Here is a 56,232-nt window from a genome sequence, read left to right on the forward strand (position 1 = left end):
CTGTTGATGCAGGCTATGAAGGTTCTAAGGTCTTTGGCGCACAAGCTAATAGTATTGTAGTCGGCGCCGGCTGGAAATTCTAAGGTTATTTATATGAATAAATTAATGATGATATTGGTTGCGTTTTCTGCCGTTTCTTTGATGCCTGGTTGTCTATCAGAAGAACAACGCTTAGCAAAGTGCGAAGCGAAGGGAATTAGCCGTGATGTTTGTTATCACGAAGAAAAAGAATATTGGAATAATTACAGTGCTAATATGAGTCGACTGCAGGCCGCTAATACACAAGCGGATGCTTTCAAAGAGGCTATGAGTGATCACAAGAAACATAAGCATCATGATGACGATTAATATTTAAGAACACGCATATACGGTTTTAAGTAATTATGTTCTTGATATTTTAATCATCTATTAACTATTCAAATGGTTATGCTCAGGCATCACTCTCAAAAGCGTATTAACCTTCTGTATATAGTGATGAAATAATGCAGCGCCAGTATGGGCTGCAATCAGAAAGTAACAGCTATTGGCGAGTTGACTCCCCCCAAGGCCAGAGGTATTTATGATAACAGTGGCCTTACTTTGGTTTGAGAAAAACGCTTCACCTGCTGTATGCAATCATTCTTTTGATGACAGTTTGTACGGAAATACATGCAGAGCGTTGGCTGCGATGGGGTAAACTCCCAAGCCTTCTGTTCTGGCTTTGATTTCCTCGAAAGAGAGTGAAGGGGAAGGTTCTCGTCCGCCCCACAGATTAATGCCCTCAGGAACATCGTCCCGACTGTACTCCTCGGCGATCTCGATAGTTCCGCCACTATTCAATTCGATCACGACGCTTTTCCCGTCAACAGGAATGAGGTTCCCGTCATTGTCAGTGATAAAGATTTTCATTTTCTTACCTCTTATTAGCACATGTATATGATAACAAAATTGGAAAGAGGGATGTCATTATTGTTATGATCTTTTCAATGTTGATTTTATATAAAAATCAATTTGTTATGTTGTAATCTTGAAAATGTGACTGGGCGCATGGCGACTTTTGTTTCTGTCTACCATGCTCTGAAGAGATAAATTAGAACACGTCAATGCTCATCGCAACGACCGATCGGTTTTCGCTACAGGACATGAGAATGCGCAAAGCACTTTTACCGGTAACCGCAGCGGTGTGTCTTTTTTTGATCGGTGTTTTTATTCTTAATATGCAGCTTTGGCATTCCTCTTCGACAGAAACCCTTGAGGGAGCCAGATATGCCGCGAAAAATATGGATAACATACTTGATGAAGCTTTCCAGGCAACTAGAACCGCTAAGAACATCGCTGAAAAAAAATGCGATCTGGAGGGTCAATACCAACTCGGAACCGAAGCGGCTCTTCGGCCTCATTTGCGAACGCTGATCATTATCCGGCAGGGGAAGGTTTGGTGTACGTCTTTACCGGGGAATAGGATTTTACTTAAGCAAATTCCTGTGATTGCTGATACAAAATTGCTGCTTACTTCCGCAAGAAACACGGAAAATGAGATCCCCGTTCTGCTGTATCAAACTCATTTTCAAACCCACCGCATTATTGTCACCATCAGCGGGGTGCATATCCGTGGAGCATTGAATGTTCCGTTAAAGGGAGTGACATATTCACTACTCGTAGGCGACGAAGTACTTGGTTTATTGGGCGATGTGAATACCGTTACAGCAAGCGCACGTGAGTCTGGTCAGGTCAATTCCGTAAAGTATCCGTTCAGTATTATTTATAATAAACCGCCACTGTTTAGTGCAAAAAGGCTGGTTACACAAGGTTCAGGGATTCTGGTTTTTATCCTGTTAATGTCCTTCGCAGCCGCTTATGCCATTGATAAGTATCTGAACAAGAGCGATACCCCTGAAGAAACGTTGCGCAGGGCGATAGTAAAAGGAGAGATCGTGCCTTTTTATCAACCTATCGTAAATGGTCGCGAGGGGACGTTACGCGGTGTTGAAGTACTGGCCCGATGGAAACATCCTAAAGCCGGATATATCTCTCCTGCTTCCTTCATTCCCGTCGCCGAAAAATCAGGCCTGATAGTACCACTGACTCAAAGTCTGATGCGGCAGGTTGCGGCAAATATGAACGCCATTGCCAGCAAACTGCCATCCGGCTTCCATGTCGGCATTAACTTCAGCGCATCTCATATCACATCCCCTACATTCGTGCAGGAGTGCCTGCATTACAGAGATAGTTTTAACCGCGATGACCTCAATCTGGTAATCGAAGTTACTGAGCGCGAGCCGTTAGATGTGGATGAAGATCTTGTGCAGAGGCTCAATATCCTGCATGAGAATGGCTTTGTTATTGCGTTGGATGATTTTGGTACGGGCTATTCTGGGCTTTCTTATTTGCATGACCTGCACATTGATTACATTAAAATCGATCAGAGCTTTGTGGGAAGGGTAAATGAGCTTCCCGATTCAACCCGAATTTTGGATTGTGTTCTCGATCTGGCGCGCAAGCTGTCTTTAAGCATCGTTGCTGAAGGGGTTGAAACGAAGGCTCAGCTCGATTATCTCAACAAAAACAACATTGTTTTCCTGCAAGGGTACTATTTCTATAAACCAGTGACCTTCACTGATTTCGTCATGATTCTGCTGTCAAAGCCTAAAGTGAAGGTTTTTATCGAATAAATACAGGATAACCTTATTGAAGGACAGAGAGCATGAAATCTGGTTCGGTAGTAAAAATCCGACGCTTATCTTTATCGTGAGATAAATCTCAGATTCTGTTATTTAAAGCCTATACCCTTATCAATGTAATGGTTATTCGTGTTTTCATATACAGCAACTGGATAATGGTATGGCAGATATAACATTCGCGATGGAGCGTGATTCAAGTCACAGAGCGGCCAAAAAAAAGTTGGATGTGCGAAACAAAACAAAGTACACAAACCGCAACCAGCTTGCGATTGCCGCAGTCCTGTTTTTAGGCGGTATCGTTGGGGTTATTGTTTTGGCATTGTATCTAATGGTGCAGGAAGGGGTGTTTCTGTATTAATTATTTAAATATTCTTATATGTTAAAATAAGTTGCTGATTATATCTTGTGTCTTCTCTCAATAATATTCTGCTGGTCAGGGTATTAGTGTGCCCCGACCAGCAGGGCCTTATACAATTAGAACTGATAGTTTAAAGATACCCAGTAGTTACGGCCCGGGTTTACGTATCCGGTAGTGGACTGTGCAGTCTGATAATAATCACCTGCGTAGGTGCTATTACGGCCCACCTGGTACAATTTGACCTCACTAAAGTCTTTATCCAGCACGTTATTAACCGCCGTATTAAGCGTCAGATCTTTGGTCAGCTTATAAGACATCCCCATGTCGACAACGGTCCAGGCTTTTAAATCAGCGCCTTTATCGTCATAGACGGCCTTTTGTACCGCGCTGAGGTTGTCGTAATTTTGGGTAAAGCGAGGGGCTTTGCCGCGATAACGTGCGCTTAACCAGGCGTTCATATCTTCCGTTGCCTGCCAGTTTAGACGGGCGTTAGCCATATGTTTTGGCGTGTAACTTAATGGCGCGCCTTTATTTTCACCATCTTTTTGCTTGCTCTGAGTGTAGGTGTAGTTGAGAGATAAGGTCAGCACATCCGACCATAGAGGGAAGGTGCTGGCAAATTCAACGCCATCGGTCCTTGCCTTGCCGCTGTTGGTATAGCTGTTGGTATTATCATCGATAGAATATGAGACAATTTTATTTTTGTATTCGGTATAGAAGCCGGTAATGTTGGCGTTAAGCCCAGCGTCGTTCTCGTAATAGAGCCCGGTTTCGTAGCTGATACTTTCCTCAGGTTTGAGGTCCGGGTTACCGACCGTATTCACCGTTCCCTGCGCGGTTACACCGCTGATCCCGTTATGCAACTGGCTCAGTGATGGTGCTTTATAACCTGTCGTCACGCCGCCTTTGAGCGTCCAGGCGTCGGAAACGTCCCAGACCATATAGGCTCGTGGGCTGAGATGACCGCCAAAGACATCGTTATGCTCATAGCGTGTTCCTGCGGTTAAGGCCAGCGAGTCGAGAATATGCCATTCATCTTCCGCATAAGCTGCCCACGTTTTTTGATGGAACGTCTCGCCGGTATTTGCCAGCACCACACCATCTTTCATCCTTGCATCCCAGTATTCTCCGCCAAGGGTTAAGAGGTGTGAATCACCTAATGGCGTCAGCAGCACTGAGTCAAGAATAACGTTAGTGTTCTTCAGTTCACGTGCGTCACCGGCCCGACCTGCGTTCTCTGGCGTGAGTGCGGAAGATACCAATTGCCGGCCTTTGTTCTCGGTTTCATTCCAGCCAAGGGAGGATTTCCAGGTGCCGAACGTTAAGGCTGTATCGTGACCGAGGGTCACTTTGTTACGCTCATAGCGTAGCGTTTTATCATACCCCCCTGTCAGGTTGCCCAACTGCCCGTCATCGTTGTCATAGCGCTGTCTGGCGGAATCGAGATCTAACCACAGCGTATTGTTCTCATTGGTTTTCCAGTCGAAGCGCGTACCGATATTGTAGTTTTCCGACTCGGTAGGATAAGGTACGCGGGTGGAGGAGGTATCGCTGAGGGAGGTGACGCTGGAACCCTGACGCTGGGTTGTACTTCCCCGAACCTGCATATCCAGTACGCCCGCGATTAATGGGCCACTTGACCAGAAGTTGGCAACGGTGCTGTTACCCCATTTATTACTCTCTTGCAGGTTAACGCCGGTATTGATGGAAGTGCTCCATTTATCTGTGCTTTTTTTGGTGATGATATTCACCACGCCACCGATTGCGTCGGACCCATAAAGCGTCGACATCGGGCCGCGGATCACCTCAATATGATCGATTGCCGCCAGCGGGGGCATAAAGCTGGTATTCATGGCAGAGAAGCCGTTTGGCGTTACGTCGCTGCTGCCGTTTTGACGAATACCGTCAATCAGGATCAAGGTATAGCTGGCGGGCATGCCGCGGATACTAACCTCAAGACCACCGGTTTTACCGGTGCTGCTTTCAACATCTACCCCTTCAACAGAACGCAGGGCTTCACCTAAGTCATTATATTTATTGGTTTGTAACTCTTGCTGTGAAATAACAGAGACGCTGGCGGCGGCATTGGTGATTTTCTTTTCATAACCGGAAGCGGTTACCACCATGACATCTTCAGCAAACACCAGGGGGCTGGAAAATCCAAAACAGGACAGAACGACAGAGGCAACAGGTTTTAAACGCATAGTCAAACTTCCTTTGTTAAAAATTCAAAGGCAGTAAGATAATTGATGGAAATGATAATACAAATAATTATCATTACAAATTTACATAACTTGTCACTTCTGGTGTTTTTCTTGAATAAATATACATAAATTGTCATGAATTTTAGATAAGGAATTAGCAGGGAGGACCAATAGTCCGCATGGGTAATTATTAGATCGGGATTAATATTCCATTGAATAAATGGCGAGGGATTAACCTATTTTCTGAGATTCATATCGTACTCATAACGGAGTATCAGAAAAAAGTATGATAATTTTATAAAATCGTCATACTTTTCTGCGCCGCATCATTTTTTTCATCATTTCTGTCCGCCATAATCCCTTCCCCAGGAGACTGCTTAACGACGGTAAATCGTTATGCAGCATAAAAATAACGTAAATCTGGATAACATAATGATCAAAGGCAAGCTGGCACTGCTTACGTGCGCATTGACTCTCGCATTAACCTCACCACTTCTTGCCGCGCAAAATGCGAGCGAAGGGCAGACGTTAAAACTGGCAATTGGACCAGAACCAACGGAAGGGTTTGACCCGATGTTGGGCTGGAGTCATGGCAGCTATTTGCTTTTGCATGCACCATTATTAAAACAAAATGCAGATATGAGCTGGGGAAACCTGCTGACGGAAAAAGTAGAGACCAGCGCAGACGGCAAAACCTGGACGTTGACGTTAAAACCCGACCTCAAATTCTCTGATGGCTCCCCGCTAACCGCTGAAGATGTGGTGTTCACCTATAACAAAGCAGCAAAAAGCGGCGGCAAAATCGACATGGGAAACTTCACCCATGCCAGCCTGAAAGATAACCGCACGGTAGAAATTACGCTGAATAGCCCACAGAGCACCTTTGTGAATGTGCTGGGGTCTTTGGGTATTGTTCCGGCGAAACGGTATGACGAAAAAACATTTGCCAAAAATCCGATTGGCGCGGGTCCTTATCGGCTGGTTAGTTTTCAGCCGGGACAGCAGTTGATCGTGGAGGCTAACCCCTGGTATGCCGGTAAGAAAAATGATTTCAGTAAGCTGGTGTTTGTCTTCCTTGATGAAGATAACGCTTATGCCGCAGCGCGCAGTGGCCAATTGGGACTCGTACGTATCGCGCCGTCGATGGCGGTCGCTCCTCAGCAGAAAAACTTGAAACTTTGGGTACGCGATAGCGTGGAAAACCGGGGCATTGTGTTCCCGATGGTTCCTGCAGGTAAAAAAGACGCCAATGGCTATCCGATTGGGAACGATATCACTGCCGATGTTGCCATCAGGCGCGCCATCAACTATGCAATCGACCGTAAGCAGCTTGCCGATCAGGTCATGGAAGGTCATGCGATTCCTGCGTATAGCGCAGTACAGGGGCTGCCATGGCAGGGGCAATCCGTTGTGTTCAAAGATGGTGACAGCGAAAAAGCACGCACGATTCTGGACGAAGCTGGCTGGAAGGTGGGTAAAGATGGCGTACGAGTGAAAGACGGCAAAGAGGCTCGACTGACTTTATGGTACGCCAGCGGTGACAGTACGCGCCGGGATTTAGCCGAAGCTGTCCGCGCAATGCTGGAGCCAGTAGGGATTCAGATCTCGCTACAATCCGGAAGCTGGGAAACTGTTGAGCGTCACATGCATGCGAACCCGACACTATTTGGTTGGGGAAGTCTGGATCCGATGGAGCTGTTCCATCATTACAGTAATCAGGCCGCGGGCGTGGAATATTACAATCCAGGCTATTACAGCAACCCTGTTGTTGAACAGCATCTTAAACAGGCTATTGACGCCCCGGACTGGCAAAAAGCGTTGCCTTTCTGGCAACAAGTGGAGTGGGATGGCAAGCAAGGGGCTGGCGTGCAGGGCGATGCTGCCTGGGCATGGCTGCTGAATATTCAGCACACCTACCTGGCAAATCCGTGTATTGATTTAGGCAAAGGCGCACCGGAGATTCACGGTAGCTGGTCACTGCTCAATAATCTGGACGAATGGACCTGGACCTGCCGTTGATGAAGTCTGTTGTGGGCCATTTTCTACGGCTGATAGTGCTATTAGTGCTGGTTGCGGCTGGCACTTTTGTGCTGCTCAGCTTTTCTCCGGTTGATCCGATTCGTGCATATATTGGCAACGATCTCCTGCATGTGCCGCCGGAGCAATATGCACGCATTGCTGCTCGCTGGGGATTGGACCAGCCGCTATGGGAGCGTTTTGGTCACTGGTTTGTACGGGTATTGCAGGGCGATCTCGGCTATTCCATGTTGTTTAATGCGCCGGTTGCCAGCGTGATCAAGGAACGTTTTTCCACTTCGTTTGCGCTGCTTGGCGGCGCGTGGCTACTCTCCGGCATATTGGGAACGGCAATGGGGTTTGTCGCGGGTCGCTACCTGAATCGCTGGCCGGACAAAGCAATCTGTCGCCTCAGCTATCTGCTTTCTTCGCTGCCGACCTTCTGGATTGGCATGTTGCTGCTGGCGTTATTTGCCGTGCGCTGGCCGGTATTTCCGGTCTGCTGCGCGTGGGAGCCGGGCAACAGCGGCGATATGGCCACGCTGACCGAGCGTTTGCGTCATCTGGTGCTTCCCGTTTGCGCGCTCAGTTTGCTGGGGCTGGGACAAATTACGCTGCATACACGGGAAAGCATCGCCAGCGTGATGAAAAGCGATTTTGTCCGTTTTGCGCGTTCTCAGGGAGATAAAGGCTGGTCGCTGTTGCGTCATCAGGTTCTACGTCATGCAATTACGCCTGCGCTGTGTTTGCAGTTTGCCTCGCTGGGGGAGCTGTTGGGAGGTGCACTATTGGCCGAAAAAGTCTTCGCTTACCCAGGACTGGGGCAGGCCACCATTGATGCCGGGTTACGCGGCGATCTGCCGTTACTGATGGGGATTGTGTTGTTCAGTACCGTATTGGTGTTCATTGGCAATTCGCTGTCTACCTGGCTTGTCCGTATGTTGAACCGTGCTCTGGAACGACCTGATGCTCTATAACCCGACGCCGACGCTGATTCGTCTTTTGTTCTCTTTTAGCTGCCTGTTATTCATTGCAGTGTATGGTGCCGCAATGCTGGATAACCCGTTGAGCGTTAATCTTCTTGCCCGTCATCTACCGCCTGATGCGATGTACTGGTTTGGCACCGATAACCTTGGTCGCGATCTGTGGATCCGTTGTTTTCAGGGAGCACTAACCAGTCTGCAAATTGGTATTGGTGCGGCGTTGTGCAGTGGCTTGATTGCGCTACTAATGGCGGCGGTTTCGCGCATACATCCGCGTCTGGATGTGCTTATGCGTCTGATTACTGATGCCATGCTGTCGATGCCGCATCTGCTGTTGCTCATTTTGATCTGTTTTACGCTGGGGGGCGGGAAAAACGGGGTGATCATGGCGGTTGCACTAACGCACTGGCCGCGTCTGGCGCTGATCCTGCGTGCTGAAGCGCAGCGCGTGGCCCACAGTGACTATCTGACGTTGACCTGGCGTCTGGGACACGGCCATTTTTACTGCTGGCGGCATCACTATCTACCGGCGTTATTACCCCAGTGGCTAACGGGAACATTGCTGATGTTTCCCCACGCGGTGTTGCACAGCGCGGCGTTAAGCTTCCTCGGTTTTGGACTGGCGCCGCATGAACCGTCACTGGGCCTGCTGCTGGCGGATGCGCTGCGGTTTATCAGTCATGGCGATTGGTGGTTAGTGCTGTTTCCAGGACTGATGCTGTTCAGTCTGGTGATGTTATTCGATCAGCTCGCAAGGGCGGTGCATCGTTTATGGTTACGAGGTGACGCATGTTGAGTTTAAGGCAGGTCTCGCTGGACGTGGCGCGTTATCGCTGGTACGGCGCGAAAAACTGGTCTTCGCTGTTACAAGATATCTCTTTCGACGTAGCGCCTGGTCAGATGGTGGCGTTAGTTGGGGGAAGTGGGGAAGGTAAGAGCCTGTTGCTGCAATGTCTGCTCGATCTCTTACCAGACAATTTGCGTTTCAACGGCGTTATTACCCTGGAAGGTAAAACGCTGGACAGTGATGATATTCGCAAATGTCGCGGCAACACCTTCAGCTATGTCCCTCAAGGTATTCAGGCACTTAATCCGCTGCTTTCGATTGAAAAGCATCTGCGCAGGGCATGCCAGCTTTCTGGCCAGCAATGGAATGCCGGAAAAATTGAACGATTGCTCCAGCGTAGCCGACTGGAAAGTCGCGTATTAGATGCTTTTCCGCGCCAGCTTTCAGGCGGTATGGCGAAACGTGTCCTGGCCTGTCACGCGTCTCTGAGTCAGGCTCGCTATATTCTGGCGGATGAAATTACCGCCTGGCTTGATGCACCACTGGCTAATCAACTGCTTGAACAGTTGCGTGAGCAATGTGAGCATGGGGCCGGTGTTTTATGGGTAACGCATGACCTCACGCTGGCGGCCCGCCATGCAGATCGTATTGTCGCGCTGCATCAGGGAAGGGTGTCGGATAACGTCAGCCGGGAACAGCTGTTACGCGGAGAGATTAGCGAACATCTGCAACGACAATGGCTTGCGCTGCCTGAAAGAAATCAACTTTTTGGAGAGCGCGATGCTGTGCTGTCGTGATGTAACAATCCGTCAGGGGGAAAAGGTTCTGTGGCAAAATCTGACCTTCTCTCTACGCCCTGGTGAACGTATTGGGATTTGTGCGCCCAGTGGAACTGGCAAAACGACGCTGGGACGCGTGCTGGCGGGCTGGCAGAAACCAACTTCGGGTGACATTCTGGTTGATGACCAACCGTTGCCGATGCACCAGTATTGCCCGGTGCAACTGGTGCCACAGCATCCGGAATTAACTTTTAACCCCCGACGCAGCACCGGTGATGCGGTGCATGATGCCTGGCGACCGGATGCTGAAATGCTTACCCGTCTTCATATCAACCCTGAGTGGTTAACCCGCCGTCCCGGACAACTTTCTGGCGGAGAACTGGCGCGAATTGCTTTACTTCGCGCGCTGGACCCGCGGACACGTTTTCTTATTGCCGATGAAATTACCGCCCAGCTTGATCCTTCCATTCAACGGGATATCTGGGCGCTGCTGCTTGAAGAATGCCAGCGTCGGCCATTAGGTATGCTCATTATCAGTCATCAGCAGGCGCTGCTTGATCAGATCTGCACGCGAGCGTTACCCTCTTCGGCTTGTATCTCCTTTCAGGCAAATAACTAACGTGATTGTAAAAACTATCGCTGTGGCTGCGCTAATGTACGGGGCGGGTGCTTTTGCAGCACACGCTTCCATTCAGGTAGGTTTTTCACCGGAAGGGTCGGCTCGGGCTTTAGTGCTGGATTCGATTAACCATGCGCAGCACAGCATCGATATGATGGCTTATTCATTTCAGTCTGCAGATATTGTTCAGGCACTGGTAAACGCCGAAAAGAGAGGTGTTGTGGTTCGGGCAGTTATCGACAAGAAACGAAACCAGGGCAAGGTGAGCCAGAAGGCCATCGCTTTTGCTGTCGCGAATGGAGTTGATGTGCAACTGGATGGTCACTACCACATCCAGCATGACAAGGTAATGATTATTGATGGCGACACGCTGGAAACCGGTTCGTTCAACTTTGCCAAATCCGCAGAATTTGCCAACTCTGAAAATGTGTTAGTTATTCGTGACGAACCTGCCGTTGTTGCGCAGTATCAGGCCCATTTTGACAGCCGTTGGAAAATTGCGCACCAGAGCGGTTAAATACTTCACAACGTCGTTGATTTAAATGTGATGTTATATTATAACATTTCACTCGCAAATGATTTGAGGGTGAAATTTTGGCTATTCGTTTTAAGAAACTGACAATCGCTCTGGGGATACTTTTAGTCAGTGGTTCGGTTCTGGCGCATGGTCATCATTCCCATGGTGCGCCAATGAGTGAAGCAGAACAAAAGGCGTCGGAAGGGGTATTTGATGATAACCAGGTGCAGAACAGGGCGCTGACCGACTGGGATGGCATGTGGCAATCTGTCTATCCGTATCTGGTCAGCGGCGAGCTTGATCCGGTGTTCAAAAAGAAAGCGGAGAAAGATAAAAATAAAACAGCAGAACAAATTAAAGCGTATTACCGTACAGGCTATGTAACCAACGTAGACACTATCGGCATTGAAAATGGTGTGATGGAGTTTCATACCGGTAATCAGGTTGCATCATGTAAATACGACTATGCCGGATATAAAATCCTGCACTATAAATCAGGCAAGAAAGGTGTACGGTATCTGTTTGAGTGTAAAGCTGCTGACAGTAAAGCGCCTAAATATGTGCAATTTAGCGATCATATTATCGCACCGCGTAAATCGAGCCACTTCCATATCTTTATGGGAAATACCTCGCAGGCAGCCTTGCTTGAAGAGATGGAAAACTGGCCTACCTATTACCCTTATCAGTTGAAGGGAGAAGAGGTTGTGGATGAGATGCTGCACCATTAATCTGGGCTAACCTTATCTGTACACACCCGTCACCAGTGGCGGGTTTTTTTAATTCATAACCTTCTCTTTCCATCACCCGATGCATTCGTTAGCATATTGTATCGCAGCAAGTGCATGTGTTTTTTCAGGAAGAGGTTAACGTGTTCGCAGAGTATGGAGTTCTGAATTACTGGACGTATCTGGTGGGGGCTATTTTTATCGTGCTGGTACCGGGGCCAAATACGATATTTGTGTTAAAGAACAGCGTTGGTCGGGGAGTGAAGGGCGGTTATCTCGCCGCAAGCGGTGTGTTTATCGGTGATGCCGTGTTGATGTTTTTGGCCTATGCCGGTGTTGCCGCATTGATCAAAACAACGCCCGTTTTGTTCAACATCGTTCGCTATCTTGGCGCTTTTTATCTGTTGTACCTCGGTGCGAAGATCCTGTATGCGACACTGAAATCGAAAGCCAGCGACGCCGCGCCTGAGGAAGTCCCGTTTGGCGCTATTTTTAAGCGAGCATTAATTCTGAGCCTGACGAATCCAAAAGCTATTTTGTTTTATGTTTCGTTCTTCGTGCAGTTTATTGATGTCAATGCGCCGCACTCAGGACTGTCATTCTTTATTTTGGCCATTACGCTTGAGGTAGTGAGCTTTTTCTATCTGAGCTTCCTTATTTTCTCCGGCGCGTTCGTGACGCAGTATATTCGCACGAAGAAAAAACTGGCCAAAGTGGGTAATTCCCTTATCGGCCTGATTTTCGTTGGTTTTGCCGCTCGTCTGGCTACGCTTCAGTCGTGATGCCATTGGCCCGCTGGTTGCGGCGGGCCTTCAATATGACGCTTTACTTTTCATTTATAATTGTAGGGTTATAACCAATAAATGGTATTTTAAATGTATATTTTGAGGCGTACCCTGTGTACAGCAGCGGTTCAATAAGACTCGCTGGTTGTCGACTGGAAAAGGGAAGAAAAATGCTTCAAATTCCACAGAATCATATCCATACACGCTCTACTCCATTCTGGAATAAAGAAACGGCGCCTGCCGGAATTTTCGAACGCCACCTTGATAAAGGAACTCGTGCCGGGGTTTATCCACGACTTTCTGTTATGCAGGGGGCGGTCAAATATCTCGGATACGCCGATGAACACAGCCCGGAGCCAGTAGAGGTGATGGTTATTGAAGCCGGTCAGTTTGGCGTTTTTCCGCCGGAAAAATGGCATAACATCGAAGTGATGACCGACGACACTTACTTTAATATCGATTTTTTCGTTGCCCCGGAAGTTCTGATGGAGAGTGCAAATCAACGAAAAGTCGTGCGCACCGGCAAGGAGTAAATCATGGGCAAAGCAACCTATACCGTAACCGTGACTAATAACAGCAACGGTGTTTCTGTTGATTATGAAACAGAAGCGCCGATGACATTACTGGTGCCGGATGTGGCAGCAGAAGTTGTTAAAGATCTGGTCAATACCGTACGTTCATACGATACCGAGAATGAGCATGAAGTGTGCGGATGGTAGGCGTTAATTACTCCTACTGATTGAATACACTGAATTTTTATCTACTAACCGCACTGCGTTTTGACGCGTTGTGCGGTTTTTTTGTTTATGTTGAATGGGGTGATGTCCGGAAAAAGATTCCTTAAGAATACCTTAAGAAATTCGCATTGAATGCTAATTGTTGATCATTCACAGACGTTATGATCGCAAAACAGTCACAATACAGAACATCGCGCTTATGAAACTGAACACCCAACTTACATTACCCACGCTTATTCTTGGACTGGTCATTGTGGCGATCCCGTTCACCGCGAACTGGAATCTTCCGCTGCTCAATGGCACTGTCGTCAAATGGATCGAAAATGGGCAGGCGTTATGGCTACTGTTTGGTGCAGTATTTACTCTCAGCTACATCCGGCCTTTATCACGTCCTGAAGGTGGGAAACAATTTTGGCTTTGGGCGACTGTGTGGTGGCTGGTGTTGCTGGGCCGAAGCACCAGTTGGGGGCGTGATTACTTCCCTGAGCATTCTAAACTTCTGTTCAGAGCTATCTCCGTTGTATTAATTGCCATGATTATTCTGCCGGTGCTGTTGTCGAAGCGCTTACGCCTGGATATTGTCCGACGCGTGCGTAATGAACCATTACCGGTCTGGATGCTGGCGATTACCGCCTGCGCATTTTTGATTTCCGATACGGTAGAGCATCATCGTCTGCTGGCTCCCATCTTCCTGCACAATACCCATTATGGCGATCTGATTGAAGAACTGTATGAACTACCATTTATGGCGGGGTTGTTTCTGATGAACTTCGGTTTTATGCAGCGGGATAAGCTGGAGGAATCTGCCTCCATCCGCTTCAGCGAACCACACCTGGCGAAGTAATGAGATAAAACCTGAGTCTGGGTATCCAGACTCAGGCGGCAAGGGTGGTGACTTACGCAATCGCCTCACACAAGCGTGATTTCATATCGCTATACGATTGAGCGGCATACTTTTCGGCCCATATCTGATCCGTAATGTGCTCGATATTTACGGCACAATATTTGGTTTCCGGCGTTTTCGAGATTGGATCGAGGTTATCCTGGGTTAACTCGTTGCATGCACCAATCCACCATTGATAGGTCATATATACCGTTCCGGCATTGATGCGCTCGGACACATCCGCGCGGCTGATGACCTTACCCCGACGCGAGCTGACCCACACCAGATCACGATGACGGATACCGAGTTTTTCGGCATCATGGGTATTGATTTGCACATATCCTGGTTCATCAGCCAACGCTTGTAACGCCGCGCAGTTACCGGTCATCGAGCGACAGGAGTAGTGCCCAACCTCACGCACGGTACACAGTACCAGCGGATATTTGTCATCCGGAACTTCTGCGGGCGCTCGCCACGGTGCGGCAAACAGTTTGCCTTTGCCGTTGGCGGTATCAAACTGGCTGTGTGCGTAAAGGTATGGCGTACCAGGACTATCGAGATCCGGACATGGCCACTGAACATGCCCCATTTCCCCCATCTTCTCATAGGTCACGCCGTAGAACAGCGGGCACAGCTCGCGCATCTCATCCCAGATTTGCTGGTTATTTTGATACTGCATTGGATAGCCCATTTCGCTGGCCAGCAGACTGATAATCTCCCAGTCACGCTTTACGTTAGCGGTGGGTTCAATCGCTTTCTCAAAACGCTGGAAGCCGCGATCGGCACAGGTAAAGACGCCGCCATGTTCGCCCCATGAGGTGGCCGGCAGGAGGACGTCGGCCATTTCCGCTGTCTTAGTCATGAAGATGTCTTGCACGACGATAAAATCGAGCGCGTTAAACCCTTCGCGGACCAGTCCCAGGTCCGCCTCGGTTTGCAACGGATCTTCTCCCATGATGTAGTAGGCTTTTATTTTGCCTTCGATAGCCAGGTGCGGAACTTCGGTGATACGGGTCCCGACCTTGTCATCCATCTGATTAACGTCAATGCCCCATGCGCTGGCAAATTTCTCCCGGACTGCGGAATCAGTCACGTCCTGATACCCTGGGAACTGGTTAGGTAGTACCCCCATATCGCACGCGCCCTGCACATTATTTTGCCCACGCACCGGACCAACGCCGACGTTAGGGCGACCCAGATTCCCGGTCAGTAATGCCAGACTCGATAAACCGCGAACCACATCAACGGCCTGACCAAACTGGGTGACGCCCATCCCCCACATTACGGTTGCCGATGGAGCAGCGGCAAATGTACGCATCGCCTGGCGAACCTGCTGTGCGGGAACACCGGTCAAATGTTCAACGGCTTCAGGGGCGTAGTCCTTAACGGTTTCCCAGTATGTTTCCAGCCCTTCCGCATGCTTTTGCACATACTCGCGATCGTAGAGTTGCTCTTCGATAAGAACATGACCAAAGGCATTAACCAGCGCCATGTTACAACCGTTTTTCAACTGCAAATGTTGGTCAGCAATACGGGCGGTTTCAATACGACGCGGGTCGCAGACAATGATTTTTGCGCCATTCTGGCGAGCTTTAATTACCCGGCGGGCTACGATTGGGTGCGAGTCGGCGCAGTTATAACCAAAGATCAGCAGGCATTTTGAGTTTTCAATGTCGCTGATAGAGTTGCTCATGGCGCCATTGCCTAACGTTTCCTGTAACCCCGCAACGGAAGGGCCGTGACAGACCCGGGCGCAGCAATCGACATTATTGGTATGGAGTACGCCACGTGCGAATTTTTGCATCACGTAGTTGGTCTCATTCCCCGTTCCACGTGAAGAGCCGGTGGTCATGATGGCGCGAGGGCCATAGGTATTTTTGATTTCAGATAAGCGTTTTGCGGTGTAGCGAATGGCTTCATCCCAGCTAACGGGCGTGAATTTTCCACCTTTTTCATAACGGATCATCGGGCGAGTCAGACGGGGAGTCAGAAGGCGGGTGTCGTTAAGAAAGTCCCAACCATAATAGCCTTTCAGGCATAACTGATTTTGGTTCGTTACACCCTCTGCGGCTTCGGCACGGATGATTTTGTTATTTTCGACAACAAGCTTGAGCTTGCACCCGGCCCCACAGTATGGGCAAACACTGGTGATTTTTTTCATCAATAACAGACCTGTTAAATGCTGAAATAGCGCGAATTGTAGACGCAGCCACGCGATAAGCACCGCGGACTACGATTTGTCGTAGCGACGGGTAGTTTAAGCATAAAGTGTGCCAGAAGTGAAAAACAAGCAATAACAGGGCTGACGGCAAAAACGTTAAGCGGAATGACTGACGATTCGACACTAATGACGAGTAGTGACAAAAATTTAGCCTGCTGGTCAGCAGTCATAACCTTATGAAACATCGGAAAAAGATGAAAATATGAAGTGATGGCGATCACAAATTTTAATTTATCAGCGCTATGCTATGCTTTTATACGACGAGTGAATCGTTAATTTAAAAACATAAGTGAGGAAAATTATGGGCATTATTTCATGGGTGGTTTTCGGTCTTATCGCTGGGATTTTGGCAAAATGGATTATGCCGGGTAAAGATGGCGGCGGATTCTTTATGACCATTATCTTAGGGGTTGTCGGTGCGGTAGTGGGTGGCTGGATCAGTACCTTCTTTGGTTTTGGTAAAGTTGATGGTTTCAACTTCGGCAGTTTTGTCGTAGCGGTTATCGGTGCGATTGTGGTGTTATTTATCTATAGAAAAATCAAAAGCTAACTAAACATGCAGGCAATAAAGGCCACTGATAAGTGGCCTTTATTTTGGTTACCACCACCCCAGTTCCGTGCCCAGAACCACGATGATCGCCACGCCAATCATAATAATCGTTGTTTTTTTCATCGTTATGCTCCCGGCGCAGCGTAGCCGCCAATAAAAAACCAGGATAAGAAAACGACAGCGGAAATGAAAATAATGACAGGGAAAATAATACCGAGTCGCATACGATTATCTACCAGAGTTATTTAAAGACGAGCCAGCATAGCAGGGCTTAATGTACGACAAAAGGGGTTTTATCCTGACGCTTTTTATCCTGATACATTGCGCTGTCTGCAAGATGAAGCGCACAGTTTACATCAGTCTCCAGCGGATCAATTTCCACCACACCCAGGCTGGCACCAGGATAAAACAGATGAATGTCACCCAGGTGGTAGTCACCGCAAATCTGCTGTTGCAGCTGATTTTTCGCCTGCTGCAGACGTATACGCTGATCCTGTTCATCTTCCGCTGACAGGCTAACGACTAAAAATTCGTCGCCGCCCAGTCGACCGAGAATATCATTATCACTACATTCACGGAGCAGGCGCTGCCCAATCTGGATCAGGAACTGGTCGCCAACCTCGTGGCCAAAGCGGTCATTGATCAATTTGAAATCATCCAAATCGATATAGGCGACAACTATCTTCTGTCTGAGGTGGCGGGCAAGCGAAAAAAGGGTCTCTACATTTTCAAAAATTGCGCGCCGATTCGGTAATCCCGTCAGGGCATCGGTGTAGGAGTGGGCAATCAGCGCGGCGTTTGCTTCACGTAACTGAGCAACCAGCGACTCTTTTTGAATAGACTGGGCGATCAGACCGGCAAACAGATGTAATACTTGTTCCCCACGTTGGCTCAATGCCTGCTGATGGCGGCTGGTCGCGCAGAGTGTACCGTAAAACGTTCCGTCCGGAAGATGAACGGGAGTGCTCAGAAAGGTGGTGATGTCCAGTGCGCGAGCGGCTGTACAGTCCGGCCAGCGTGCGGGCACGTTGTCGCTGTACAGACAGTTTTCCTCAATAGCGCGTTTGCACAGCGTTTCATCCCACGGCACTGACAGCCCTTCGGGGATCTGCATTTGGCGGCTATTACGTGCATACAGAATATGCTGCAGACGGGCATCCAGATCGACCTTGGTCAGGTAGGTCGATTCCATCTCAGTCACCATCTCCAGCATCTCCAGAAGTTGGCGAACCAGACTCTCAACTGACTGCTCCGTAGCTAAGGATTGTGAGACTCTGGCAAGGATCATGTCCGACATGAGGTGTAAATGCTCCTGAGTAATGACTGGGCTGACGTTGCCCGCATGATAGAACATCGAGGGGAAAGATGAAACACGCCATCCAGTTCAGAATGTAAACATAAAATGGATAGCTGGCAGGAAAACATGGAGATAGATGGAAAGTCGGGGTAACCTGCCAGAATAAGGTTTTTAACAGGAGTAAATATGAAACTTGCGTCTATTGTTTTGCCTGGATTGCTGGTGCTGGCGGGGTGTACCACGGAACCGGAAGCGCCTGTGCCACCGAAAGTTGGCATGGCGAATCCGGCATCGGTGTATTGCGAACAGAAGGGCGGCTCGTTGATTGCGGTGCAGACTCCGCAAGGTGTTAAGTCTGACTGCAAACTACCCAACGGGGAAGTAATTGACGAATGGTCACTCTGGCGTAGAGATCATCCGGCAACGGGCAAGTAATAGGCAGTCAACATTGACGTAGCCACTCAGCGAGCACCAGCGCGTGGTTTTGCTGGGTGTTTTTCGCCGCATACAGTAGCGTTAAGGTTTGCTGTCGGGCAATCTCTGCGAGGCGCTTTCCTTCCTGCTGCTGTTGGGCCAGCTCTGCGCGATATTGTTCGGAAAAGTGTGAAAAATCGATCAGTTCTGCGTGGAATGCTTTGCGCAATTCAGAGGATGGTGTCAGCGTTTTATTCCATTCGTTGAAAGTAAGGTCAGTCTTTTTTATCCCGCGTGGCCACAACCGATCGACCAACACGCGATAACCATCGCTTTTTTCTGCCGGGTCATACACGCGTTTACACTGAATCTTCATCTCTTCATCCGCTCCTTTCAGCTACCGCTCAGGTATTGCTCATCAATTTTATTACGGTTAAATAAGATCGTAAAACGTGACCATTATAGCATTTTGCCCGCCCTGACTCCCAATTTAAGGGATTGTGATACCACTAAAAAGTCGGTAGGCTGAGACTCCTTATGCTGTCCCTTATTGTCAGGACACAAGGAAAGCTTAATGGAAATTTCCCCAATTAAAGATACGCTTCGCATTGCGCTGGTGGGCGATTACAGCCCCGATATTGTGGCGCACCAGGCCATTCCCCTTGCTATCGATGATGCCGCCGCCGTCCTGGAGTTGGTGGCTGATTATGACTGGCTAACTACATCTGATATCAACAGTGGTGAGGACTTGGTTGGCTATGATGCCATCTGGGTCGTTCCAAGCAGTCCGTATCGCCATCTTGAAGGGGCGCTAATAGCGATACGCTACGCGCGTGAAAACAGTATCCCATTCCTGGGGACCTGTGGCGGTTTTCAACATGCGATTCTGGAGTATGCCCGCAACGTGCTGGGCTGGAGCGACGCCGCCCACGCCGAGACGGACACCACGGGTAGAATGGTGATAGCACCATTGACCTGTTCGCTGGTAGAAAAAACGGATGATATTGAGTTGCGGGCCAATACGCTGATTGCCAAAGCCTACGGGCGGGATGTTATCACCGAGGGATATCACTGCAACTATGGTGTATCGGAAGATTTTGCCGCCGAGCTTGAAAGCGGCGATCTGCGGGTGACCGGCTGGGATGAGGCTGGTGATATTCGTGCCATTGAGCTGGTGACGCATCCATTTTATGTCGGCACGCTCTTTCAGCATGAACGCGGAGCGCTGGCGGGAAAACCCGTGCCGTTAGTTCAGGCGCTGCTGCGCGCCGCGCGCGAATAAAAATACGGGCAGGTTGTCCACGAACCTGCCCTCTGCATTATTATGCGCTCGCGATCTCCCGGTTGCGCCCCGCGCACAGACCAAATACCGCCATCAGCACCGCTAACACGGCGACCCCACCAAGCGGAATCAGCCAGGTACCGTCGAGGTCGTGAATTTTCCCCATCAGCGGTGGTCCGCAGGCTGCCAATAAATATCCGACAGACTGTGCCATGCCGGAGAGGGCAGCAGCCTGATGTGCTGAGCTTGCGCGCAGTCCAATAAAGGTTAAGCCGAGGATCATCGTCGCGCCTGAGCCAAAGCCAAACAGGATGGTCCATAGCAATGCCTGATCGGGCATCATGGCGAATCCCGCCGCACCGACGGCGCACATTAATGAAACCAGAGCGGCGATGGCGCGTTGATCCTTAAATCTGTTCAGGACGAGAGGAATCAATAATCCCGGCGCGGCGGTTGCCAGTTGCAGTAAACCATGCAGCGAGCCGGCCTGCGCCTCGCTGTAGTCGTGGCTGATCAAAATGGCGGGCAGCCAACCGATGATGACATAGTAGATAAGCGAATTGATCCCCAGAAACAGCGTTACCTGCCAGGCGAGGCTGGAGCGCCAGATCGCGCGGGAATGCAAAGCGCGCGAGTTGCTCAAACTGGCATTGGCCGTCTGGCGGCATTGGGGTAACCAGATAATCAGCGCCAGTAGCGGAAAGGCCATCAGTACCATCAGCGCACCGCGCCAGCCAAACCCGTTCAATGCCAGCGGTACCACAATGGCGGAACCCAGTGCTGCTGCCGCGCCCATGGTCAGCGAGTATGCGCCAGTGAGTTTCGCCACATGGTGAGCAAAATCGCGCTTAATCAGACCGGGTAACAGCACATTTCCCAACGCGATTCCGCAACCAATGATGGCGGTGCCGCAAAACAGGAACCCTGGTGAGGGCAACGAACGTATCGCAATACCAGCGCAAATCAGTAGCATAGCGACAAACAGGCTGCGTTCTATACCCCAACGGCGCGCAACGGCGGCAGCCAGAGGTGAAACCAGTGCGAAAGCCAGCAGTGGCAGGGTGGTCAGAAGCCCCGTCTGGGCGGTACTCAGACCGTAGTCGGCGCGAATTGCATCCAGCAACGGAGCTGCACCGGTAAAGGTGACGCGCAATGTGGTGGCAATCATCAGGATCCCCGCGATCAGCAATGCTGCGCTCTTGCCACGGGAGGAAGGTGTATTTGTCATTTTTTTCTCATATCGTCAGGCGAGGCGATACCTTAGCGTTTTTACTCAATGGATGAATCAAGCTAAAATGACAGTTTATCGCTTAAATCGGACATTTTTATGTTAGGACTGAGGCTGGATGGATATGAACCCGATCTTCACCACGATGCGGCGGTGGCGTTTTGTATTCAGGCCCGGGAAGATGAACTTTTCAGTCCGCTGCATCAGCACCGTAAAGGCCAGTTGATTCTGGCGCTGCATGGCGCGATCACCTGTGAGGTTGAGAATGCTATGTGGATGGTGCCTCCGCAATATGCGGTGTGGATCCCCGGTGAAATTCCACACAGCAACCACGTTACCGTTGGCGCGCAATTGTGCTTTTTGTTTATTGAGCCGCAGGCCGTCGTGATGCCCGATCGTTGCTGCACGCTGAAAATTGCTCCGTTGTGCCGGGAGCTTATTCTGGCGCTGGCATCCAAAACAGATGCTCAACGACTGGAGCCAACAACCCAGCGTCTGACGCAGGTGTTGTTTGATGAACTGCCGCAGCAGCCCCAGGAGCAGATGCAGTTACCGGTTTCCGATCACCCGAAAATTCGCAGAATGGTCGCAACGATGGCGAGAGAGCCTGCACAATGGCAGACGTTGGGACAATGGGCCAGCGTATTTGCGATGAGTGAACGTAACCTTGCTCGTCTGGTCGTCAAAGAAACGGGGTTGAGTTTTCGCCGTTGGCGTCACCAGCTCCAGCTGATTCTGGCGCTGCAGGCGTTGATTGATGGCCGCAATGTACAGCAGGTTGCGCAAATGCTCGGGTATGATTCGACTACAGCATTTATCACTATGTTCAAAAAAGGCCTGGGGCAGACGCCAGGCCGTTATCTGAACGGGCTGGCTACTGCTTCCCAACAATCAACGAGACCAGACCTGCCGCAATAAGCGGCCCCACCGGCACACCGCGAAACAGTGCCACGCCCAGTACCGTGCCCACCAGTAATCCGGCAACAAGCTGGGGCTGGCTGCCCATTAGCGTAACGCCGCGCCCGCCAAGCCAGGAGACAAATACCCCAATGGCAATAGCAACCAGTGATTTCCAGTTCACAAAGGAGTGGATGAGTGTGGAGGGCGGTAGCGTTCCGCTGGCGATCGGCGCCATGACACCAATGGTCAGAATGATAATCCCGACGGTCAGGCCCTGTTTTTCAATCCAGGGAAAGAAGGTATTCAGAGGGGTAACACGGACTATAATCAGCACCAGAATTGAAACAGCGACAGTGGTGTTGTGGCTGACAAAGCCCAGAGCTGCCAGTCCGAGCAGGATCAGCAGAGTGACATCAAACATCGTAGTTTCCTTGCCAAAAGAAAAAATAAGCCTGCTTACTGTACGCGTAAATGCGTGACGGAACAGGCTTTTTTTAATGATTATGATTTTTTTTGGACTAACGCACGAAGCGATGTTTTTTACTGCTAACTCGGACTGTTATTGCTCGCGGCGGAACGGGATTAATTCCGGTTGCGCGATGCGCAGGTAATCCGCGGTATCCATGATCACGGATTTTTCCAGCACCCCGGCATTAAATGCAATTTCATTAAAACGCGCAAACAATAGCGGATCGGCGACCAGCTTGAGATTCGGATGAAAACTGAACGGTGGGATAGCGCCAAATACGCAGCCAGTCAGTTCATCTACCTCCGCCGGGCTGGCGAGTGACGCTCTCAACCCGCCAATATGGCTGGCTAACAGGCTCAGGTCGGCCTGCTGATCGGCAGAGAGGATCGCCAGGACATGCTGATTGACGCCGTTGCCTTTTACTTTGCAAACCAGCGCTTTTGCACCCTGACCCAGTGCGGTACCGCGAATTTCAGAAACTGCTTCACATTTGCCTACGGCTTCATGGCTGACTACGCGGTAGGTCGCACCGTGTTCTGACAACAGGGAGATTAAACGCTGGTGCGTTGCGTTACCTTTGTTCACTTCTGTCATGACTTACTCCTGGTACAACAATGAAAATCCTGTCAGAAAAATGATTACGCATTGGTGCGTTTTTTCTGTTTGTTCAGGTAGAGCTGTGCATCAGATGCTTTGTAGGCATCATCAATGGTATCGTTTGGCTGCATATTATAAATCCCGACAGAGAAGCTGATTGTTATATCTTGCGCAATAATTTGTAAGTTATAGCGAATCCTCTCCAGCAGGCGGTGCGTTAATTCACTGGGGTGATCGATGAGGATAATGCAAAACTCATCGCCGCCGAGGCGGATGGCATAGTCGCTTTTGCGAATAGACGTTTGGATGGCTTTGGCCAGAATGGTGATAATGCGATCGCCTTCCTTATGCCCCAACGTATCATTAATAACTTTTAGTTTGTCGCAATCAATGGCGATAAAGGTCACGAGGGTGCCTGAGTTTACTAACTGCTGTAAACGCTGTTCGAGCGCAGGCGTTAAAATTTTACGGTTGTAGAGCCCTGTCATCGCATCACTGACATTTTCCCGCGTGACGTTGTGATACAGCCGAAAATGCGTTCTGACCATATTCAGCAGCAATATCGTTGCCAGTAAATAGAAGGCAAATATCTTCCAGGACGAGACAATAAAGTACATAACATCAAGTGAGAGGGTGATGCGTATACCGCCAGGAATGTCCTTCTCATAGTGAACATAGCGGAACAGATCGGATTCACTTTTATGAACGAGAATCTCTTTACCTGAACTGGTGTCAGAGACCGTTACGTCAAGATAGCGCCAGACAAGAGGGCGGTCGCTGGTATAGAAAATATTCTGTAAATTCTCTTTGTTAATATCCACCATCACCACACCTTTTAGCTTATTGGCGTAGTAAACCGGTGTTAAAAAACTCATCACCTTTTTCTCGGTCAGGTTATCTTCATAAATACTGGAGATCACCGTGCGGCCAGTGAAAATACCGTCAATATCATTCTGGTCGATTCCCAGCGTACCTTTTTGCAAAAACGACCAGTTGTGTATCGCAAATTTCCGCGAGTCGATCAAATCATAGAAATAAACGTAATTATTTTTGAGATCAACGTAATATCGAAATTTATACTCCAGCGTCCCTAATCCCTGACCGTAATCTTTCTGCTGGCGATTAACATTGACCGCCCGGTCAAAAGAGGGCAGCAGAAAAATGTCATCAAGCTGTTCGCTACATTTTGTTGAGGTGGTCTGCAACGTACCGTGTAATGGCAGATAGTTGCGCTTAGTGAGATTGAACCCATGAGTGCCGTTAACGCTGTCGAAAGCGGAGCAAAGTGCTTTTTGCTGTTCGAGCGAGGCTGGCTCCTGGGGGGACGAAAATGTACGCATCAGATGGGCTGCGATGCTCTGATTTGTGTACTTATCATAGAGAAACGATGAGTCGGCTTTCTCATTGATATAGCGCATGTACGCATTCATTGCTTTATCGCTGGCAATGAGCTCATAAACCAAAAAAGAAGACGTCAAAACAATTACGCTGACGGAGATAAAGAGCCTGAGCGCTTTATGATGCAATTTCATAATGATTTACAGCCCTGTAAGTCTGATACTTCAGTCTATCACACGGCATACATCCGCTCTAACGCTAAGGGCAAGGACATTTAGTAATAAAAATCATTCGCGCGCTTCACCTTTAACTCTTAATGTTGTATTTATAATGCAACTTATAGAAAGGAGAAAGGCCAATGAGCGCGACTGAAAAAGCGGGTCATACATTTTTAGCCAGCCTGGGCAAAACCCGTCTGCGTCCGGGCGGCGTTGAAGCAACAGAATGGTTGTTTAGCCAGTCACAGCTGACGCCCGGCAGCCAGGTGCTTGAAGTGGCGTGCAATATGGCCACGACGGCGATAGAGTTAGTTCAACGCTATGGCTGTACGGTATACGCCATTGATATGGATAAAACCGCACTGTCAAATGCAAGGAATAACGTAGCGGCAAATGGTCTGGAGAATCACATTCATGTGATGGCTGCAAACGCCAACACTCTTCCTTTTGCGGATAACAGTTTCGATGTTGTGATTAACGAAGCCATGCTGACAATGTATGCCGATAAAGCGAAGGCGAAGTTAATTGCCGAATATTATCGTGTGTTGAAGCCCAGTGGGCGTCTGCTCACCCACGATATTATGTTCACCGCCCAGAAACTGGGTGCGAGCGATCAGGGCCAGCTTGTCGATGTGGTGAAATCAAACGTTAGCCCAATGACCAGACAAGGCTGGCGTGATTTGTTTCTGAACTGCGGGTTCGAACAGGTCCTGCAGCAGAATGGCAACATGTCGCTGATGTCGCCGCGCGGATTAATTCGTGATGAAGGGCTTACAGGGGCGGTTAAAATTGTGTTTAACGGCTTACGCACGAGCGAAAATCGTCGTCGGTTCCTGAAAATGTTTCGCTTCTTTCGTTCGCAACGTCATCAACTCAACTACATTGCCTGCTGCTCTGTAAAGGGAAAATAAAAAGGACAAACGGATGAATATTGATAAGATGAAAAATCAGCATGTTGAAATCCTTGAGAAAATTTCATTTTTACGTAAGTTGAGCCAGGCAGGTGTATCATCCAATGCGCAAGAAATTGCTACTGCGATCGTTAGCATGAGTGCGATTATAAAAACGCATTTGTCTGCTGAAAATCAGTTCCTTTATCCGCATATTGAGCAGGATGGAAATAGCACGCTTAGACAGATTAGCTCAACATTTCAACGCGAAATGACGGATATCGTCAGCGATTATGACGTATTTTCCCGGCGCTGGAATATTGCCAGTAAATTAATAGGCAATGATGAAGCATTCAGACGCGATGCCAACACTGTTCTACGCAAAGTGTTTGAGCGTATGCAAAAAGAAAATAAAGATTTCTATCCGCTGGTGGAAAGGATGTAGTGTCATTTTACGTTTTGAGCGGAACGCATCACACCCGTAAAAAATCAGCCAGAGAAGATAACCTCTGGCTGATTTATTTAGGTGGTTAACTGTTGCTGGTCGTACTTTGTTTATGAAACAGTTCGCGGAATACTGGGTAAATATCATCCTGGTCGCGGATATGCTGCATCGCAAAATTATCAAAGGTTGATTGCAGATGTTCGTATTCACGCCACAAGGTTTGGTGAGCGCGGCGAGTGATTTCGATATAGCTGTAATAGCGTACCACTGGCAGCAGCTTTTTCGCCAAAATCTCATGACACAGCGGTGAATCATCTGCCCAGTTATCACCGTCCGATGCCTGTGCAGCATAGATGTTCCACTGGGCAGGGTTGTAGCGATCTTTCACCACTTCATCCATTAACTTCAGCGCACTGGAGACAATGGTTCCCCCGGTTTCTTGAGAGTAGAAGAACTCGTGCTCATCCACTTCTTTCGCCTGGGTATGGTGGCGAATATAAACCACCTCCACGTTCTTATAGGTCCGGCTTAAAAACAGATACAGCAGGATATAAAAACGTTTAGCCATATCTTTGGTCGACTGATCCATCGAACCAGAGACGTCCATCAGGCAGAACATCACCGCCTGGCTGGAAGGATCGGGGCGTTTTTCATAATTCTTGTAGCGTAAATCAAAGGTGTCGATAAATGGCACGCGTTCGATTTTTGCCCGCAGTTCGGCAATCTCTTTGCGTAACCGTTCCTCTTCCAGCAACTGCGCTGGTTCGCTCTTCGCGATGGTTTCCAGATCCGCTTCGAGCACATGCAGTTCGCGACGCTTACCCGCTGTCATCGCCGTGCGGCGCGCCAGTGAGTTTTGCAGGGATCGCACCACGCTGATGTTTGCAGGCACACCGTTAGAGGTAAAACCTGCCCGGTGAGTTTTGTACTCCGTTAACTGACGCTGCTGATTCTGCTTCAGGTTAGGAAGTGCTAAATCTTCGAACAACAGATCAAGATATTCGTCTTTAGAGATCTGAAAGACGAACTCATCCTGACCCTCACCATCCTGGCTGGCCTGGCCTTGTCCGCTTCCTGAACCGCCACCGCCGCCCTGTGGGCGTTCAATGCGGTCATTCTGCACAAAATGGTCGTTACCCGGATGCACGCGATGGCGCAGGCCACCACGTCCCTGATGAAACATTGGTTCGCTAATATCATCAGTCGGAATAGAGACAGATTCGCCGCTATCCACATCAGTCACCGAACGCTTGTTAATGGCCTCGGAGATCGACTGCTTAATTTGCGATTTATAACGGCGTAAGAAGCGCTGGCGGTTTACCGTGCTCTTGTTTTTGCCGTTAAGACGCCGGTCAATAAACCAGGTCATAAGCCCCCCGTACTGCCAACTGTTCGCCATGTCTGTAAGTGCCGGATGGCGCTGGCGCTATCCGGCCTACGGAACATTGTTTTGCAAGCCCGGTAAGCGCATGCGCTACCGGGCACTTATGTTAAGACGATTTACGTACGCGCAAATACCATTCGCACAGTAAACGCACCTGTTTACGCGTGTAGCCTTTTTCCATCATACGGTCGACAAAATCGTCGTGTTTTTTCTGCTCGTCAGTCGAGGTTTTAGCATTGAACGAAATGACCGGCAGCAGTTCCTCGGTATTGGAGAACATTTTCTTCTCAATAACCGTGCGCAGTTTTTCGTAACTGGTCCAGTTTGGATTGCGACCGCTGTTATTCGCTCTGGCACGCAGAACAAAGTTGACGATCTCGTTACGGAAATCTTTCGGGTTACTGATACCCGCTGGCTTCTCAATTTTCTCCAGTTCTGAGTTCAGTGACTCGCGGTCAAACAGCTGACCGGTATCCGGGTCGCGATACTCCTGATCCTGAATCCAGAAGTCAGCATAAGTGACATAACGGTCGAAAATGTTCTGTCCGTATTCGGAATAAGATTCGAGATAAGCCGTCTGGATCTCTTTGCCGATGAATTCAGCATATTTCGGGATCAAATAGCCTTTCAGGAACTCAAGATAACGCTCAGCTTGCTCCTGCGGGAACTGTTCACGTTCGATTTGCTGCTCCAGCACGTAGAATAGATGTACCGGGTTAGCGGCAACTTCAGCATGGTCAAAGTTAAAGACGCGAGAGAGGATCTTAAACGCGAAACGCGTGGACAGACCATTCATTCCCTCATCAACCCCGGCGTAATCCCGATACTCCTGATAGGATTTCGCTTTCGGATCGGTATCTTTCAGGCTTTCGCCATCGTAAACGCGCATCTTCGAGTAAATGCTCGAGTTTTCAGGTTCTTTCAGGCGAGAAAGAATGGTAAAGCGAGAGAGTGTTTCCAGTGTGCCCGGTGCGCAAGGCGCATGGGTCAGCTCACTGTGGTTAAGCAGTTTTTCGTAAATTTTGATCTCTTCGGAGATCCGCAGGCAATAAGGCACTTTGACGATGTAAACACGGTCAAGGAACGCTTCGTTGTTTTTGTTATTACGGAACGTTACCCATTCGGACTCGTTCGAGTGGGCAAGAATAATCCCGTTAAACGGCAGGGCAGAGATACCTTCTGTCCCGTTGTAGTTTCCTTCCTGGGTGGCGGTCAGCAGAGGATGCAGCACTTTAATCGGTGCTTTAAACATCTCAACGAACTCCATAATCCCCTGGTTTGAACGGCACAGTGCACCCGAATAACCGTAGGCATCAGGATCGTTCTGGGCGTGGTGTTCGAGTTTACGAATATCCACTTTCCCGACCAGCGCAGAAATATCCTGGTTGTTTTCATCACCAGGCTCCGTTTTAGCGATTGCGATCTGCTCCAGAATAGACGGCCAGACTTTGACGACGCGGAATTTTGTAATATCCCCACCAAAATCATGAAGACGTTTCGCAGCCCACGGCGACATGATCGTACCGAGATAGCGACGCGGGATCCCATACTCTTTTTCCAGGATCTGTGCGTCTTCCTGTGGATTAAACAGGCATAACGGATGATCGTTTACCGGGCTACGTTCGCCATTGGCGCTCAGGACATAAATCGGTACTCGTTGCATCAGCGACTTCAGTCGCTCAGCAAGAGATGATTTCCCCCCTCCCACAGGCCCCAGCAGATACAGAATCTGCTTCTTCTCTTCCAGACCTTGAGCCGCATGCTTCAAATAAGAAACAATTTGCTCAATGGCGTCTTCCATGCCGTAAAACTCTTCAAAGGCGGGATAGCGTGCAATTACCCGATTCGAAAAGAGTCGAGAAAGTCGAGGTTCGTGGGCAGTGTCGACCATGACAGGCTCACCAATAGCCATTAATAGCCGCTCTGCCGCGTTGGCATAAGCACTGCGATCTTGCCGACAAGTGGTAAGAAACTCCTGCAGCGTGAACTCTTCGTCCTTGGCAGCTTCATAACGCTGGCGATAGTGATCGAATATATTCATGGTATGCCGTCCTTTCGTTTTTTAGCACATGTTAAGAGCCGTTCATATGAATAGTAGAGGCCCCTGAAGAGGTAAACTGAACGACGTCGCTGCTGAAGAAATAAGCAACTCTCATGCCATTTTGGTGGTCAGGAGATCAACGTATTCGGTGATACACCTTCTAAAATTAAGCGTAGATGGCATTTGCAAAACTTGCCTGTGTGCGCAAATGAATTTCAATGGCATATCAATAACTCATCAGCAAAAAAAGCACATCTTATGTAAAGAAATGGGGCAGGATTCATGCGGTGTTCACCGTCCTGCAAGTAAAATGTCATCACTCGCTGAGAAATTAGGGGGTTACATTCTGGGGCGAATACGTAAAATAGTTGGGCTGAAGCGTATTGGCGGTTACACTTTGACCGCTACACATTTGAATAAGGAATTATGGATTGTGACCAAACTCAAACTTCTGGCACTTGGCATCCTTGCCGCAACCGCAGTTAGCACAGCACAGGCGGAAAGCCAGTGGACTGTTGGCGCGGGTGTCGGCGTGATTAACAGCCCATACAAACAGTATGACCGCGATGTGTACCCTGTTCCGGTTGTCACCTATGAAGGCGATAATGTGTGGTTCCACGGCTTGGGTGGCGGTTACTATTTGTGGAATGACACGACAGATAAGCTTTCCATCATGGCGTACTATGATCCGACGCATTTCAAGCCGGGTGATAGCGATAGCCATGCTTTACGCCAACTAGACAAGCGTAAAAGCAGCATGATGGCCGGCCTCTCGTATGTACATAACACCCAGTATGGTTTCCTGCGTACCGCACTGGCGGGTGATACCCTGGATAACAGCAACGGCTTTATCTGGGATCTGGCCTGGCTCTACCGTTACACCAATGGTGGGCTGACTCTGACGCCGGGTATCGGTGTGCAGTACAGCAGCGAAAACTACAACGACTATTATTATGGCGTGTCCCATCACGAGTCTCGCCGCAGTGGTCTGAATAGCTACAACGCTGACGATGGATGGGATCCGTACCTGGAGTTGACCGCGAGCTATAATTTCATTGGCAACTGGAACGTATACGGCACTGGCCGTTATGTGCGTTTGAGTGATGAAGTAAAAGACAGCCCGATGGTCGATAAGTCCTGGTCTGGCATCTTCTCGGTGGGTGTGACCTACAAGTTCTGATGCCGCTGCGTGTCAAACACTAGCCCGCATCTGTGCGGGCTTTTTTGTGCGTGACGGAGATGAATATTGATCTAAAACATGAGATTTGATTTTTTGTGCTGTTTTGGCATACCGCCTGGACGCAACGAATATTTAACGTATTTTACCTGCCGTAATTACCAAAATTAAACCTGTTACTGGATTAATCTTAAATATTTGTGTTTGGCAAGGGGGAGTATCTACACAATTTTACGCATAATTGTCATACGTGAGTGATCTGCTTTTATGCAATATCTTGATAATCTTCTGATTTATGATTGTAGTAATAATCTTTTATTTATTATCGTGTGCCATAAAACAGCTGATAACTATTTCAGCCTTTTTGAATGATGTTGAAAGTTAACTTTCATTTGAAAAAAAGAACATTTCCCAATTTATTTTTAGTTTACATCTTTAGGTATTTATCTGAAAAAATTAAAATTGACATTAATTTATCCATTGCAGATATTAATATAACTTAAAAGTTAAGACAGTAACTCTGCGTGGCTGAGGGTATTACATGCCATGTGGTTTTCTTGAGAATAAACCTGGTATAAATAATGAGAAAGTTAATCATGATAGCGGTGATGGGGGGACTTCTGGCGGGATGTTCCACTGAGGCTTCACGCATGAATACTTGCGAAAGCAAGGGGGTGAGCCGCGATGCTTGCTATATTGCGGAGCAAAACCGTCAGGCGACAATCAATGCTGCCGCTGAAAAACAGGCTATGGAAAACGCGCAAAACGTGTATGGCACAAATGATACAAATTCCAGTCATCACCACAAACACGATAAATATTAAGGTTTAACTAATGAAGAAATTAATTATTATCGCTGCTCTGGTTGCTTCCTCTGCTGCGCCTGCGTATGCCATCAGCGAGGCTTACCGTCAACAGTTACAGCATGAACATAAAACAATGGTCAGTGACGCGAATGCCCCAATGCACGCCAGTAAAACTACCCCAGTGCATGTGAATAAACTCGGAGTGGACTTTAAACGTGGCGCTGATGGCATTGCTTATATTAATGGCAGTCCTGCGGCAAATGATGAGAATAATCCAGAAGCTCAGTCTTATAGCGCAGGTTTGATTTCCGTTATCGTCTATAAAAACGGAAAAATCAACGCCATGAAAGAGGGCAAATATTTAGGTCGGTTGAAATAACCACTTCGCAGCTAAGATTTTGTATCATTTCGGCCTGGGAACATCAGCTGTTCCCGGGCTTTTTATTTCGATCGCATTAACCATCGGTTTCCAATCAATGATGGTGCAATTTGTGCACCCTAACAGGACACATGCACGTTGTTTTGCTTTACTGTGGTGCATTAACACAGGAGGGTGCGATGACAGCGAAACAGGTGACGTTTACAAACCAGGTATCGCTTCCTGCTATTGGGCAGGGAACATGGTACATGGGCGAGGATCCAAGCCGACGCCGGGATGAAGTGTCTGCGCTGCAGGCCGGACTGGATCTAGGCCTGCGATTGATTGATACCGCAGAAATGTACGCTGATGGTGCAGCGGAGGAGGTAGTGGGTGAAGCATTAACGGGGCGGCGTGATAGCGCTTTTTTAGTCTCGAAAGTTTACCCATGGAATGCCGGTGGACAGAAAGCCATTGCCGCCTGCGAAGCGAGTCTGCGTCGACTGAAAACTGATTATCTGGATCTCTATTTGCTGCACTGGATGGGCGATTTTTCATTTGCAGAGACCGTCGATGCCATGGAAATACTGATTGCGCAGGGGAAAATCCGCCGTTGGGGCGTCTCAAATCTCGATTATGATGATATGCAGGCGTTATGGCAGGTACCCGGTGGAAGGGAGTGCGCAACTAACCAGGTGCTTTACCATTTAGCCTCGCGCGGTATTGAATATGATTTACTGCCGTGGTGCCAGCAGCAGATGCCGGTCATGGCATACAGTCCGCTGGCCCAGGCGGGACGACTGCGTGGCGATTTGCTATCTAACTCTGTGGTGAATGACATCGCGCGCACGCACAATGTCAGCGCTGCGCAGATTTTGCTGGCTTGGGTGATTCGTCAGTCGGGTGTAATAGCCATTCCGAAAGCCGCAAGCGTAGCGCATGTCGAACAAAATGCCGCCGCGCTGGAGATAACGCTCTCTGTAGATGAGCTTAAGCAGTTAGATAAGGCATATCCGGCGCCAAAAGGTAAAACCGCGCTGGATATGGCCTGATTTGCCAAATGACAATGCTCACGGCACTTATCAGGCCTACGGCTGCGTGTAGTTTGTAGGCCGGATAAGGCGTTGGCAGCATCCAGGCACAGTGCGCGGAACTGCCTGATGCGCTGTGCTTATCAGGCCTACGGCTGTATGTAGTTTGTAGGCCGGATAAGGCGTTAGCCGCATCCGGCATGGTGCGCAGAGCTGTGTTAGCGTTTAGCTACACGGATAGTCTGCGCGAGGCGAGATGGTTTTTCTTCGGTGGTTTTCTGCGGAGCGGTCGCGTAAGCCGTTTCTACACAAACAAACGTTTTGTAGCCATCATCCGGCATGTCGCCCATGCTGACGGAAAGCGCCGGGCCAGGGTTCCAGCCCACGACATTCAGGTGATGGTGGTGGACAACGTCAATATTGCGATTCAACGCATCATCGTGAATCACGCTGCACGCTTCCGGATTCAGATAGACACGATCGGTGCGGTCCGGGAAGGTCTGGATACCATCAGCCAGCACATCTTCTTTAGCATCATTCACTTTATCGATCAGGCGATCGCCAAGACCACTGACTTTCACTGCCGCAATGTCACCAACGTTGAAATAGGTATGCAGTGCCGAGGTGGTTTCAAATTCACCATGAGCTTCAAGCTCCATCTCACAGGTGACTCCCACTTTGAAACGGGCCAGCAGGCAAAACTCGTGCGGCCAAAGCTGACGCGTTTCAGCATTGCTCTGCAATTCAAACGTCAGCACCACGCCATTGTCGTCTTCGTTGTGCGCTTTCAGCGTCCATGGCAGGTTGCGGGCAAAACCATGAGAAGGCAGGCCCTGCTGAGCCGCCGGACCAAACCACGGCCAGCAAATTGGTACGCCGCCACGCAGCGCTACGCCGGTTTTAAACGGGGTATTGTTACTTAACCACAGGACTTCCTCTTCACCGTTTGGTTTCCAGGAAAGAAGGTGTGCGCCCTGCAGTGCGAAAGAAGCTTTAACCTGTGGGTGATCGACAACAAGAACCTCAAGCTCATCAAGCTGACGGCGGGAGAGGACAGGGGTAATTTGTTCGATTACCGGAAGTGCAAAAATTTTATTAATCATTACGCAATCCTTTCTTCAGGCAAAAAAAAGAGCGACCGTAGTCGCTCTTACAGATTACTGTTTCATCTCAACTTATTTGGAGATGTGAGCAATCAGGTCCAGAACTTTGTTGGAGTAGCCGGTTTCGTTGTCGTACCAGGATACCAGTTTCACGAAGTTGTCGTTCAGTGCGATACCAGCTTTAGCATCGAACACGGAAGTACAAACTTCACCGTTGAAATCGGTAGATACTACGTCGTCTTCGGTGTAACCCAGAACGCCTTTCATCGGGCCTTCGGAAGCAGCTTTGATTGCTTTCTTAATTTCTTCGTAAGAAGCAGCTTTTTCCAGACGAACGGTCAGGTCAACAACGGATACGTTCGGGGTAGGAACGCGGAACGCCATACCAGTCAGTTTGCCGTTCAGTTCTGGCAGTACTTTACCTACAGCTTTAGCAGCACCGGTAGAGGACGGGATGATGTTCTGGGATGCGCCGCGGCCGCCGCGCCAGTCTTTGTGAGACGGGCCATCAACGGTTTTCTGAGTAGCGGTGGTCGCGTGAACAGTAGTCATCAGACCTTCGATGATGCCGAAGTTGTCGTTGATAACTTTAGCCAGCGGAGCCAGGCAGTTAGTGGTGCAGGAAGCGTTAGAAACGATGTCCTGACCTTCGTATTTGTCAAAGTTAGCGCCTTTAACAAACATCGGAGTGTTATCTTTGGACGGACCAGTCAGAACCACTTTTTTCGCGCCAGCAGTGATGTGCTTACGAGCGGTTTCGTCTGTCAGGAACAGGCCAGTAGCTTCAGCTACTACGTCAACACCAACTTCGTCCCATTTCAGGTTAGCCGGATCACGTTCAGCGGTAACACGGATTTTTTTACCGTTTACGATCAGATGACCGTCTTTCACTTCAACGGTACCGTTGAAACGGCCGTGAGTGGAGTCATATTTCAGCATGTAAGCCATGTAGTCAGCGTCTAACAGGTCGTTGATTGCAACGATCTCGATGTCAGAGCGTTCTTGAGCAGCACGGAAAACAATGCGACCGATACGGCCAAAACCGTTGATACCTACTTTGATAGTCATATATTCCACCAGCTATTTGTTAGTGAATAAAAGGTTGCCTGTAAAATTACAAAAACCTTACGCAGCGTCAAGCGGAATCGTGTCAATCATTGCGACAAATCAATCTGCTGCCTAAGCTTTGCGCAACTGACTCGCCTCACTCTTCCTTTGGGCTTGAAACCACATGGGGTCGGCGGCCCGAATTTTAAAGGGCAATCAAGATAAAAACGTGATTCTGATCACGAATTGCAGGCTGCCATTTCGCAAGGATCAAGTTTAGAACAAAAGTTCGCACTCCGGTGTTAATGTTTTGTTAGAATCTGTCTCGCGATGTGAGTTTAGATAAAGCGAGATGTGAGCAAATGGCTAATCAACCTTCTCCAGAAGAACTGAAAAAAAATTTAACCGAAATGCAGTTCTACGTGACCCAGAATCACGGGACAGAACCGCCATTTACCGGACGTTTGCTACATAACAAACGTGACGGCATCTACCACTGTTTGATCTGCGACAATCCGCTATTTCGTTCCGAGACAAAATATGACTCTGGCTGCGGCTGGCCCAGCTTTTACGAGCCTGTTAGCGATGAGGCTATCCGTTACATAAAAGATACGTCACACGGCATGCAGCGCATAGAAATCCGCTGCGGTAACTGTGATGCGCACCTGGGACACGTCTTCCCGGATGGTCCGAAACCTACCGGTGAACGGTACTGCGTTAACTCAGCGTCTTTGAACTTCACCGATGGTGAAAACGGTGAGCAAACCAAGGGTTGAAGAAACGATTCAGCAAATTATTCTACGGAGAGTGGATTTAACATGAATCTTGATGAGATGATCAACAGTATGACGCCGGAAGTTTATCAGCGCTTATCGACTGCCGTTGAACTCGGAAAATGGCCGGATGGCGTAGCGCTAACGGCAGAACAAAAAGAGAACAGCTTACAGCTGGTGATGTTATGGCAGGCGCGAAACAATATTGACGCGCAGCATATGACGATTGATACCAACGGTGAGATGGTGATGAAGAGCAAGCAGCAGTTGAAGGTTGAGTTTGGTATTACGCCCGAACCAATTGCGACGTTTAAATCCTGATTACCCTGGCCCGGCAAACATCTGTGTCGGGCCTGTTGTTGGTATTATTTCTTGTTCATCATCGCCTTCAGATCGGCGAACGGGTTGTATTTCGCTTCACCCACGGCCTTTTGCGCATCTTCTCCTGCAACCACCGTTGAACCATACTGGTCCGCTTCTGTATATTTGGAATGCTCGTGATCGTGGCAGTACAGGCACAACATTTCCCAGTTGCTACCATCTTCCGGGTTATTCGAGTGATCGTGATCGATATGGTGTACCGTCAACTCGCGCAAATTTGAATAAACGAACTCACGGGAACAGCGTCCGCAGACCCAGGGAAAGAGTTTAAGCGCCTTTTCCCGGTAACCGACTTCCAGACGGGCGTAATTTTTAGGGATAAAAGCCATAAAGCTCATGCCTCCAGTAAGAAATGAAGAGCTGCGCCAAAAGCTGGCGCAGCAGAGTGCGCTAATCATAACCTATTGTGTCAGGCGTTGGGATCAGTGTTTGATGCCTAACGAATCGGCTAACTGCTTCGCCAACTGATTATTGTCATCTGCGCCGTACTCCCAGAACATGGCGCCTCCCAATCCTTTGCTTTTGATGTAGTCGGCTTTGATCGCCACCGAACGCGGGTTTTCATAGGAGAGGGCAAAGAGTGTTTTTCCATCTGCAGACTGCACCGACAGCCACGGCACTTTCGCTTCATCATCCCAATGTTGGCTAAAGCGTTTTTGCGGATCGTTGATCAACTTCGCCACGATATCGTTGTACTTCACGTAGGTATCTTTGCTCAGGTCGACGCCCAGTGATTTGAACAACTCAATTTGAGGTGACCCGAAATAGGGCTGGGTAGCCGGGTTTTTCTGCGCGTCAGGTTTGCTCCAGTCAATACCTGGCTCAACGGCGCGTTTTGGTATGCGTCCATAAAAGCCAATGCCCAGATTCATTTGACTCGGTTTCAGACCGGCGGCGAGGTAGTTATTGACCACAAAATCGGCACTGTACTTATCCGCCGCGGCGACCGTCGGCCATTGCGTCGAATCATACAGGTTCGAGTTGAAATACTGGGTGCCGTAAGCCATGTCATAGGTCATCAGGTTGATGTAGTCGAGCGATGGTGCAATGGCTTTTACATCCACCCAGTTTTTCGGACTTTCTGCATTTGCGCCTACGGCGATGGTCAGCAGTTTTTTATGCCCCAATGCGGCCCGTAGTTCTGTTAGCAGCGCGGTAAAGTTAGCGCGGTCAGCCGGTTTGCTTTCGACCAGTCCCCAGGCGCCGTTAACCGGATATTCCCAGTCGAGGTCGATGCCATCCAGACCATATTTCTCAATTATCTCCTGAGCAGACTGAATAAACACCGCGCGCGTATCCTTCGTTGCTGCCGCACCAGAGAATCCACGCGCTCCCCAACCGCCGACGGAAAGCAACACTTTCAGGTTTGGATTTTGTTTACGCAGCTGTGGAATTTTCAGCAAATCATCCTGCACTTTCTGTGAAAGCCAAATCTGATGCAGTTTGCTGGCGTCTTTTAAGGCGTCATTGGTCTCGTCTTTTTCGTTGTTGTAGACAAGGCCAAACGAATAGTTGAGATGGGTTATCTGGCGAACATCCAGTTTATTGATGTCGCCACCGGGACCGGCAGTGACGTCGCCACCACCATTAAAGTAGCCAACTGACATCAGTGAACTGGCGGAAACAACGCTGGCGCAGAGCAGGGGTAATGCTGCCAACAAAGGCAATAGTTTCATCGGTGTTCCTCTTTGACAATTAAACAAGCAAACACGCCACGGAAATGGCGTGGCGAAAAAAACAACACCCGCAGGTTAACAGTTTCATAACAGGAAAAATGCGAAGGGGTTCACGCCATTTTAGCGAAGCGGCTGCCACGTTCACTTGAATTTAAGTTCATCTTTGCATTTATTTGTGATCTTGGTTGTGAAATGCAGATCAAAATCTGTGTTTTAAAGATTTCGTGTTGACCTCAAAAATTATATGGATAAGTATGATGGTCACTGATGCAAAACTAAACACAAAGGAAAATTCAATGAAAGCACTGGCAAGATTTGGCAAGGCCTTTGGCGGCTACAAGATGATTGATGTTCCGGAACCGGTATGTGGTCCGGATGACGTTGTGATTGAAATTAAGGCTGCTGCTATCTGCGGCGCAGACATGAAACACTACAATGTCGACAGTGGATCCGACCAGTTTAATTCGATTCGTGGTCATGAATTTGCGGGGCAAATTGTGCAGGTTGGTGACAAGGTTAAGGACTGGAAGGTGGGACAACGAGTCGTGTCTGACAACAGCGGGCACGTTTGTGGCGTTTGTCCGGCCTGTGAACAGGGCGATTTTCTTTGTTGTACAGAAAAGGTGAATTTGGGTCTGGACAATAATACCTGGGGCGGTGGGTTTTCGAAATATTGTCTGGTCCCTGGGGAAATCCTCAAAATTCACCGCCATGCTCTGTGGGAAATCCCGGCAGGGGTAGATTATGAAGAGGCGGCGGTGCTGGACCCCATCTGCAACGCTTACAAATCTATCGCCCAGCAATCTAAATTCCTTCCAGGCCAGGATGTTGTGGTCTTTGGTACCGGTCCATTAGGACTCTTTTCTGTACAAATGGCGCGCATTATGGGGGCCGTTAATATTGTGATGGTTGGGCTGGAAGAGGATGTTGCCGTACGCTTCCCGATCGCCAAAGAGCTGGGCGCGACAGCTGTCGTTAACGGTTCGACCGAAGATGTGGTTGTACGCTGCCAGGAAATCTGCGGTAAAGACAATCTGGGGCTGGTCATCGAATGCTCTGGTGCCAATATCGCCCTTAAACAATCGATCGAAATGCTGCGTCCGAATGGTGAAGTCGTCCGCGTTGGCATGGGCTTTAAACCTCTCGATTTCTCCATCAACGACATCACTGCGTGGAATAAAAGCATCATTGGCCATATGGCCTACGATTCCACATCCTGGCGCAACGCCATACGCCTGCTGGCCAGCGGCGCAATCAACGTTAAACCGATGATCACTCACCGTATCGGCCTGTCGCAATGGCGCGAAGGGTTTGACGCCATGGTCGATAAAACCGCGATTAAAGTCATCATGACTTACGACTTTGATGAATAACATGTTTATTAAAAGGATGTTATCGCATGGAACAAATAGCAAAACCTCACTGCGGCGCCAGACTGGACAGGCTACCTGACTGCCGTTGGCACACGTCGATGTTTGCGATGGTTGCCTTTGGATTACTGGTTTGTTGGAGTAATGCCGTTGGCGGATTAATTCTCGCGCAGTTGAAAGAACTTGGTTGGACCGATAATTCCACCACCGCCACGTTTTCTGCCATTACGACGGCGGGAATGTTTCTCGGTGCGCTCGGTGGGGGAATTATCGGCGATAAAACCGGACGTAAAAATGCATTTATCTTGTATGAAGTGATTCATATTATTTCTATGATCGTTGGTGCGTTTTCACCCAATATGACTTTCCTGATTGCCTGCCGTTTTGTAATGGGAGTTGGATTAGGTGCGCTGTTAGTGACCTTATTTGCCGGGTTTACCGAGTATATGCCAGGCCGAAATCGTGGAACCTGGTCCAGTCGGGTATCGTTTATTGGCAACTGGTCTTATCCACTCTGTTCGCTGATTGCGATGGGGCTGACGCCACTTATTAGCGCGGAATGGAACTGGCGCGTACAGTTGTTGATTCCTGCTGTGCTATCGCTCATAGCAACTGTTATTGCGTGGCGCAGTTTCCCTGAGTCGCCTCGCTGGCTGGAATCTCGCGGACGTTACCAGGAAGCTGAACAGGTGATGCGGGTAATTGAGGATGGCGTTATTCGACAGACCGGCAAGCCGCTGCCACCAGTCATAATCGATGATGATGGCAAACAACCGCGTTCTGTTCCGTACTCCGCATTATTAACCGGGGTGTTACTGAAGCGGGTTATTTTGGGTTCCTTTGTTCTGATTGCCATGAACGTCGTCCAGTACACCTTAATTAACTGGCTACCGACAATATTTATGACTCAGGGCATTAATCTGAAAGACTCCATTGTCTTAAATACCATGAGTATGTTCGGTGCGCCGTTTGGGATTTTTATCGCCATGCTGGTAATGGATAAAATTCCGAGAAAGACCATGGGTGTGGGGTTGTTAGTGTTAATTGCTGTGCTGGGATATATCTATTCACTGCAAACTAGCATGCTGTTAATAACATTAATTGGTTTCTTCCTGATTACTTTTGTCTATATGTACGTTTGCTACGCCTCGGCAGTCTATGTTCCGGAAATATGGCCGACCGAAGCGAAACTTCGCGGTTCTGGTCTGGCGAATGCGGTAGGGCGTATCAGTGGTATCGCCGCGCCTTATGCGGTCGCGGTATTGCTTAACGGTTATGGAGTGACGGGTGTATTTGTACTGCTGGGTGCGGTCTCCATTATTGTCGCTGTCGCCATTGCTACCATCGGAATTGAAACCAAAGGCGTCTCTGTCGAAAGTCTCGGTATTGATGCAGTTACCAGCAAATAATATTGATGGGAAATAACATGAAGAATTCAAAAGCGATATTAAAAACGCCGGGCACGATGAAAATTATTGCCGCCGATATCCCGGTGCCAAAAGAGCACGAAGTACTGATTAAAGTGGAATACGTTGGAATTTGTGGGTCAGATGTTCACGGTTTCGAATCAGGTCCCTTTATTCCGCCGAAAGACCCAAACCAGGAAATTGGTCTGGGGCATGAATGTGCCGGTACGGTAGTGGCGGTAGGGAATCGGGTGACCAAATTTAAACCGGGGGACCGGGTGAACATTGAGCCTGGCGTGCCGTGCGGTCACTGCCGCTACTGTCTGGAAGGGAAATACAACATCTGCCCTGATGTCGACTTTATGGCCACGCAGCCTAATTATCGCGGCGCGCTAACCCACTATCTGTGCCATCCGGAGAGCTTCACTTACAAGCTGCCCGATAATATGGACACCATGGAAGGCGCTTTGGTAGAGCCTGCGGCGGTAGGGATGCATGCCGCAATGCTGGCGGACGTTAAACCGGGCAAGAAAATCGTCATTCTGGGGGCGGGCTGTATTGGTTTGATGACCCTGCAAGCCTGTAAGTGCTTGGGTGCTACCGACATTGCGGTGGTTGATGTCCTGGAAAAGCGCCTGACCATGGCCGAGCAGCTTGGCGCGACGACAGTGATCAACGGAGCGAAAGAGGATACCGTTGCCTGCTGCCAGCAGTTCTCCGGAGAGATGGGGGCCGATATTGTTTTTGAAACCGCAGGTTCAGCGATCACCGTTAAGCAGGCTCCGTATCTGGTAATGCGCGGCGGGAAAATCATGATCGTGGGTACTGTACCTGGTGATTCAGCGATTAATTTCCTCAAAATTAACCGTGAAGTGTCTATTCAGACCGTTTTCCGTTATGCCAACCGCTACCCGGTCACGATTGAAGCCATCTCCTCAGGGCGTTTTGATGTGAAGTCGATGGTGACGCATATTTACGATTATGAAGATGTTCAGCGCGCGTTTGATGAGTCAGTTAACAACAAACGCGAAATTATCAAAGGCGTTATTAAAGTTAACCATTAATTTATTGAAAAGGGAGAGACAACCATGCTGGCAGATATTAAATATTGGGAAAATGATGCTCAGAATAAACATTATGCGATTGCCCACTTTAACGTGTGGAATGCGGAAATGTTAATGGGGGTTATTGATGCGGCGGAAGAGTCTAAATCGCCGGTGATTATTTCATTCGGCACCGGCTTTGTGGGTAATACCTCGTTTGAAGATTTTTCACATATGATGGTTTCGATGGCGAAAAAAGCCTCGGTGCCGGTTATTACCCATTGGGATCACGGGCGCAGCATGGAAATTATCCATAACGCATGGACCCATGGAATGAATTCGTTGATGCGCGATGCCTCCGCCTTTGATTTCGAAGAGAATATTCGCCTGACTAAAGAGGCGGTGGACTTCTTCCATCCGTTGGGTATTCCGGTTGAAGCGGAGCTGGGGCACGTGGGGAATGAAACTGTTTATGAAGAAGCGCTGGCGGGCTATCACTATACAGACCCGAGCCAGGCGGCAGAATTTGTCGAGCGTACCGGCTGCGATTCTCTGGCGGTGGCGATTGGTAACCAGCATGGCGTCTACACCTCTGAACCGAAACTGAATTTCGACGTGGTCAAACGCGTGCGCGAGGCGGTATCCGTTCCGCTGGTGCTGCACGGCGCGTCCGGCATTAGTGATGCGGATATCAAAAAAGCCATTTCATTAGGTATTTCGAAAATCAATATTCATACCGAACTGTGCCAGGCGGCAATGGCGGCGGTGCAGGAGAACCAGAATCAGCCGTTCCTGCACGTTGAGCGTGAAGTTCGCAAAGCGGTAAAAGAGCGCGCGCTGGAGAAAATCAAACTGTTTGGCTCTGACGGTAAAGCGGAATGACAATATGGATAATATCGAGGTTATTTGTATAGGGGCGGCAATTGTTGATATTCCCTTGCAACCAGTGAGTAAAAATATCTTTGATGTTGACTCTTATCCATTAGAACGAATAGCCATGACCACGGGAGGCGACGCGATTAATGAGGCGACGATTATTTCGCGCCTTGGCCATCGCACGGCGTTAATGAGTCGGCTAGGTAATGATGCAGCCGGTTATTTTATTGTCGATCACTGCCATCGGGAGAATATTGATATTAAAAGCCTAAAGCAGGATGCTGATATTGATACTTCCATTAACGTGGGTTTAGTCACCGCTGATGGTGAACGCACCTTTGTGACTAACCGTAACGGCAGCTTATGGAAACTGAATATAAACGATGTTGATTTTGATCGTTTCTCTCAGGCAAAGCTGCTGTCGCTGGCGAGTATTTTTAATAGCCCGTTGTTGGATGGCGATGCACTGACGGCAATTTTCACGCAGGCGAAAGTGCATAAGCTCATTATCTGCGCGGATATGATTAAACCGCGACTGAATGAAACGCTGGACGACATCCGTGAAGCGCTGAGCTACGTGGATTATCTGTTTCCCAATTTTGAAGAGGCAAAACTGCTCACCGGGAAAGAGACGCTGGATGAGATTGCCGACAGTTTCCTGAACTGTGGCGTGAAAACCGTCGTGATTAAGACCGGCAAAAGAGGCTGCTTTATCAAACGTGACGATATGAAAATGGTAGTCCCGGCCGTGTCGGGGATTACCGCCATCGACACCATCGGCGCGGGGGATAACTTTGCTTCAGGATTTATCTCCGCGCTGCTTGAAGGCAAACCGCTTCGCGACTGCGCGCTGTTTGCTAATGCAACGGCGGCAATATCGGTACTGAGCGTGGGCGCCACGACGGGTGTGAAGAACAGAAAGCTGGTTGAACAACTTCTTGACGAATATGAAGGGTAATAGCGGCAGATGAAAATGATTCCTTTAGGCAGTACGGATATTACGCTCTCCCGCATGGGATTAGGTACATGGGCCATTGGCGGCGGTCCGGCATGGAATGGCGATCTCGATCTGCAGATTTGTATTGATACCATTGTTGAGGCGCATCGCTGCGGTATCAATCTGATTGATACTGCGCCAGGCTACAACTTTGGCAACAGTGAAGTGATTGTCGGTCAGGCGCTGAAAAAGCTGCCGCGCAGTGAGGTAGTCGTTGAAACCAAATGCGGCATCGTCTGGGAGCGAACAGGCAGCCTGTTTAACAAAGTGGGCGATCGCCAGCTGTATAAAAACCTCACGCCTGAGTCTATTCGTGAGGAGGTTGATGCCAGCCTGCAAAGATTGGGTATCGACAGTATTGATATCTATATGACCCACTGGCAGTCGGTCGAACCCTGTTTTACGCCGATTGCGGAAACCGTAGACACGCTGAACGCACTGAAAAAAGAGGGGAAAATCCGTTCGATTGGTGCGGCGAACGTCGATTCTGGGCATATCAGGGAATATCTCAAACACGGTGAGCTGGATATCATCCAAGCCAAGTACAGCATTCTTGACCGGGCGCTGGAAGCTGATCTGCTGCCGCTATGCCAGCAGAATGGCATCATCGTGCAGGTATATTCACCGCTTGAGCAGGGGTTGTTGACCGGTACTATCGCCCGAGATTATGTTCCTGGCGGCGCGCGGGCTAACAAGGTCTGGTTTCAGCGGGAAAATATGCTGCGGGTGATTGATATGCTAGAGCAGTGGCAGCCGCTGTGTGAAAAATACCGCTGCACAATCCCCGCACTAGCTCTGGCGTGGATTTTAAAGCAAAGCGATTTGATCACCTTACTGAGTGGCGCAACCGCACCTGAACAGGTTCGCGAGAACGTCGAGGCGTTAACCATTCCCCTGACAGATGATGATTCATTATTGATGAGACGAATGGCAGAAGCGTTGGATATAAATTAAGTCAGATAGAATTGACCTCTGTTTCTGTGTAAAAGAGTATTGAAATCTGTGATTCAGACATGTTCTTTTGAAAATAAACATAGCCTGTGAGATACTAGGGTCTTATTATTACTTTGCAGGAAACAGAGGTGTCATCGTGGCGGCAAAAGACAGGATTCAAGCCATTAAGCAAATGGTGGCTAACGATAAAAAAGTGGCGGTATCTAATTTAAGTTCAATCTTTCAGGTGACTGAGGAAACGATTCGCCGCGATCTTGAAAAACTGGAAGATGAAGGATTTTTGACCCGAACATATGGCGGTGCTGTGCTCAATACCACCGCGTTGTCCGACAATATTCATTTTTATAAGCGTGCAAAATCTTTCTTCGAAGAAAAGCAGATCATTGCCCGTAATGCGTTACCGTTTATTAAAAATAAGACCACAATGGCTGCCGACTCCAGCAGTACCGCGATGGAGTTATTAAAGCTGTTGAAGGAAAGAAACGATCTGACATTGCTTACCAATTCGGCTGAAGCATTCCATGAGCTGGCGCAGTCAGAAATTAACGTGGTTTCTACCGGCGGTGAGCTGAATAAGAATACGCTGTCACTGCAGGGAAGAATCACCAAGGAGATTATCAGCCGTTATCATGTTGATATCATGGTGATGAGCTGCAAAGGTTTAGATATGCAGAGTGGGGCGCTAGATTCTAATGAAGCGGAAGCGGAAATCAAAAAAACCATGATCCGCCAGGCGACTGAGGTGGCCCTGTTAGTTGATCACTCAAAGTTTGATCGTAAAGCTTTCGTACGGCTCGTGGACTTTAGCCATATTAATTACCTAATAACCAATAAGGCACCGGGTGCAGAGTGGATTGCATTTTGCAAAGAGAATAATATTCAACTCGTTTATTAGCTATAACGAGGGTTGTGTCGATATTATTTTAGTTTGCACCTGGGAAATGCCATAAGAATCTAATGATGATGGATCGCGCGGCAAAATTGTTTCTGCCGCGATCGCCATACTTTCTATTTAGCTGAATTTGAGGCATCCAGATGGAAAAATGTGACCCTATCGGTGCAAGATTAGATCGTTTACCTTTATCTCTCTTTCATTTTCGTATTTTCGGCATTATTAGTTTTAGTTTATTAATAACCGGTTTTCTCAGCTATTCCGGGAATGTGGTATTAGCAAAACTAGTCAGCACTGGCTGGTCAAACAATTATCTTAATGCCGCGTTTAGCTCAGCGCTGATGTTCGGCTACTTTATCGGTTCACTAGCCGGGGGCTTTATTGGTGATTATCTCGGTCGACGCAAAGCGTTCCGCATCAATTTGTTAATCGTCGGGGCCTCAGCCTGCGTTGCAACGTTTGTGCCCAACATGTACTGGCTTATCTTCTTCCGTTGTCTGATGGGGATTGGAATGGGGGCGCTAATTATGGTGGGCTATGCCTCATTTACAGAATTCATTCCACCCGCGGTTCGTGGGAAATGGTCTGCCCGTCTGTCATTTGTTGGCAACTGGGCTCCAATGCTATCTGCGGCAATTGGCGTCGTGATTATTGCACTTTTAAGCTGGCGGGTGATGTTTCTGCTCGGTGGCATAGCAATGCTGTTGGCCTGGTATCTGTCGGGAAAATACTATATTGAATCCCCACGTTGGCTGGCTGGCAAAGGGCAGAGAAGCGAAGCTGAAAAACATCTTATGCAGGTAGAATCGCAAATTGAGAAAGAAAAAAACATCACTTTACCATCCTGCCGGAACGAATGCTCGTCGGCGGATTTAAGCACGATAAGTGGTTCATTTTGGCTCTTGTTTAAGGGGCCAATGTTGCGCTGTACATTGGTGGCGATTACGGTGCTTATCGCAATGAATATTTCGCTCTATACCATTACGGTATGGATCCCGACGATATTTGTTAATTCGGGAATCGATGTAACGAAATCCATATTTATGACCGCGATAATTATGATTGGCGCGCCGATTGGGATATTTATTGCCGCGTTAATTATCGATCGCTTTCCACGGCGATTGTTTGGCTCATTCTTGTTGATTATTATCGCATTGCTCGGATATTTCTATTCGCTTCAAACTGAAGAGTGGGCCATTCTGAGTTACGGGTTAGTGATGATTTTTTTTCTGTATATGTATGTCTGCTTTGCCTCTGCAGTTTATGTCCCGGAACTATGGCCCACGCACCTTAGATTGAGAGGATCAGGTTTTGTGAATGCGGTGGGAAGGATTGTCGCTGTGTTTACGCCCTATGGCGTCGCTATTTTGTTGACCCGTTATAGTTCGGTTACGGTCTTTATCGTTCTAGGAGTAATGTTGGTGCTATGCGCGCTGATTCTTTTTTGTTTTGGCATCGAGACACGCAAAGTATCGCTGGAAGAGATTTCAGCGCTGGCCTGAGATAACGCGCCGACAGGAGTGATCCTGTCGGCATCGCTTACGGCTGGGTTTCCAGCCAGTCGTCCAACGTATACAGCGTTGCACCCGCTGCCGCCATTTCCATAAAGGCGTTTGCACTGTCCTGGGGTTGAATATTAACGCCACGGCACCCGTCGGTAATAACGCTGACGGTGTAACCAAGATCGAGTGCATCCAGTACGGTGAATTTAACGCAATAGTCGGTTGCCAGACCCATGATGATGAGCTCGGCAATGCGGTGTTCGAGTAGCCATGCATTCAGCGCGGTAGCCTGACGACGACCGTTATCAAAAAACGCACTGTAGCTATCGACCAGCGGGTTCTCACCTTTAGTGAAAGTTTGAGTTATCGCACGCTGGTTCAGCAGCGGATGCAAAGCCGCGCCTTCGCTGTTTTGTACGCAATGATTGGGCCAGAACGTCTGCGCCAGGCCATCGAGTTGTCCCTGGCTGTAGGGCTCGACCTGATGCTGGCTGGCAAAACTACCGTGATTAGCCGGGTGCCAGTCCAGACTGGCAACGACCGTGTCGCCGCGTATGGCACACCATTCAATCAGGCGGTTGGCGATATCGATTGTGCTGTCACCTTGTGGGACCGCGAGGGCACCACCGGCACAAAAGTCATTTTGTAAATCGACCAACAGTAAGGCTCGGGCCATGGGCATAGACTCCTTTAATCGTCAGGCGTGAGCTCACCACGCAGATTTTGCGTCATTGCTTCACGAATTGTCTGCGTATCCAGTCCCTGACTCAGCAAATAGTGCAGTTTGGTAAGTGTGGCTTCGACGGTCATATCCGCGCCGCCAATCACGCCAGCATGTGCCAGGGCATTACCTGTTGCATAGCCCCCCATGTTCACCTTGCCGGACATACACTGCGTAAGGTTCACCACCACAATGCCACGCGAGCTCGCATCTTCAAGTTCTTTCAGGAACTCTTTATTCTGCGGCGCATTGCCCACGCCGTAGGAGCGCAAAATTAATGCTTTTACAGGCTGGCGCAGGAAGTTGCGTACTACATCAGCGGAGATCCCTGGATAAATGGTGACCACGCCAATCGGTTGTGGAGTAATGAGGTGAACAATCAACTCACCTGTGCCGTGGGGGGCGGGCGGTGTTCCCAGCCGACGGATATGGATCCCGGCTTCCAGCAGTGGTGCAAGGTTGGGTGAGGCAAACGCGTCAAAACCATCAGCATGCGCTTTAGTGGTCCGGTTGCCACGAAACAGTCGATTGTTGAAAAACAGGGTAACTTCATTAATCGGATAATTTGCTGCAACGTACAACGCATTCAGCAAATTGATTTGTCCGTCAGAACGTAGCTCTGCTAATGGGATTTGTGACCCTGTCACAATAACCGGTTTACCCAGATTCTCCAGCATGAAAGAGAGCGCTGAAGCCGTAAACGCCATGGTGTCAGTACCGTGCAGGATGACAAAACCATCGTAATCGTCGTAGTGCGCTTTAATGTCTTCCGCAATATGCTGCCAGTCTTCTGGCGTCATGTCGGAGGAATCCATCAGCGGGACGTATTCGTGGATGGTGAAGTCTGGCATCTCTGGGCGGTGGAATTCAGGCATCAGTGCCAGCTGACGCTGGAGATGGCCGGACACAGGAATATAACCCTGTTCTGAGCGCTGCATACCAATGGTACCGCCGGTATAGGCAACGTAAATCGATTTCTTTTGCATGGGCGTCACAGGTTAAGTTGTGCATAAACAGGCGCAGTATAAAGTCCCCCCTGAAAAAATACAGTGCAAATGACGCATACCTGCCATCCGATCAATATGTCATTTATGTTCAGTGCCTTGTCCCGTTTGTACAGTGTTGTTTTACTTCCTCAGGATTACAGTAGCAGCCTTCCTTTTTGGATATAGCGATTGCCGTTATCATATTTCGTCCTAATGACAATACGCATGGAGCCTGAAGTGAAGAAAGACCTGAGAATTTTTCAACCAGGCGAGTGGGCGGATGGAGACATCATTACAGCTATCGATGCGAGTCAGACAGAGACACCGCGCAGACCACAGTTGAATGTCGGCATTCTCCTGTGGCCGGAATTTCCTCTGCTGGCGCTGGCGGGGTTGACCGATGCGTTACGTCATGCGGCGGACATGGGGGATGATAGCCAGAAAATTCGCTGCTCCTGGCGTTTGATGAGCGCTACACCTGACCGACCTGTTCTAAGCAGTTCAGGAATGGCGATGATGCCGGATAGCGCATTCGTTGCACCGGAACAATTTGATTATGTGGTGGTGATTGGCGGCTTGCTGCGCAGTATGGCGAAAGCCGATCTGGCCTCGCGACGTTATCTGCATCTTGCGCATCAGCTCAACATTCCGCTGGTAGGCATTTGTACGGGCAGCTTTGTTCTGGCGCAAGAAGGTTTCCTCAATGGGCTGACGGCGGCGATCCACCCCTGGCATCAGAATGATTTTAAAACGCAATTTCCTCAGCTTACTGCCCGTAGCGGGGTCGATTTTTATGAGGAAAAAGGGATTCTGACATGTCCTGGCGGCATTTCGACGATAGGGCTGGCAACAGAGCTTATTCGCCGCCACTGTGGCCCAGACAGAGCGACAAAAGCCATCTTCCAGATGTCCGTACCCAACCGCATAGACAGCACATCAGTGGCGGTCTCCAGAGCGATAGGTTTTACCCACGTGAGCGATAGTCGGTTACGCAAAGCGGTCTTTTTAATTGAGCAAGGGCTGGTAAAGCCCATATCGACCCGTTGGCTGGCCGCTGAAGTCAACCTGAGTCCGCGACAGCTTACCCGGTTGTTTAACGCCGAGTTCGCCCAATCGCCGGGAGAGTTTATCCGACGTGCGCGTTTGCGTTATGCCCACTGGTTGCTGATGAATTCTGGAGAGAGCGTCACGGAGATTGCGCTGCGTCTGGGATTTAGCGACTGTGCGCACTTTATTCGTTTGTTTAGTCGGGAGTTTGGCAGTACGCCTGGAGATTGTCGCAGTACGCGACATCAGAATGCGTAAAAAATGCTGCCCCGACAGGGGCAGCATTGGCAGGTTAGCGAACGTTGGCGCAAGTCAGGCAAAACGCATAACGGTTTTGCGGATCGTTAAACGCGGCCAGCTTATCGCTTTCCGCTTTAACTGTACTCGCCGCAGAAGCGAGCGGCGCCGGGAGCATCGCCTGGATAGCTTCAGGCAGCATGGCACGAACGGAACCGGACATGCTGTCCATCACCATATCAACGAATGTCGGTTCGTCCTGATAATACTCAATGTGCCATTGTTTCAGTTTGGCCAGCTCAGCCGCTTTTGCCACGGCGTCATCAAAATCACCCAGACTGTCTACCAGACCGTTGGCTTTCGCATCCTGGCCGGTCCAGACGTGGCCCTGCGCGATTTTGTCAATCTGCTCAGGCGTTGTCTTACGCGCATCTGCGACCAGCGTGATAAAGCGCTTATAGCCGTTCTCGATGCTCAGTTGCATCATTTGCTGCACTTCAGGCGGTAACGCTTTGGTGATGGAGATATCCGCCAGTGGGGATGTCGCCACGCCGTCGGTGTGTACACCAATGGAATCCAGACTGTTTTCCACGGTGTTGATCACGCCAAAGATCCCGATTGAACCGGTCAGCGTGCTGGGGTTCGCCACAATGTAGCTTGCTGGGGTGGAGATCCAGTACCCGCCGGATGCCGCCATGCCGCCCATGGACACGACAACCGGTTTGCCTGCCGCTTTTGCCGCAGCCAACTCAGCGCGAATGACTTCGGAGGCGCTTACGCTGCCGCCAGGGCTGTTCACGCGCAGCACAATTGCTTTCACTTTCGGATCAAGACGTGCTTCGCGGATCTGCGCGGCAGTCGTGTCACCGCCCACATTCCCAGGGGTTTCTTCACCGTCCATAATGGCGCCATTCGCGAAGACGACGCCAATACTGTCCCCGGTATCCGCTGGCGTTTTCAGCGAGTAATCGTAATAGCTGACAGCGCGATAATTTTTATCCGCTTTGCTCCAGCCAAACTGTTTGGTCAGCATTTTTTCGACTTCGGCGCTGGAGGCCAGTGCATCCACCAGTTTGTTGTCGAGCGCATATTTCGCGGTATCACCATCGACTTTTGTCAAACCGTCCAGCATGGCCTGTGCGCCCGGGAACACCTGCTGAGCAGGGATCTGTCGGTTGGCAGCAACCGTGTCGAGATAGTTCTGCCACAGCTCGCCGATCCAGCGGCTGTCGGCTTCACGCGCGGCAGGAGACATATCATCACGGATAAACGGCTCTACGGCAGACTTATAAGTCCCGACACGGAATACGTGCGTGGAAACTTTCAGCTTGTCGAGCAGGGACTTGTAGTACAAACCGTTGGTGGCAAAGCCATGCAGATCAACGGAACCCTGCGGAGAGAGATAAATTTTATTGGCGAAACTGGCGAGGTAGTACTGCCCCTGGCTGAAGTTATCGCCTACGGCAAAGACCGGTTTGCCGCTGTCGCGGAATTCCCGCAGCGCTTTACCGATATACTGCATGGAAGGCTGGTCGGCCCCGGCAAAATTTTTCAGATCCATCACAATGCCGGTGATGTTGCGATCATCTTTTGCCTGGCGAATGGTATTCACGATATCGAACAGGGAGTTTTCCTGCAGACGATCGGAACTGGCGCCAAACAGCTGACGACCAATGACGCTTAAGCGGCTGGTGCTCGAAGGTTTGTCGACGATCACCCCCGAGATATCCAGCAGCAGTGCGCCTCGCTCAGCGTGTTCGCTGGTATTGCTGCTGCTGACTTGCATCCAGATCCCCACGCCCACCAGCACCAAAAAGATGAAGAACAGGTTAAGCACAAATTCACGGACGAAATTAAGTAATCGCCATGTCCATTTAAAAAATCCGGCAATAAATCGCCACAGGGTTCGCATGTATTCTCCCTACCGATTAACAACACGCCATCCCGAAATCCCGGAGAAAGGCGATAAGATGAGGCTATCGTAATGACCCGACAGGCACTTGTCAGCAGGAATCACCGCCTGTGCTGTAACAAAATCCGCTCACGTGTTAATTTTGTGAACAAATCTCATTGTTGGAGTTAAGCAAATGGATGCACTCGAATTACTGATTACCCGTCGTAGCGCCTCTCGTCTCGTCGAGCCGGCCCCGGCAGGAGAGCAACTGCAAAACATTCTGCGGGCGGGAATGCGCGCGCCAGACCACAAAACGCTGCAACCGTGGCAATTTTTTGTCATTGAGGGTGAAGGGCGTGAGCGTTTTAGCGCAGTGCTTGAAAAAGGCGCGATTGCCGCAGGCAGTGATGAGAAAGCCCAGGAAAAAGCGCGCAGCGCACCGTTTCGCGCGCCGCTGATTATTACCGTGGTGGCGAAATGTGAAGAAAACGACAAGGTTCCTCTGTGGGAACAAGAAATGTCTGCCGGTTGTGCGGTGATGGCGATGCAGATGGCCGCAATTGCCCAGGGCTTTGGCGGTATCTGGCGCAGTGGTGCATTAACCGAAAGTGCGGTCGTTCGCGAAGCATTCGACTGTCGCCCGCAAGATAAAATTGTCGGTTTCCTCTATCTGGGCACACCGCAGTTAAAAGCGTCCACGACGATTAACCTTGCCGATCCGGGCGCATTCGTCCGTTATTTCTGATATCAACGGCAAAACTGTCTGGATTCTGAGCAAAGACACCCGAATTCAGACAGTCACTCTTACCACATCATGGAATGAGCGCTACCATATCCGGATTGCAATGACAGGAGATGTCCATGAGCGAGCAAGCTATTCGTTTAACGCAATACAGCCACGGAGCCGGTTGCGGTTGTAAAATTTCCCCAAAAGTGCTGGAAACCATCCTGCACAGCGAGCAGGCGAAGTTTGTTGATCCGAACTTACTGGTGGGTAATGAAACCCGCGACGACGCGGCCGTATACGATCTGGGAAACGGCACCAGCGTTATCAGCACCACCGATTTCTTTATGCCGATTGTCGATAATCCGTTTGATTTTGGCCGCATCGCCGCGACTAACGCCATCAGCGATATTTTCGCTATGGGCGGCAAACCGATTATGGCAATTGCTATTTTGGGCTGGCCGCTTGATAAGCTGGCGCCGGAAATCGCCCGCGAAGTAACTGAAGGCGGGCGCTTTGCCTGCCGTCAGGCGGGTATTGCGCTGGCGGGCGGCCACTCTATTGATGCCCCAGAGCCTATCTTTGGCCTTGCGGTAACCGGCGTTGTGCCGACCGAACGTGTGAAGAAAAACAGCACTGCAGAGGCAGGGTGTAAGTTATTCCTGACCAAGCCTCTGGGGATTGGCGTGCTGACGACAGCAGAGAAAAAATCACTGCTGAAGGAAGAACACAAAGGACTGGCGACGGAAGTGATGTGCCGAATGAACATTGCCGGTGCGGCATTCGCCGATATCGACGGTGTAAAAGCCATGACCGACGTGACCGGTTTTGGTCTGTTAGGGCATCTGAGTGAGATGTGTCAGGGCGCAGGCGTTCAGGCGCAAATCGTCTACCAGGATATTCCTAAGCTGCCTGGCGTTGAAGAATACATCGCCCACGGCGCAGTGCCGGGGGGTACCCAACGTAACTTTGCCAGCTACGGACACCTGATGGGTGAAATGCCGCAATCGGTACGCGATCTGCTGTGCGATCCGCAAACGTCCGGTGGCCTGTTGTTGGCGGTAACGCCGGAAGCTGAAGCCGAAGTGAAAGCGGCAGCGGCGCAGTTCGGTATCGATCTCACCGCCATTGGTGAGTTAGTGGAAGCTCGTGGCGGTCGCGCCATGGTTGAGATTCGTTAACTCGATGCGGTTGTTTATTGCCGAAAAACCAAGTCTGGCGCGTGCTATCGCCGATGTGCTGCCGAAGCCGCATCGCAAAGGCGATGGTTTTATCGAATGCGGAAATGGACAAGTGGTGACCTGGTGTATTGGTCACCTGCTTGAACAGGCGCAGCCGGATGCCTACGACAGTCGTTATGCTCGCTGGAGTCTGGTCGATCTGCCGATTGTCCCTGAAAAGTGGCAACTGCAACCGCGCCCCTCGGTAACCAAACAGCTCAACGTCATTAAGCGCTTTTTGCATGAGGCCAGCGAAGTTATTCACGCCGGTGACCCCGATCGTGAAGGGCAACTGCTGGTGGATGAAGTGCTGGATTACCTGCAACTGGCGCCTGAAAAGCGCCAGAAGGTGCAGCGTTGCCTGATTAACGACCTCAATCCGCAGGCCGTTGAGCGGGCTATTGAGCGTCTGCGTGCCAACAGTGAGTTTATCCCGCTGTGCGTGTCGGCACTGGCGCGAGCGCGTGCGGACTGGCTGTACGGTATCAATATGACGCGCGCTTACACCATTCTTGGACGTAACGCAGGCTATCAGGGCGTACTTTCGGTCGGGCGCGTACAAACGCCGGTGCTCGGGCTGGTTGTGCGTCGCGATGAAGAGATTGAGAATTTCGTTGCCAAAGACTTCTTCGAAGTGAAAGCGCATATCGTAACGCCCGCCGATGAGCGGTTTACCGCTATCTGGCAGCCGAGCGAAGCGTGTGAGCCGTATCAGGATGAAGAAGGGCGCTTGCTGAATCGCACGCTGGCTGAACACGTGGTGAACCGTATTAACGGTCAACCGGCGATAGTCACCAGCTATAACGATAAACGGGAATCAGAATCCGCGCCGTTGCCGTTCTCGCTGTCGGCGTTGCAGATTGAAGCGGCGAAGCGCTTCGGTTTAAGTGCGCAAAACGTTCTGGATATCTGCCAGAAGCTGTATGAAACCCATAAGTTGATTACCTATCCGCGTTCGGATAGCCGTTATCTGCCGGAAGAGCATTTTGCCGGACGTCACGCGGTACTGAACGCGATTAGCGTCCATGCGCCGGATCTGCTCCCGCAACCGGCGGTCAATCCCGATACGCGAAATCGCTGTTGGGACGATAAAAAAGTGGATGCGCACCACGCCATCATTCCTACCGCACGCAGTTCGTCCATTAACCTGAACGACAACGAAGCGAAAATTTACAACCTGATTGCCCGTCAGTATCTGATGCAATTTTGCGCAGATGCGGTATTCAGGAAGTGCGTTATTGAGCTGGATATCGCCAAAGGTAAGTTTGTCGCCAAAGCGCGTTTTCTGGCGGAAGCCGGATGGCGCACGCTGCTCGGTAACAAAGAGCGCGACGAAGATAACGACGGAACGCCGCTGCCGGTGGTGGCAAAAGATGACGAACTGCTGTGCGAAAAAGGCGAAGTGGTTGAACGTCAGACCCAGCCCCCGCGGCACTTTACCGATGCCACGCTGCTGTCAGCGATGACCGGGATTGCGCGATTCGTGCAGGATAAAGATCTGAAGAAGATCCTGCGCGCAACGGATGGTTTAGGTACGGAAGCGACACGTGCCGGAATTATCGAGCTGCTGTTTAAGCGTGGGTTCCTGGTGAAAAAAGGGCGGTATATCCATTCGACCGATGCGGGAAAAGCGCTGTTCCACTCGTTGCCAGAAATGGCGACGCGCCCGGACATGACAGCGCACTGGGAATCTATCCTGACCCAAATCAGCGAAAAGCAGTGTCGCTATCAGGATTTCATGCAACCGCTGGTGGGGACGCTGTATCAGCTTATCGATCAGGCGCGCAGCACACCGGTACGACGCTTCCGTGGGATTGCCGCGCCGGGCGGTAGTGGTGGCGATAAGAAAAAGGGTGCGCCGCGTAAACGTCCGGCGAAAAAAATCCCGCCATCTGAAGAGGCGGGACTGTAACTTTGTAGGCCTGGTAAGCATAGCGCATCAGGCTTAGCCGGATACGGCACCCGTGCTTTATCCGGCCTACTGGCCTGCAGAGATAATATTAAATCACGCCCTGACCCAGCATCGCGTCGGCAACCTTCACGAAACCTGCGATGTTGGCGCCACGTACGTAGTTGGTCTGCTTGCTTTCGCCGCCGTATTCAACGCAGGCATGGTGAATATCCAGCATGATGTGGTGCAGGCGTGCATCCACTTTCTCCGCTTTCCAGCCCAGACGAGCGGCGTTTTGCGCCATTTCCAGACCGGATGTCGCTACGCCACCGGCGTTTGCGGCTTTACCCGGCGCGAATAGTACGCCCGCTTCGAGGAACAGATCGGTAGCTTCGATAGTGGTCGGCATGTTTGCCCCTTCGGCGACAGCTTTCACGCCGTTGGCGATCAGTACGCGTGCTGCATCGACATCCAGTTCGTTCTGAGTGGCGCACGGCAGGGCGATATCGACCGGAACCGACCACGGCTGCTTGCCTTCCAGATAGGTCAGGCCAAATTCACGGGCGTAATCCGCCACGCGACCGTCTCGGCTGTCTTTGATCGCGCACAGACGCGCCAGTTTTTCTTTAGTAAATCCGCTTTCGTCGACCACGGTACCGCTGGAATCGGAGGCGGTAACTACCCGCGCGCCAAACTCCATGGCTTTTTCAATGGCGAATTGCGCTACGTTGCCGGAGCCAGAAACAGCCACGCGCATGCCTTCAAAGCCCAGACCATGACGTTTGAGCATTGC

General features: G+C 49.7%; 59 protein-coding genes and 2 pseudogenes (2 of these 61 cut by a window edge). 39 read left to right on the forward strand and 22 right to left on the reverse strand.

The window, feature by feature from the left end:
- Both BZK41_RS13660 and BZK41_RS13665 read left to right on the forward strand, forming a co-directional pair.
- Positions 1-83: the end of an Ail/Lom family outer membrane beta-barrel protein gene (locus BZK41_RS13660; RefSeq protein WP_253193762.1), read on the forward strand. It extends 391 nt beyond the left edge of the window; only the last 83 of its 474 coding nucleotides appear in the window; its start codon lies off the left edge, out of view; its stop codon occupies positions 81-83.
- A gap of 10 nt (positions 84-93) precedes the next feature.
- Positions 94-348 carry a hypothetical protein gene (locus tag BZK41_RS13665; protein ID WP_079938483.1) on the forward strand — a complete coding sequence of 85 codons (255 nt, stop codon included), beginning with the start codon at positions 94-96 and terminating at the stop codon, positions 346-348.
- A gap of 60 nt (positions 349-408) precedes the next feature.
- Here the strand turns inward: BZK41_RS13665 and BZK41_RS13670 are convergent.
- Positions 409-528: pseudogene (locus BZK41_RS13670) on the reverse strand (cytochrome b); the annotation flags it as partial.
- Between the two features lie 87 nt (positions 529-615).
- Positions 616-888 carry a hypothetical protein gene (locus BZK41_RS13675; RefSeq protein WP_047411841.1) on the reverse strand — a complete coding sequence of 91 codons (273 nt, stop codon included), beginning with the start codon at positions 886-888 and terminating at the stop codon, positions 616-618.
- Between the two features lie 239 nt (positions 889-1,127).
- Here BZK41_RS13675 and BZK41_RS13680 point away from each other — a divergent pair, with 239 nt between their 5' ends.
- Both BZK41_RS13680 and BZK41_RS13685 read left to right on the forward strand, forming a co-directional pair.
- Positions 1,128-2,651, forward strand: coding sequence for a cyclic diguanylate phosphodiesterase (locus tag BZK41_RS13680; RefSeq protein ID WP_079938484.1), 1,524 nt, complete (start codon positions 1,128-1,130; stop codon positions 2,649-2,651).
- Between the two features lie 169 nt (positions 2,652-2,820).
- Positions 2,821-3,018: a hypothetical protein gene (locus tag BZK41_RS13685; RefSeq protein WP_079938485.1), complete on the forward strand. Its 198-nt coding sequence runs from the start codon at positions 2,821-2,823 to the stop codon at positions 3,016-3,018.
- Between the two features lie 116 nt (positions 3,019-3,134).
- On the opposite strand, the gene BZK41_RS13690 is transcribed toward BZK41_RS13685, so the two are convergent.
- Complete coding sequence (locus tag BZK41_RS13690; protein ID WP_079938486.1) at positions 3,135-5,222, reverse strand: TonB-dependent receptor; 2,088 nt, start codon at positions 5,220-5,222, stop codon at positions 3,135-3,137.
- Positions 5,223-5,618: 396 nt separating this feature from the next.
- Here BZK41_RS13690 and BZK41_RS13695 point away from each other — a divergent pair, with 396 nt between their 5' ends.
- From BZK41_RS13695 to BZK41_RS13745, 11 genes are all read left to right on the forward strand, one after another.
- Positions 5,619-7,241 (forward strand): ABC transporter substrate-binding protein, encoded by a 1,623-nt coding sequence (locus BZK41_RS13695; RefSeq protein WP_079938487.1) that lies wholly within the window; start codon positions 5,619-5,621, stop codon positions 7,239-7,241.
- Entirely contained in the window at positions 7,241-8,215 is a 975-nt protein-coding gene (locus tag BZK41_RS13700; RefSeq protein ID WP_079938578.1) for an ABC transporter permease, read from the forward strand. The genes BZK41_RS13695 and BZK41_RS13700 overlap by 1 nt, the downstream gene beginning before the upstream one ends.
- Positions 8,205-9,017 carry an ABC transporter permease gene (locus BZK41_RS13705; protein WP_060682335.1) on the forward strand — a complete coding sequence of 271 codons (813 nt, stop codon included), beginning with the start codon at positions 8,205-8,207 and terminating at the stop codon, positions 9,015-9,017. Before BZK41_RS13700 ends, BZK41_RS13705 begins: the two co-directional genes overlap by 11 nt.
- Positions 9,011-9,805 carry an ATP-binding cassette domain-containing protein gene (locus BZK41_RS13710; protein ID WP_079938488.1) on the forward strand — a complete coding sequence of 265 codons (795 nt, stop codon included), beginning with the start codon at positions 9,011-9,013 and terminating at the stop codon, positions 9,803-9,805. Before BZK41_RS13705 ends, BZK41_RS13710 begins: the two co-directional genes overlap by 7 nt.
- On the forward strand, positions 9,789-10,406 hold the full coding sequence (locus tag BZK41_RS13715) for an ATP-binding cassette domain-containing protein (protein WP_079938489.1): 618 nt from the start codon (positions 9,789-9,791) through the stop codon (positions 10,404-10,406). The genes BZK41_RS13710 and BZK41_RS13715 overlap by 17 nt, the downstream gene beginning before the upstream one ends.
- Position 10,407: 1 nt before the next feature.
- Positions 10,408-10,923 carry a phospholipase D family protein gene (locus tag BZK41_RS13720; protein WP_079938490.1) on the forward strand — a complete coding sequence of 172 codons (516 nt, stop codon included), beginning with the start codon at positions 10,408-10,410 and terminating at the stop codon, positions 10,921-10,923.
- Between the two features lie 77 nt (positions 10,924-11,000).
- The gene (gene zinT / locus BZK41_RS13725) at positions 11,001-11,651 is read left to right on the forward strand and encodes a metal-binding protein ZinT (RefSeq protein WP_079938491.1); all 651 of its coding nucleotides are present in this window, start codon (positions 11,001-11,003) and stop codon (positions 11,649-11,651) included.
- Between the two features lie 140 nt (positions 11,652-11,791).
- Positions 11,792-12,430, forward strand: a complete 639-nt coding sequence (gene leuE, locus BZK41_RS13730) for a leucine efflux protein LeuE (RefSeq protein WP_003832429.1) — start codon at positions 11,792-11,794, stop codon at positions 12,428-12,430.
- 173 nt (positions 12,431-12,603) lie between these two features.
- Entirely contained in the window at positions 12,604-12,966 is a 363-nt protein-coding gene (gene yeaR / locus BZK41_RS13735; RefSeq protein WP_003030735.1) for a DUF1971 domain-containing protein YeaR, read from the forward strand.
- A gap of 3 nt (positions 12,967-12,969) precedes the next feature.
- The gene (locus BZK41_RS13740; RefSeq protein WP_003832433.1) at positions 12,970-13,152 is read left to right on the forward strand and encodes a DUF1869 domain-containing protein; all 183 of its coding nucleotides are present in this window, start codon (positions 12,970-12,972) and stop codon (positions 13,150-13,152) included.
- A 217-nt stretch (positions 13,153-13,369) separates the two neighbouring features.
- Positions 13,370-14,014 carry a hypothetical protein gene (locus BZK41_RS13745; protein WP_079938492.1) on the forward strand — a complete coding sequence of 215 codons (645 nt, stop codon included), beginning with the start codon at positions 13,370-13,372 and terminating at the stop codon, positions 14,012-14,014.
- A gap of 52 nt (positions 14,015-14,066) precedes the next feature.
- On the opposite strand, the gene fdhF is transcribed toward BZK41_RS13745, so the two are convergent.
- A complete protein-coding gene (fdhF, locus tag BZK41_RS13750; protein ID WP_079938493.1) occupies positions 14,067-16,214 on the reverse strand; it encodes a formate dehydrogenase subunit alpha in 2,148 nt (715 codons plus the stop codon).
- Positions 16,215-16,575: 361 nt separating this feature from the next.
- On the opposite strand from fdhF, the gene BZK41_RS13755 reads away from it, so the two are divergent.
- Positions 16,576-16,824, forward strand: a complete 249-nt coding sequence (locus tag BZK41_RS13755) for a GlsB/YeaQ/YmgE family stress response membrane protein (RefSeq protein WP_003832440.1) — start codon at positions 16,576-16,578, stop codon at positions 16,822-16,824.
- 48 nt (positions 16,825-16,872) lie between these two features.
- On the opposite strand, the gene yoaJ is transcribed toward BZK41_RS13755, so the two are convergent.
- Genes yoaJ through BZK41_RS13760 form a run of 3 tightly spaced genes read right to left on the reverse strand, consistent with a single transcriptional unit; the run spans position 16,873 to position 18,121 of the window.
- Complete coding sequence (yoaJ, locus tag BZK41_RS26950) at positions 16,873-16,947, reverse strand: protein YoaJ (RefSeq protein WP_095533175.1); 75 nt, start codon at positions 16,945-16,947, stop codon at positions 16,873-16,875.
- 2 nt (positions 16,948-16,949) lie between these two features.
- Entirely contained in the window at positions 16,950-17,048 is a 99-nt protein-coding gene (locus BZK41_RS26955) for a YoaK family small membrane protein (RefSeq protein WP_032941789.1), read from the reverse strand.
- 47 nt (positions 17,049-17,095) lie between these two features.
- Complete coding sequence (locus tag BZK41_RS13760; protein WP_079938494.1) at positions 17,096-18,121, reverse strand: sensor domain-containing diguanylate cyclase; 1,026 nt, start codon at positions 18,119-18,121, stop codon at positions 17,096-17,098.
- 186 nt (positions 18,122-18,307) lie between these two features.
- Between BZK41_RS13760 and BZK41_RS13765 the strand changes: the two genes are divergently transcribed.
- Positions 18,308-18,556 carry a DUF333 domain-containing protein gene (locus BZK41_RS13765; RefSeq protein WP_079938495.1) on the forward strand — a complete coding sequence of 83 codons (249 nt, stop codon included), beginning with the start codon at positions 18,308-18,310 and terminating at the stop codon, positions 18,554-18,556.
- Between the two features lie 7 nt (positions 18,557-18,563).
- Here the strand turns inward: BZK41_RS13765 and BZK41_RS13770 are convergent, their stop codons facing one another.
- Positions 18,564-18,911, reverse strand: coding sequence for a DUF488 domain-containing protein (locus BZK41_RS13770; protein WP_079938496.1), 348 nt, complete (start codon positions 18,909-18,911; stop codon positions 18,564-18,566).
- 198 nt (positions 18,912-19,109) lie between these two features.
- Here BZK41_RS13770 and BZK41_RS13775 point away from each other — a divergent pair, with 198 nt between their 5' ends.
- Positions 19,110-19,817, forward strand: coding sequence for a CTP synthase (locus BZK41_RS13775; protein WP_079938497.1), 708 nt, complete (start codon positions 19,110-19,112; stop codon positions 19,815-19,817).
- 40 nt (positions 19,818-19,857) lie between these two features.
- Here BZK41_RS13775 and BZK41_RS13780 read toward each other — a convergent pair whose 3' ends face one another.
- Positions 19,858-21,045, reverse strand: coding sequence for a CynX/NimT family MFS transporter (locus tag BZK41_RS13780; RefSeq protein WP_079938498.1), 1,188 nt, complete (start codon positions 21,043-21,045; stop codon positions 19,858-19,860).
- Between the two features lie 99 nt (positions 21,046-21,144).
- Between BZK41_RS13780 and BZK41_RS13785 the strand changes: the two are divergent.
- Positions 21,145-21,937: pseudogene (locus BZK41_RS13785) on the forward strand (helix-turn-helix transcriptional regulator); the annotation flags it as partial.
- On the opposite strand, the gene BZK41_RS13790 reads toward BZK41_RS13785, so the two are convergent.
- The 3 genes from BZK41_RS13790 to dgcJ form a co-directional block, all read right to left on the reverse strand.
- Positions 21,920-22,366, reverse strand: a complete 447-nt coding sequence (locus BZK41_RS13790; RefSeq protein WP_016152803.1) for a DUF441 domain-containing protein — start codon at positions 22,364-22,366, stop codon at positions 21,920-21,922. The pseudogene BZK41_RS13785 and the gene BZK41_RS13790 sit on opposite strands and share 18 nt — an antisense overlap.
- A gap of 138 nt (positions 22,367-22,504) precedes the next feature.
- A complete protein-coding gene (locus BZK41_RS13795; RefSeq protein ID WP_079938500.1) occupies positions 22,505-23,008 on the reverse strand; it encodes a YbaK/prolyl-tRNA synthetase associated domain-containing protein in 504 nt (167 codons plus the stop codon).
- A gap of 44 nt (positions 23,009-23,052) precedes the next feature.
- Entirely contained in the window at positions 23,053-24,543 is a 1,491-nt protein-coding gene (gene dgcJ, locus BZK41_RS13800) for a diguanylate cyclase DgcJ (protein ID WP_079938501.1), read from the reverse strand.
- A 164-nt stretch (positions 24,544-24,707) separates the two neighbouring features.
- On the opposite strand from dgcJ, the gene BZK41_RS13805 reads away from it, so the two are divergent.
- Together BZK41_RS13805 and BZK41_RS13810 are read left to right on the forward strand one after the other, a co-directional pair.
- Positions 24,708-25,478, forward strand: coding sequence for a class I SAM-dependent methyltransferase (locus tag BZK41_RS13805; RefSeq protein ID WP_079938502.1), 771 nt, complete (start codon positions 24,708-24,710; stop codon positions 25,476-25,478).
- Between the two features lie 13 nt (positions 25,479-25,491).
- On the forward strand, positions 25,492-25,902 hold the full coding sequence (locus tag BZK41_RS13810; RefSeq protein ID WP_079938503.1) for a hemerythrin domain-containing protein: 411 nt from the start codon (positions 25,492-25,494) through the stop codon (positions 25,900-25,902).
- A gap of 85 nt (positions 25,903-25,987) precedes the next feature.
- Here BZK41_RS13810 and BZK41_RS13815 read toward each other — a convergent pair whose 3' ends face one another.
- Positions 25,988-27,271, reverse strand: coding sequence for a YeaH/YhbH family protein (locus BZK41_RS13815; protein ID WP_079938504.1), 1,284 nt, complete (start codon positions 27,269-27,271; stop codon positions 25,988-25,990).
- A 121-nt stretch (positions 27,272-27,392) separates the two neighbouring features.
- A complete protein-coding gene (gene yeaG / locus BZK41_RS13820; protein ID WP_003030707.1) occupies positions 27,393-29,327 on the reverse strand; it encodes a protein kinase YeaG in 1,935 nt (644 codons plus the stop codon).
- Positions 29,328-29,760: 433 nt separating this feature from the next.
- Between yeaG and BZK41_RS13825 the strand changes: the two genes are divergently transcribed.
- From BZK41_RS13825 to BZK41_RS13840, 4 genes are all read left to right on the forward strand, one after another.
- Positions 29,761-30,507, forward strand: coding sequence for a MipA/OmpV family protein (locus BZK41_RS13825; protein ID WP_079938579.1), 747 nt, complete (start codon positions 29,761-29,763; stop codon positions 30,505-30,507).
- A gap of 578 nt (positions 30,508-31,085) precedes the next feature.
- A complete protein-coding gene (locus tag BZK41_RS13830) occupies positions 31,086-31,328 on the forward strand; it encodes a hypothetical protein (RefSeq protein WP_079938505.1) in 243 nt (80 codons plus the stop codon).
- Positions 31,329-31,338: 10 nt separating this feature from the next.
- A complete protein-coding gene (locus BZK41_RS13835) occupies positions 31,339-31,689 on the forward strand; it encodes a hypothetical protein (RefSeq protein ID WP_079938506.1) in 351 nt (116 codons plus the stop codon).
- A 179-nt stretch (positions 31,690-31,868) separates the two neighbouring features.
- Entirely contained in the window at positions 31,869-32,720 is an 852-nt protein-coding gene (locus tag BZK41_RS13840) for an aldo/keto reductase (RefSeq protein ID WP_079938507.1), read from the forward strand.
- A gap of 197 nt (positions 32,721-32,917) precedes the next feature.
- Here the strand turns inward: BZK41_RS13840 and BZK41_RS13845 are convergent, their stop codons facing one another.
- Complete coding sequence (locus BZK41_RS13845; RefSeq protein WP_079938508.1) at positions 32,918-33,802, reverse strand: D-hexose-6-phosphate mutarotase; 885 nt, start codon at positions 33,800-33,802, stop codon at positions 32,918-32,920.
- A gap of 72 nt (positions 33,803-33,874) precedes the next feature.
- Entirely contained in the window at positions 33,875-34,870 is a 996-nt protein-coding gene (gene gapA / locus BZK41_RS13850) for a glyceraldehyde-3-phosphate dehydrogenase (RefSeq protein WP_003030697.1), read from the reverse strand.
- Positions 34,871-35,211: 341 nt separating this feature from the next.
- On the opposite strand from gapA, the gene msrB reads away from it, so the two are divergent.
- Positions 35,212-35,625: a peptide-methionine (R)-S-oxide reductase MsrB gene (gene msrB / locus BZK41_RS13855; protein ID WP_003832475.1), complete on the forward strand. Its 414-nt coding sequence runs from the start codon at positions 35,212-35,214 to the stop codon at positions 35,623-35,625.
- A 42-nt stretch (positions 35,626-35,667) separates the two neighbouring features.
- Entirely contained in the window at positions 35,668-35,943 is a 276-nt protein-coding gene (locus BZK41_RS13860) for a YeaC family protein (RefSeq protein ID WP_003030693.1), read from the forward strand.
- 44 nt (positions 35,944-35,987) lie between these two features.
- Here the strand turns inward: BZK41_RS13860 and yajD are convergent, their stop codons facing one another.
- Together yajD and BZK41_RS13870 are read right to left on the reverse strand one after the other, a co-directional pair.
- Positions 35,988-36,332: an HNH nuclease YajD gene (yajD, locus tag BZK41_RS13865; protein WP_003832478.1), complete on the reverse strand. Its 345-nt coding sequence runs from the start codon at positions 36,330-36,332 to the stop codon at positions 35,988-35,990.
- Between the two features lie 93 nt (positions 36,333-36,425).
- Positions 36,426-37,679 (reverse strand): glycoside hydrolase family 18 protein, encoded by a 1,254-nt coding sequence (locus tag BZK41_RS13870; RefSeq protein ID WP_079938509.1) that lies wholly within the window; start codon positions 37,677-37,679, stop codon positions 36,426-36,428.
- Positions 37,680-37,975: 296 nt separating this feature from the next.
- Between BZK41_RS13870 and BZK41_RS13875 the strand changes: the two genes are divergently transcribed.
- The 8 genes from BZK41_RS13875 to BZK41_RS13910 all read left to right on the forward strand — a co-directional run bounded on the left by BZK41_RS13875 (position 37,976) and on the right by BZK41_RS13910 (position 46,719).
- Positions 37,976-39,052 (forward strand): zinc-binding dehydrogenase, encoded by a 1,077-nt coding sequence (locus BZK41_RS13875; RefSeq protein WP_079938510.1) that lies wholly within the window; start codon positions 37,976-37,978, stop codon positions 39,050-39,052.
- Between the two features lie 26 nt (positions 39,053-39,078).
- Positions 39,079-40,458, forward strand: coding sequence for an MFS transporter (locus BZK41_RS13880; RefSeq protein WP_079938511.1), 1,380 nt, complete (start codon positions 39,079-39,081; stop codon positions 40,456-40,458).
- A gap of 17 nt (positions 40,459-40,475) precedes the next feature.
- On the forward strand, positions 40,476-41,519 hold the full coding sequence (locus BZK41_RS13885) for an NAD(P)-dependent alcohol dehydrogenase (RefSeq protein WP_079938512.1): 1,044 nt from the start codon (positions 40,476-40,478) through the stop codon (positions 41,517-41,519).
- Positions 41,520-41,543: 24 nt separating this feature from the next.
- The gene (locus BZK41_RS13890) at positions 41,544-42,380 is read left to right on the forward strand and encodes a ketose-bisphosphate aldolase (protein ID WP_079938513.1); all 837 of its coding nucleotides are present in this window, start codon (positions 41,544-41,546) and stop codon (positions 42,378-42,380) included.
- A gap of 4 nt (positions 42,381-42,384) precedes the next feature.
- Positions 42,385-43,332 carry a carbohydrate kinase family protein gene (locus BZK41_RS13895; RefSeq protein ID WP_079938514.1) on the forward strand — a complete coding sequence of 316 codons (948 nt, stop codon included), beginning with the start codon at positions 42,385-42,387 and terminating at the stop codon, positions 43,330-43,332.
- A 9-nt stretch (positions 43,333-43,341) separates the two neighbouring features.
- The gene (locus BZK41_RS13900; RefSeq protein WP_079938515.1) at positions 43,342-44,325 is read left to right on the forward strand and encodes an aldo/keto reductase; all 984 of its coding nucleotides are present in this window, start codon (positions 43,342-43,344) and stop codon (positions 44,323-44,325) included.
- Between the two features lie 136 nt (positions 44,326-44,461).
- Entirely contained in the window at positions 44,462-45,220 is a 759-nt protein-coding gene (locus tag BZK41_RS13905) for a DeoR/GlpR family DNA-binding transcription regulator (protein ID WP_079938516.1), read from the forward strand.
- A 140-nt stretch (positions 45,221-45,360) separates the two neighbouring features.
- Entirely contained in the window at positions 45,361-46,719 is a 1,359-nt protein-coding gene (locus tag BZK41_RS13910; RefSeq protein WP_079938517.1) for an MFS transporter, read from the forward strand.
- Positions 46,720-46,756: 37 nt separating this feature from the next.
- On the opposite strand, the gene pncA is transcribed toward BZK41_RS13910, so the two are convergent.
- Both pncA and ansA read right to left on the reverse strand, forming a co-directional pair.
- Positions 46,757-47,401 carry a bifunctional nicotinamidase/pyrazinamidase gene (gene pncA / locus BZK41_RS13915; protein ID WP_172313197.1) on the reverse strand — a complete coding sequence of 215 codons (645 nt, stop codon included), beginning with the start codon at positions 47,399-47,401 and terminating at the stop codon, positions 46,757-46,759.
- 8 nt (positions 47,402-47,409) lie between these two features.
- Entirely contained in the window at positions 47,410-48,426 is a 1,017-nt protein-coding gene (gene ansA, locus BZK41_RS13920; protein ID WP_079938519.1) for an asparaginase, read from the reverse strand.
- A gap of 237 nt (positions 48,427-48,663) precedes the next feature.
- On the opposite strand from ansA, the gene BZK41_RS13925 reads away from it, so the two are divergent.
- Positions 48,664-49,731: a helix-turn-helix domain-containing protein gene (locus tag BZK41_RS13925; protein ID WP_079938580.1), complete on the forward strand. Its 1,068-nt coding sequence runs from the start codon at positions 48,664-48,666 to the stop codon at positions 49,729-49,731.
- A 34-nt stretch (positions 49,732-49,765) separates the two neighbouring features.
- Here BZK41_RS13925 and sppA read toward each other — a convergent pair whose 3' ends face one another.
- Positions 49,766-51,622, reverse strand: coding sequence for a signal peptide peptidase SppA (gene sppA / locus BZK41_RS13930; RefSeq protein WP_008784539.1), 1,857 nt, complete (start codon positions 51,620-51,622; stop codon positions 49,766-49,768).
- A gap of 175 nt (positions 51,623-51,797) precedes the next feature.
- Here sppA and BZK41_RS13935 point away from each other — a divergent pair, with 175 nt between their 5' ends.
- From BZK41_RS13935 to BZK41_RS13950, 3 genes are all read left to right on the forward strand, one after another.
- Positions 51,798-52,349 (forward strand): NAD(P)H nitroreductase, encoded by a 552-nt coding sequence (locus BZK41_RS13935; RefSeq protein WP_079938520.1) that lies wholly within the window; start codon positions 51,798-51,800, stop codon positions 52,347-52,349.
- 116 nt (positions 52,350-52,465) lie between these two features.
- The gene (gene selD / locus BZK41_RS13945; protein WP_079938521.1) at positions 52,466-53,509 is read left to right on the forward strand and encodes a selenide, water dikinase SelD; all 1,044 of its coding nucleotides are present in this window, start codon (positions 52,466-52,468) and stop codon (positions 53,507-53,509) included.
- A 4-nt stretch (positions 53,510-53,513) separates the two neighbouring features.
- A complete protein-coding gene (locus BZK41_RS13950) occupies positions 53,514-55,460 on the forward strand; it encodes a DNA topoisomerase III (protein ID WP_079938522.1) in 1,947 nt (648 codons plus the stop codon).
- An 88-nt stretch (positions 55,461-55,548) separates the two neighbouring features.
- On the opposite strand, the gene gdhA is transcribed toward BZK41_RS13950, so the two are convergent.
- A protein-coding gene (gene gdhA / locus BZK41_RS13955; RefSeq protein ID WP_003832501.1) for an NADP-specific glutamate dehydrogenase crosses the window boundary here: on the reverse strand, positions 55,549-56,232 show its 3' portion. It continues 660 nt past the right edge of the window; only the last 684 of its 1,344 coding nucleotides appear in the window; the start codon falls outside the window, past its right edge; it ends in the stop codon at positions 55,549-55,551.

The organism is Citrobacter sp. A316 (assembly GCF_002042945.1).
GTDB lineage: Bacteria > Pseudomonadota > Gammaproteobacteria > Enterobacterales > Enterobacteriaceae > Citrobacter > Citrobacter portucalensis.

Excerpts from the sequence above, each read along its gene's own strand:
- BZK41_RS13755 (WP_003832440.1), top strand. The coding sequence starts at position 16,576 with ATGGGCATTATTTCATGGGTGGTTTTCGGTCTTATCGCTGGGATTTTG.
- BZK41_RS13715 (WP_079938489.1), top strand. The coding sequence starts at position 9,789 with ATGCTGTGCTGTCGTGATGTAACAATCCGTCAGGGGGAAAAGGTTCTG.
- BZK41_RS26955 (WP_032941789.1), bottom strand. The coding sequence starts at position 17,048 with ATGCGACTCGGTATTATTTTCCCTGTCATTATTTTCATTTCCGCTGTC.
- BZK41_RS13860 (WP_003030693.1), top strand. The coding sequence starts at position 35,668 with ATGAATCTTGATGAGATGATCAACAGTATGACGCCGGAAGTTTATCAG.
- BZK41_RS13840 (WP_079938507.1), top strand. The coding sequence starts at position 31,869 with ATGACAGCGAAACAGGTGACGTTTACAAACCAGGTATCGCTTCCTGCT.
- fdhF (WP_079938493.1), bottom strand. The coding sequence starts at position 16,214 with ATGAAAAAAATCACCAGTGTTTGCCCATACTGTGGGGCCGGGTGCAAG.
- BZK41_RS13910 (WP_079938517.1), top strand. The coding sequence starts at position 45,361 with ATGGAAAAATGTGACCCTATCGGTGCAAGATTAGATCGTTTACCTTTA.
- BZK41_RS13695 (WP_079938487.1), top strand. The coding sequence starts at position 5,619 with ATGCAGCATAAAAATAACGTAAATCTGGATAACATAATGATCAAAGGC.
- BZK41_RS13760 (WP_079938494.1), bottom strand. The coding sequence starts at position 18,121 with ATGTCGGACATGATCCTTGCCAGAGTCTCACAATCCTTAGCTACGGAG.
- BZK41_RS13765 (WP_079938495.1), top strand. The coding sequence starts at position 18,308 with ATGAAACTTGCGTCTATTGTTTTGCCTGGATTGCTGGTGCTGGCGGGG.
- msrB (WP_003832475.1), top strand. The coding sequence starts at position 35,212 with ATGGCTAATCAACCTTCTCCAGAAGAACTGAAAAAAAATTTAACCGAA.
- BZK41_RS13885 (WP_079938512.1), top strand. The coding sequence starts at position 40,476 with ATGAAGAATTCAAAAGCGATATTAAAAACGCCGGGCACGATGAAAATT.
- pncA (WP_172313197.1), bottom strand. The coding sequence starts at position 47,401 with ATGCCCATGGCCCGAGCCTTACTGTTGGTCGATTTACAAAATGACTTT.
- BZK41_RS13935 (WP_079938520.1), top strand. The coding sequence starts at position 51,798 with ATGGATGCACTCGAATTACTGATTACCCGTCGTAGCGCCTCTCGTCTC.
- BZK41_RS13790 (WP_016152803.1), bottom strand. The coding sequence starts at position 22,366 with ATGTTTGATGTCACTCTGCTGATCCTGCTCGGACTGGCAGCTCTGGGC.
- BZK41_RS13705 (WP_060682335.1), top strand. The coding sequence starts at position 8,205 with ATGCTCTATAACCCGACGCCGACGCTGATTCGTCTTTTGTTCTCTTTT.
- BZK41_RS13830 (WP_079938505.1), top strand. The coding sequence starts at position 31,086 with ATGAGAAAGTTAATCATGATAGCGGTGATGGGGGGACTTCTGGCGGGA.
- BZK41_RS13835 (WP_079938506.1), top strand. The coding sequence starts at position 31,339 with ATGAAGAAATTAATTATTATCGCTGCTCTGGTTGCTTCCTCTGCTGCG.
- BZK41_RS13900 (WP_079938515.1), top strand. The coding sequence starts at position 43,342 with ATGAAAATGATTCCTTTAGGCAGTACGGATATTACGCTCTCCCGCATG.
- BZK41_RS13875 (WP_079938510.1), top strand. The coding sequence starts at position 37,976 with ATGAAAGCACTGGCAAGATTTGGCAAGGCCTTTGGCGGCTACAAGATG.
- BZK41_RS13675 (WP_047411841.1), bottom strand. The coding sequence starts at position 888 with ATGAAAATCTTTATCACTGACAATGACGGGAACCTCATTCCTGTTGAC.
- BZK41_RS13795 (WP_079938500.1), bottom strand. The coding sequence starts at position 23,008 with ATGACAGAAGTGAACAAAGGTAACGCAACGCACCAGCGTTTAATCTCC.
- BZK41_RS13870 (WP_079938509.1), bottom strand. The coding sequence starts at position 37,679 with ATGAAACTATTGCCTTTGTTGGCAGCATTACCCCTGCTCTGCGCCAGC.
- BZK41_RS13805 (WP_079938502.1), top strand. The coding sequence starts at position 24,708 with ATGAGCGCGACTGAAAAAGCGGGTCATACATTTTTAGCCAGCCTGGGC.
- BZK41_RS13810 (WP_079938503.1), top strand. The coding sequence starts at position 25,492 with ATGAATATTGATAAGATGAAAAATCAGCATGTTGAAATCCTTGAGAAA.
- yeaG (WP_003030707.1), bottom strand. The coding sequence starts at position 29,327 with ATGAATATATTCGATCACTATCGCCAGCGTTATGAAGCTGCCAAGGAC.
- yajD (WP_003832478.1), bottom strand. The coding sequence starts at position 36,332 with ATGGCTTTTATCCCTAAAAATTACGCCCGTCTGGAAGTCGGTTACCGG.
- BZK41_RS13895 (WP_079938514.1), top strand. The coding sequence starts at position 42,385 with ATGGATAATATCGAGGTTATTTGTATAGGGGCGGCAATTGTTGATATT.
- sppA (WP_008784539.1), bottom strand. The coding sequence starts at position 51,622 with ATGCGAACCCTGTGGCGATTTATTGCCGGATTTTTTAAATGGACATGG.
- BZK41_RS13685 (WP_079938485.1), top strand. The coding sequence starts at position 2,821 with ATGGCAGATATAACATTCGCGATGGAGCGTGATTCAAGTCACAGAGCG.
- ansA (WP_079938519.1), bottom strand. The coding sequence starts at position 48,426 with ATGCAAAAGAAATCGATTTACGTTGCCTATACCGGCGGTACCATTGGT.
- gapA (WP_003030697.1), bottom strand. The coding sequence starts at position 34,870 with ATGACTATCAAAGTAGGTATCAACGGTTTTGGCCGTATCGGTCGCATT.
- selD (WP_079938521.1), top strand. The coding sequence starts at position 52,466 with ATGAGCGAGCAAGCTATTCGTTTAACGCAATACAGCCACGGAGCCGGT.
- BZK41_RS13890 (WP_079938513.1), top strand. The coding sequence starts at position 41,544 with ATGCTGGCAGATATTAAATATTGGGAAAATGATGCTCAGAATAAACAT.
- BZK41_RS13775 (WP_079938497.1), top strand. The coding sequence starts at position 19,110 with ATGGAAATTTCCCCAATTAAAGATACGCTTCGCATTGCGCTGGTGGGC.
- BZK41_RS13880 (WP_079938511.1), top strand. The coding sequence starts at position 39,079 with ATGGAACAAATAGCAAAACCTCACTGCGGCGCCAGACTGGACAGGCTA.
- yeaR (WP_003030735.1), top strand. The coding sequence starts at position 12,604 with ATGCTTCAAATTCCACAGAATCATATCCATACACGCTCTACTCCATTC.
- BZK41_RS13950 (WP_079938522.1), top strand. The coding sequence starts at position 53,514 with ATGCGGTTGTTTATTGCCGAAAAACCAAGTCTGGCGCGTGCTATCGCC.
- BZK41_RS13665 (WP_079938483.1), top strand. The coding sequence starts at position 94 with ATGAATAAATTAATGATGATATTGGTTGCGTTTTCTGCCGTTTCTTTG.
- BZK41_RS13745 (WP_079938492.1), top strand. The coding sequence starts at position 13,370 with ATGAAACTGAACACCCAACTTACATTACCCACGCTTATTCTTGGACTG.
- BZK41_RS13680 (WP_079938484.1), top strand. The coding sequence starts at position 1,128 with ATGCGCAAAGCACTTTTACCGGTAACCGCAGCGGTGTGTCTTTTTTTG.
- BZK41_RS13710 (WP_079938488.1), top strand. The coding sequence starts at position 9,011 with ATGTTGAGTTTAAGGCAGGTCTCGCTGGACGTGGCGCGTTATCGCTGG.
- BZK41_RS13740 (WP_003832433.1), top strand. The coding sequence starts at position 12,970 with ATGGGCAAAGCAACCTATACCGTAACCGTGACTAATAACAGCAACGGT.
- BZK41_RS13815 (WP_079938504.1), bottom strand. The coding sequence starts at position 27,271 with ATGACCTGGTTTATTGACCGGCGTCTTAACGGCAAAAACAAGAGCACG.
- BZK41_RS13690 (WP_079938486.1), bottom strand. The coding sequence starts at position 5,222 with ATGCGTTTAAAACCTGTTGCCTCTGTCGTTCTGTCCTGTTTTGGATTT.
- BZK41_RS13770 (WP_079938496.1), bottom strand. The coding sequence starts at position 18,911 with ATGAAGATTCAGTGTAAACGCGTGTATGACCCGGCAGAAAAAAGCGAT.
- BZK41_RS13845 (WP_079938508.1), bottom strand. The coding sequence starts at position 33,802 with ATGATTAATAAAATTTTTGCACTTCCGGTAATCGAACAAATTACCCCT.
- BZK41_RS13700 (WP_079938578.1), top strand. The coding sequence starts at position 7,241 with ATGAAGTCTGTTGTGGGCCATTTTCTACGGCTGATAGTGCTATTAGTG.
- BZK41_RS13780 (WP_079938498.1), bottom strand. The coding sequence starts at position 21,045 with ATGACAAATACACCTTCCTCCCGTGGCAAGAGCGCAGCATTGCTGATC.
- dgcJ (WP_079938501.1), bottom strand. The coding sequence starts at position 24,543 with ATGAAATTGCATCATAAAGCGCTCAGGCTCTTTATCTCCGTCAGCGTA.